This window comes from Streptomyces sp. NPDC048462 (assembly GCF_043200175.1).
Classification (GTDB): Bacteria; Actinomycetota; Actinomycetes; order Streptomycetales; family Streptomycetaceae; genus Streptomyces.
The window spans coordinates 1-57,671 of record NZ_JBICXG010000007.1 but is presented as its reverse complement, the minus strand read 5'-3'; the positions used below and the strand labels follow the sequence as shown (position 1 = coordinate 57,671).

Annotated in this window: 43 protein-coding genes, 1 tRNA gene and 1 pseudogene (1 of these 45 running past the window's edge); 31 read left to right on the top strand and 14 right to left on the bottom strand. The window is 72.1% G+C overall.

The genetic code is table 11. The features are described from left to right. The 17 genes from ACGFU6_RS14610 to ACGFU6_RS14530 form a co-directional block, all read left to right on the top strand. Window positions 1–542, top strand: partial view of an ROK family protein gene (locus tag ACGFU6_RS14610; protein WP_393610891.1) — the end only. It extends 682 nt beyond the left edge of the window; 542 of the gene's 1,224 nt are visible here — the last part of the coding sequence; the start codon falls outside the window, past its left edge; it ends in the stop codon at window positions 540–542. A gap of 109 nt (window positions 543–651) precedes the next feature. Further along, a complete protein-coding gene (locus ACGFU6_RS14605; protein WP_393610889.1) occupies window positions 652–1,989 on the top strand; it encodes an ABC transporter substrate-binding protein in 1,338 nt (445 codons plus the stop codon). 10 nt (window positions 1,990–1,999) lie between these two features. Further along, window positions 2,000–2,941, top strand: a complete 942-nt coding sequence (locus ACGFU6_RS14600; RefSeq protein ID WP_393610887.1) for a carbohydrate ABC transporter permease — start codon at window positions 2,000–2,002, stop codon at window positions 2,939–2,941. A gap of 1 nt (window position 2,942) precedes the next feature. Further along, window positions 2,943–3,845, top strand: a complete 903-nt coding sequence (locus ACGFU6_RS14595) for a carbohydrate ABC transporter permease (RefSeq protein WP_393610886.1) — start codon at window positions 2,943–2,945, stop codon at window positions 3,843–3,845. A 3-nt stretch (window positions 3,846–3,848) separates the two neighbouring features. Then, the gene (locus ACGFU6_RS14590) at window positions 3,849–5,114 is read left to right on the top strand and encodes a 6-phospho-beta-glucosidase (protein WP_393610884.1); all 1,266 of its coding nucleotides are present in this window, start codon (window positions 3,849–3,851) and stop codon (window positions 5,112–5,114) included. Then, on the top strand, window positions 5,105–6,079 hold the full coding sequence (locus tag ACGFU6_RS14585; RefSeq protein WP_393610882.1) for an N-acetylglucosamine kinase: 975 nt from the start codon (window positions 5,105–5,107) through the stop codon (window positions 6,077–6,079). Before ACGFU6_RS14590 ends, ACGFU6_RS14585 begins: the two co-directional genes overlap by 10 nt. Window positions 6,080–6,500: 421 nt before the next feature. Continuing rightward, on the top strand, window positions 6,501–7,811 hold the full coding sequence (locus ACGFU6_RS14580) for a hypothetical protein (RefSeq protein WP_393610881.1): 1,311 nt from the start codon (window positions 6,501–6,503) through the stop codon (window positions 7,809–7,811). A gap of 11 nt (window positions 7,812–7,822) precedes the next feature. Then, window positions 7,823–8,875 (top strand): glutamate ABC transporter substrate-binding protein, encoded by a 1,053-nt coding sequence (locus tag ACGFU6_RS14575; RefSeq protein WP_393610879.1) that lies wholly within the window; start codon window positions 7,823–7,825, stop codon window positions 8,873–8,875. Between the two features lie 67 nt (window positions 8,876–8,942). Continuing rightward, window positions 8,943–10,274, top strand: a complete 1,332-nt coding sequence (locus tag ACGFU6_RS14570; RefSeq protein WP_393610878.1) for a hypothetical protein — start codon at window positions 8,943–8,945, stop codon at window positions 10,272–10,274. 139 nt (window positions 10,275–10,413) lie between these two features. Beyond that, window positions 10,414–13,161 carry a tetratricopeptide repeat protein gene (locus tag ACGFU6_RS14565; RefSeq protein ID WP_393610876.1) on the top strand — a complete coding sequence of 916 codons (2,748 nt, stop codon included), beginning with the start codon at window positions 10,414–10,416 and terminating at the stop codon, window positions 13,159–13,161. Between the two features lie 2 nt (window positions 13,162–13,163). Beyond that, window positions 13,164–14,405 (top strand): PP2C family serine/threonine-protein phosphatase, encoded by a 1,242-nt coding sequence (locus ACGFU6_RS14560; protein ID WP_393610875.1) that lies wholly within the window; start codon window positions 13,164–13,166, stop codon window positions 14,403–14,405. Window positions 14,406–14,501: 96 nt separating this feature from the next. Continuing rightward, window positions 14,502–15,860 carry a VWA domain-containing protein gene (locus ACGFU6_RS14555; RefSeq protein ID WP_393610873.1) on the top strand — a complete coding sequence of 453 codons (1,359 nt, stop codon included), beginning with the start codon at window positions 14,502–14,504 and terminating at the stop codon, window positions 15,858–15,860. Window positions 15,861–15,966: 106 nt separating this feature from the next. Next, window positions 15,967–17,361 carry an FHA domain-containing protein gene (locus ACGFU6_RS14550; RefSeq protein ID WP_393610871.1) on the top strand — a complete coding sequence of 465 codons (1,395 nt, stop codon included), beginning with the start codon at window positions 15,967–15,969 and terminating at the stop codon, window positions 17,359–17,361. 132 nt (window positions 17,362–17,493) lie between these two features. Continuing rightward, on the top strand, window positions 17,494–17,898 hold the full coding sequence (locus ACGFU6_RS14545; protein WP_073738979.1) for a globin: 405 nt from the start codon (window positions 17,494–17,496) through the stop codon (window positions 17,896–17,898). Window positions 17,899–18,065: 167 nt separating this feature from the next. Continuing rightward, window positions 18,066–21,359: an FtsX-like permease family protein gene (locus ACGFU6_RS14540; RefSeq protein ID WP_393610869.1), complete on the top strand. Its 3,294-nt coding sequence runs from the start codon at window positions 18,066–18,068 to the stop codon at window positions 21,357–21,359. Between the two features lies 1 nt (window position 21,360). Beyond that, window positions 21,361–24,174, top strand: coding sequence for an ABC transporter permease (locus tag ACGFU6_RS14535; protein WP_393610867.1), 2,814 nt, complete (start codon window positions 21,361–21,363; stop codon window positions 24,172–24,174). After that, on the top strand, window positions 24,171–25,193 hold the full coding sequence (locus tag ACGFU6_RS14530; RefSeq protein ID WP_393610865.1) for an ABC transporter ATP-binding protein: 1,023 nt from the start codon (window positions 24,171–24,173) through the stop codon (window positions 25,191–25,193). Before ACGFU6_RS14535 ends, ACGFU6_RS14530 begins: the two co-directional genes overlap by 4 nt. Window positions 25,194–25,208: 15 nt before the next feature. Here ACGFU6_RS14530 and ACGFU6_RS14525 read toward each other — a convergent pair whose 3' ends face one another. The 7 genes and pseudogenes from ACGFU6_RS14525 to ACGFU6_RS14495 all read right to left on the bottom strand — a co-directional run bounded on the left by ACGFU6_RS14525 (window position 25,209) and on the right by ACGFU6_RS14495 (window position 34,406). After that, window positions 25,209–25,901 (bottom strand): hypothetical protein, encoded by a 693-nt coding sequence (locus ACGFU6_RS14525; protein WP_393610863.1) that lies wholly within the window; start codon window positions 25,899–25,901, stop codon window positions 25,209–25,211. Continuing rightward, on the bottom strand, window positions 25,898–26,320 hold the full coding sequence (locus tag ACGFU6_RS14520; protein WP_158072267.1) for a thioesterase family protein: 423 nt from the start codon (window positions 26,318–26,320) through the stop codon (window positions 25,898–25,900). Before ACGFU6_RS14520 ends, ACGFU6_RS14525 begins: the two co-directional genes overlap by 4 nt. A gap of 5 nt (window positions 26,321–26,325) precedes the next feature. Further along, window positions 26,326–27,990, bottom strand: coding sequence for an energy-dependent translational throttle protein EttA (gene ettA, locus ACGFU6_RS14515; RefSeq protein ID WP_393610861.1), 1,665 nt, complete (start codon window positions 27,988–27,990; stop codon window positions 26,326–26,328). A gap of 206 nt (window positions 27,991–28,196) precedes the next feature. Then, window positions 28,197–29,654, bottom strand: a complete 1,458-nt coding sequence (locus ACGFU6_RS14510; protein ID WP_393610859.1) for a Cys-Gln thioester bond-forming surface protein — start codon at window positions 29,652–29,654, stop codon at window positions 28,197–28,199. A 515-nt stretch (window positions 29,655–30,169) separates the two neighbouring features. Beyond that, a pseudogene (locus tag ACGFU6_RS14505) lies at window positions 30,170–30,648 on the bottom strand (single-stranded DNA-binding protein). Window positions 30,649–30,750: 102 nt separating this feature from the next. Then, a complete protein-coding gene (locus ACGFU6_RS14500; RefSeq protein ID WP_393610857.1) occupies window positions 30,751–32,757 on the bottom strand; it encodes a GTPase in 2,007 nt (668 codons plus the stop codon). Beyond that, window positions 32,754–34,406, bottom strand: coding sequence for a dynamin family protein (locus tag ACGFU6_RS14495; RefSeq protein ID WP_393611193.1), 1,653 nt, complete (start codon window positions 34,404–34,406; stop codon window positions 32,754–32,756). Before ACGFU6_RS14495 ends, ACGFU6_RS14500 begins: the two co-directional genes overlap by 4 nt. A 316-nt stretch (window positions 34,407–34,722) precedes the next feature. Between ACGFU6_RS14495 and ACGFU6_RS14490 the strand changes: the two genes are divergently transcribed. Then, window positions 34,723–34,795 (top strand) — tRNA-Arg (locus ACGFU6_RS14490). A gap of 166 nt (window positions 34,796–34,961) precedes the next feature. Here ACGFU6_RS14490 and ACGFU6_RS14485 read toward each other — a convergent pair. Next, on the bottom strand, window positions 34,962–35,597 hold the full coding sequence (locus tag ACGFU6_RS14485; RefSeq protein ID WP_393610855.1) for a TetR/AcrR family transcriptional regulator: 636 nt from the start codon (window positions 35,595–35,597) through the stop codon (window positions 34,962–34,964). 72 nt (window positions 35,598–35,669) lie between these two features. On the opposite strand from ACGFU6_RS14485, the gene ACGFU6_RS14480 reads away from it, so the two are divergent. From ACGFU6_RS14480 to ACGFU6_RS14435, 10 genes are all read left to right on the top strand, one after another. After that, window positions 35,670–37,253, top strand: coding sequence for an FAD-dependent monooxygenase (locus ACGFU6_RS14480; protein ID WP_393611191.1), 1,584 nt, complete (start codon window positions 35,670–35,672; stop codon window positions 37,251–37,253). Between the two features lie 172 nt (window positions 37,254–37,425). Beyond that, window positions 37,426–37,881, top strand: coding sequence for a MarR family winged helix-turn-helix transcriptional regulator (locus ACGFU6_RS14475; RefSeq protein WP_393610853.1), 456 nt, complete (start codon window positions 37,426–37,428; stop codon window positions 37,879–37,881). Further along, complete coding sequence (locus ACGFU6_RS14470; RefSeq protein ID WP_393610851.1) at window positions 37,878–38,738, top strand: ABC transporter ATP-binding protein; 861 nt, start codon at window positions 37,878–37,880, stop codon at window positions 38,736–38,738. The genes ACGFU6_RS14475 and ACGFU6_RS14470 overlap by 4 nt, the downstream gene beginning before the upstream one ends. Next, window positions 38,698–39,552 (top strand): ABC transporter permease, encoded by an 855-nt coding sequence (locus tag ACGFU6_RS14465; protein ID WP_393610849.1) that lies wholly within the window; start codon window positions 38,698–38,700, stop codon window positions 39,550–39,552. Before ACGFU6_RS14470 ends, ACGFU6_RS14465 begins: the two co-directional genes overlap by 41 nt. A 393-nt stretch (window positions 39,553–39,945) precedes the next feature. After that, a complete protein-coding gene (locus ACGFU6_RS14460; protein ID WP_393610847.1) occupies window positions 39,946–41,487 on the top strand; it encodes a sugar ABC transporter ATP-binding protein in 1,542 nt (513 codons plus the stop codon). Further along, on the top strand, window positions 41,484–42,539 hold the full coding sequence (locus tag ACGFU6_RS14455) for an ABC transporter permease (protein ID WP_393610845.1): 1,056 nt from the start codon (window positions 41,484–41,486) through the stop codon (window positions 42,537–42,539). Before ACGFU6_RS14460 ends, ACGFU6_RS14455 begins: the two co-directional genes overlap by 4 nt. After that, window positions 42,523–43,635 carry an ABC transporter permease gene (locus tag ACGFU6_RS14450; RefSeq protein WP_393610843.1) on the top strand — a complete coding sequence of 371 codons (1,113 nt, stop codon included), beginning with the start codon at window positions 42,523–42,525 and terminating at the stop codon, window positions 43,633–43,635. Before ACGFU6_RS14455 ends, ACGFU6_RS14450 begins: the two co-directional genes overlap by 17 nt. Beyond that, the gene (gene rhaS / locus ACGFU6_RS14445) at window positions 43,632–44,717 is read left to right on the top strand and encodes a rhamnose ABC transporter substrate-binding protein (RefSeq protein ID WP_393610841.1); all 1,086 of its coding nucleotides are present in this window, start codon (window positions 43,632–43,634) and stop codon (window positions 44,715–44,717) included. Before ACGFU6_RS14450 ends, rhaS begins: the two co-directional genes overlap by 4 nt. Before the next feature lie 34 nt (window positions 44,718–44,751). Then, on the top strand, window positions 44,752–45,066 hold the full coding sequence (locus tag ACGFU6_RS14440; protein ID WP_393610839.1) for an L-rhamnose mutarotase: 315 nt from the start codon (window positions 44,752–44,754) through the stop codon (window positions 45,064–45,066). Window positions 45,067–45,268: 202 nt separating this feature from the next. Further along, window positions 45,269–46,423 carry a hypothetical protein gene (locus ACGFU6_RS14435; protein WP_393610837.1) on the top strand — a complete coding sequence of 385 codons (1,155 nt, stop codon included), beginning with the start codon at window positions 45,269–45,271 and terminating at the stop codon, window positions 46,421–46,423. Window positions 46,424–46,708: 285 nt separating this feature from the next. On the opposite strand, the gene ACGFU6_RS14430 is transcribed toward ACGFU6_RS14435, so the two are convergent. Continuing rightward, window positions 46,709–47,503 (bottom strand): SDR family oxidoreductase, encoded by a 795-nt coding sequence (locus tag ACGFU6_RS14430; protein ID WP_393610835.1) that lies wholly within the window; start codon window positions 47,501–47,503, stop codon window positions 46,709–46,711. 145 nt (window positions 47,504–47,648) lie between these two features. Here ACGFU6_RS14430 and ACGFU6_RS14425 point away from each other — a divergent pair, with 145 nt between their 5' ends. Then, window positions 47,649–48,533 carry a helix-turn-helix transcriptional regulator gene (locus tag ACGFU6_RS14425; protein WP_393610833.1) on the top strand — a complete coding sequence of 295 codons (885 nt, stop codon included), beginning with the start codon at window positions 47,649–47,651 and terminating at the stop codon, window positions 48,531–48,533. Here the strand turns inward: ACGFU6_RS14425 and ACGFU6_RS14420 are convergent. From ACGFU6_RS14420 to ACGFU6_RS14405, 4 genes are all read right to left on the bottom strand, one after another. After that, complete coding sequence (locus ACGFU6_RS14420) at window positions 48,517–49,068, bottom strand: DUF1772 domain-containing protein (RefSeq protein ID WP_393610831.1); 552 nt, start codon at window positions 49,066–49,068, stop codon at window positions 48,517–48,519. The genes ACGFU6_RS14425 and ACGFU6_RS14420 overlap by 17 nt on opposite strands. A gap of 106 nt (window positions 49,069–49,174) precedes the next feature. Further along, window positions 49,175–50,800, bottom strand: coding sequence for a von Willebrand factor type A domain-containing protein (locus ACGFU6_RS14415; RefSeq protein WP_393610830.1), 1,626 nt, complete (start codon window positions 50,798–50,800; stop codon window positions 49,175–49,177). Window positions 50,801–50,933: 133 nt separating this feature from the next. After that, a complete protein-coding gene (locus ACGFU6_RS14410) occupies window positions 50,934–51,812 on the bottom strand; it encodes an ABC transporter permease (protein ID WP_393610828.1) in 879 nt (292 codons plus the stop codon). Continuing rightward, complete coding sequence (locus ACGFU6_RS14405; protein WP_393610826.1) at window positions 51,809–54,472, bottom strand: alpha/beta fold hydrolase; 2,664 nt, start codon at window positions 54,470–54,472, stop codon at window positions 51,809–51,811. Before ACGFU6_RS14405 ends, ACGFU6_RS14410 begins: the two co-directional genes overlap by 4 nt. A 338-nt stretch (window positions 54,473–54,810) precedes the next feature. Between ACGFU6_RS14405 and ACGFU6_RS14400 the strand changes: the two genes are divergently transcribed. After that, on the top strand, window positions 54,811–55,743 hold the full coding sequence (locus ACGFU6_RS14400) for a hypothetical protein (protein WP_393610824.1): 933 nt from the start codon (window positions 54,811–54,813) through the stop codon (window positions 55,741–55,743). Window positions 55,744–55,786: 43 nt separating this feature from the next. Here the strand turns inward: ACGFU6_RS14400 and ACGFU6_RS14395 are convergent, their stop codons facing one another. Next, the gene (locus tag ACGFU6_RS14395; RefSeq protein WP_393610823.1) at window positions 55,787–56,401 is read right to left on the bottom strand and encodes a DUF4291 domain-containing protein; all 615 of its coding nucleotides are present in this window, start codon (window positions 56,399–56,401) and stop codon (window positions 55,787–55,789) included. 345 nt (window positions 56,402–56,746) lie between these two features. On the opposite strand from ACGFU6_RS14395, the gene ACGFU6_RS14390 reads away from it, so the two are divergent. After that, window positions 56,747–57,547 carry a CPBP family intramembrane glutamic endopeptidase gene (locus tag ACGFU6_RS14390; RefSeq protein WP_393610821.1) on the top strand — a complete coding sequence of 267 codons (801 nt, stop codon included), beginning with the start codon at window positions 56,747–56,749 and terminating at the stop codon, window positions 57,545–57,547. Window positions 57,548–57,671: the final 124 nt, after the last annotated feature.

The following is a 57,671-nucleotide window of genomic DNA, read 5'->3' as shown; positions in this document are numbered from 1 at the left end:
TCAACGGCCGGCTGCACCGGGGCTTCACCGGCGGTGCCGGCGAGGTCGGCTTCCTGCCGGTGCCGGGCGCGCCGCTGGTCCGGCAGGTCACCAAGGCCAACTCGGGCGGCTTCCAGGAGCTGGCCGGTGCCCAGGTGCTCGCCCGGCTGGCCCGTGAGCTGGGCATCGACGACGAGTCGGTGCGGGGTCCGGGCACCCACCACGAGATCGCGGCCGCACTGGTGGGCCGGGCGGCGGAGTCCGCGGAGCGGGGCGAGGGCGGGCCGCAGGGCCGGCTGCTCGATCTGTTCGCCACCGGCCTGGCCACCGGTCTCGCCTCCATGCTCGCAGTGCTCGACCCCGAGGTCGTCGTGCTCTCGGGTGAGCTGATCTCGCGCGGCGGGGAACCGCTGCGCGGCCGGGTGGCGGCCGAACTGGCCGAGCTCGCGGCGTCCCGGCCCCGGCTGATCGCCGGCGAGGTGACGCACCGGCCCGTACTGCGCGGCGCGCTGGAGAGCGCGCTGGCCACCACGCGCGACGAAGTGTTCGACACCTCGCGCTGAACCCCCTGTACTCCCCTGCACCACCCCCTTTGCCACCTCTCTGCTGCCACCCCCTGAAGTACCCCGCCTTCCCCTTCCCTGTCCCAACCCTTCATCGGGAGACACCACCATGTCCGGAAACCGCCGGAAGCCGGCCGTCGCACTCGCCGCGACCGCCGCGATAGCCCTGTTCGCCTCCGCCTGTACCGGGCAGAGCAGCTCCGGTGCCAAGGATGATGCGTCCAAGGAGACGACCATCAACTTCTGGCACGGCTGGAGTGCCCCGAACGAGGTCAAGGGAATTCAGGACACGGTCGACGCCTTCGAGAAGGCGCACCCCAACATCCACGTGAAGATCGTCGGGAACATGACCGACGACAAGATCAACCAGGCGCTGCGCGCGGGCGGTTCGAAGGCCCCGGACGTCGTCTCGTCGTTCACCACGAACAACGTCGGCAAGTTCTGCAAGTCGAAGGCCTTCGTCGACCTCAATCCGTTCCTGAAGAAGGACGGGATCGACGCGGACGCGACGTTCCCGAAGGCGATGAACGAGTACACCCAGTACGACGGCGTGCGCTGCACGGTGCCGCTGCTCGGTGACGCGTACGGCCTCTACTACAACAAGGACGCGTTCAAGGCGGCCGGCATCACGAGCCCGCCGAAGACCTGGTCCGAGCTGGCCACCGACGCGAAGAAGCTGACGAAGCCGAAGGGCGACTCGTACGAGCAGCTCGGCTTCATGCCGAACTACCACGGCTACGAGACGACCACCGAGCACTACCTCGGCAGCTGGGACCCGGAGTACTTCGACGCTGACGGCAAGTCGAACATCGCCGAGGACCCGTCCTTCGCCGCCATGCTCGCCGGCCAGAAGAAGCTGGTCGACTCGCTGGGCGGGTACCAGAAGCTGGAGAAGTTCCGTACCGGCTTCGGTGACGAGTGGGGCGCCAAACACCCCTTCCACACCGGCCAGGTGGCCATGCAGCTGGACGGTGAATGGCGTCTGGGCATGGCCGAGGACACCAAGCCGAAGTTCGAGATCGGCGTGGCCCCGATGCCCGTCGCGGACGACCAGGCCGACACGTACGGCAAGGGCTACCTGACCGGGACCATCGCCGGTATCGCCGCCACCTCCTCCAAGCAGAACGCCGCCTGGGAGCTGGTGAAGTTCATGACCACCGACACCGACGCGGTGGTGAACTTCGCCAACGCCATCCACAACGTGCCCTCCACGCTGGCCGCGCTGAAGTCGCCGAAGCTCAAGTACGACCCGCGCTTCAAGACCTTCCTGGACATCGCCGCCAACCCGAAGTCCACCACCACCCCGCCCTCGGTGAACGGCGGCGCGTTCCTGACGTCCCTGCAGAACCTCGGCTTCGACGTCGAGAAGGGCAAGCAGACGGACATCAAGGCGGGCCTGGAGAAGACCGCCAAGGAAATCGACGCCGCGATCGACCAGGCGAAGTAGAGCCGACGCGATGAGCACGTACACACTCCGTTCGAAGCGCCGCCGGTCGGCGCTCCGGACGGCGGCCTTCATGTCGCCGTGGCTGATCGGGTTCTGCGTCTTCTTCGCCTACCCGCTGATCTCCACGCTCTACTTCTCCTTCACCAGCTACGACGGTTTCTCGGCCCCGGAGTTCAGCGGGCTGAAGAACTGGTCGTTCGTCTTCAACGACTACCCCCTGTTCTGGCCGGCGCTGCGCAACACGCTCTGGCTGGTCCTGGTCATGGTGACCTGCCGGGTGGTGTTCGGTCTCGGCATCGGCATGCTGATCACCAAGATCAAGACGGGTGCCGGGGTCTTCCGGACACTCTTCTACCTGCCCTATCTCGCGCCGCCGGTCGCCGCGACGCTGGGCTTCGTGTTCCTGCTCAACCCGGGCACCGGACCGGTCAACTCGATCCTGGGCGAACTGGGGCTGCCGACCCCGGGCTGGTTCACCGACGCCACCTGGTCCAAGCCCGCGCTGACCGCGTTGGCGGTCTGGGGGGTGGGCGACCTGATGGTGATCTTCATGGCCGCGCTCCTGGACGTCCCCAAGGAGCAGTACGAGGCGGCGGAGCTGGACGGGGCGTCCTCGTACCAGCGGTTCCGCTTCGTCACGCTGCCGAACATCTCGCCGATCATCATGTTCGCCGTGGTCACCGGCATCATCCAGACGATGCAGTACTACACCCAGCCACTCGTGGCCGGGAAGGTCGCGTCGGGTGTGATGGGCGGCTCCGGGCAGCAGTTCGAACCGGGCTATCCCGACAAGTCGACACTGACGCTTCCGCAGCTCGTCTACAACCTCGGCTTCCAGCGCTTCGACTACGGCTCGGCCTGTGTGGTCGCGCTCGTTCTCTTCGTCCTCGCCATGGCGTTCACCGCACTGCTGATGCGGCGCCGCAGCGGACTGATCCAGGCAGGTGAGTGACATGGCGCAGGTTCTCGACACCCCGAAGGCCGGCGGCCCGGTGAGTGACCCCGTCACCCCGGCCGAGCGGGTGGCGCGCCGCAAGGCGCTGCTGCACTGGATCGGTGTGCACTCGCTCGGCGTCGCGGCCGCGCTCTTCTTCGTGCTGCCCTTCGTCTTCCTCCTCCTCACCTCGCTGATGAGCGACCAGCAGGCACTGACCCGTGACCTGTGGCCGCACCCCTTCGAGTGGAGCAACTACAAGGACGTGTTCAACACCCCGGGTTTCCTGACCTGGTGGAAGAACACCCTGCTGTACGCGGGCCTGGGCACCGTCCTCACGGTGGTGTCCTCACTGCCCGTGGCGTACGCGCTCGCCAAGTTCCGCTTCCGCGGCCGGCATCTGTCGCTGATGCTCGTCATCTCGATGATGATGCTGCCGCCACAGGTCGTCGTCATCCCGATGTACCTGTTCTGGGCCAAGCAGCTGGACATGTCCGGCACCCTCTGGCCGCTGATCATCCCGATGGCGTTCGGCGACGCGTTCTCCATCTTCCTGCTGCGGCAGTTCCTGCTGACCATTCCGAACGAGTACCTCGACGCGGCGAAGGTCGACGGCTGCGGCGAGTTCCGCACCCTGCTGCGCGTCGTGATCCCGATGGCCAAGCCCGGCATCGCCGCCGTCGCCCTCTTCCAGTTCTTCTACGCCTGGAACGACTACTTCGGACCGCAGATCTACGCCTCCGAGAACCCGGGGGCCTGGACGCTGAGTTATGGACTGGAGTCCTTCAAGGGCGCACACCACACCGACTGGAACCTGACCATGGCCGCGACCGTTCTGGTCATGGCCCCTGTGATCGTCGTCTTCTTCTTCGCACAGAAGGCCTTTGTCGAGGGCGTCACACTGACCGGAGTAAAGGGCTGATTCATGAAGCTCGCAGTAGTGGGTGGCGGGTCCACCTACACACCTGAACTGATCGACGGATTCGCACGGCTGCGGGACACCCTGCCGGTCGAGGAGCTGGTGCTCGTCGACCCGGCGGCCGACCGGCTCGAACTCGTCGGGGGCCTCGCGCGGCGGATCTTCGCCAAGCAGGGCCACCCCGGCCGGATCGTCACCACCACCGACGTCGACGCGGGCGTCGCCGACGCGGACGCGGTGCTGCTCCAGCTCCGGGTCGGCGGCCAGGCCGCCCGCGCCAAGGACGAGGCATGGCCGCTGGAGTGCGGCTGCGTCGGCCAGGAGACCACCGGCGCCGGCGGCCTCGCCAAGGCCATGCGCACCGTACCGGTCGTCCTGGACATCGCGGAGCGCGTCCGGCGCACCAACCCGAACGCGTGGATCATCGACTTCACCAACCCCGTCGGCATCGTGACCCGGGCGCTGCTCCAGGCCGGTCACAAGACCGTCGGCCTGTGCAACGTCGCGATCGGCTTCCAGCGCAAGTTCGCCCGGCTGCTGGACGTGACCCCCGGTGAGGTGCACCTCGACCACGTCGGGCTGAACCACCTGACCTGGGAGACGGGGGTGCGCCTGGGCGGCCCCGAGGGCGAGAACGTACTGCCGAGGCTGCTCGCCGAGCACGGCGACGCGATCGCGGACGACCTGCACATGCCCCGGGCGATCACGGACCGCCTCGGCGTCGTCCCCTCGTACTACCTGCGCTACTTCTACGCGCACGACGAGGTCGTGCGCGAGCTGGGCACCAAGCCCTCGCGGGCCGTCGAGGTCGCCGCCATGGAGAAGGAACTGCTCGCCATGTACGGCGACCCGACGCTGGACGAGAAGCCCGCGCTGCTCGCCAAGCGCGGCGGCGCCTTCTACTCGGAGGCGGCCGTGGACCTGGCCGCCTCGCTGCTGGGCGGCGGCGGCTCCGCCCACCAGGTGGTCAACACCTACAACAACGGCACGCTGCCCTTCCTGCCGGACGACGCGGTGATCGAGGTGCAGGCCGCGGTGGACCGCACGGGTGCGGCACCGCTCGCCGTCGCGCCGCTCGACCCGCTCTACGCCGGGCTGATCGCCAATGTGACGGCGTACGAGGACCTCGCGCTGGAGGCCGCGCTGCGCGGAGGCCGCGACCGGGTGTTCAAGGCCCTGCTGGCGCACCCCCTGATCGGGCAGTTCGAGTACGCGGAAGCACTCACCGACAAGCTGATCGCGCACAACCGGGAGCACCTCCCGTGGGCGTGAACGGTTCGGTCCTCGCGATCGACGCGGGGAACAGCAAGACCGATGTGGCACTGATAGGTGTGGACGGCACGGTGCTGTCCACGGCCCGCGGCGGCGGCTTCCAGCCCCCCGTGGTCGGCATCGGCACGGCCGTGGACGCGCTCGGCTCCGCGGTGGAGCGGGCGCTGGCCTCGGCCGGCACGGGGGTGGAGAGCGTCGCGCATGTGTCGGCCTGCCTCGCCAACGCCGATCTGCCCGTCGAGGAGGAGCAGTTGACCGAGGCCCTGGGCGACCGGGGCTGGGGACGCACGGTGGAGGTGCGCAACGACACCTTCGCGATCCTGCGGGCCGGGGTCGACGAGCCGCGCGGGGTGGCGGTGGTGTGCGGCGCGGGGATCAACTGCGTCGGCATGGTGCCCGACGGGCGCACCGCGCGGTTCCCCGCGATCGGCCGGATATCCGGTGACTGGGGCGGTGGTTCGGGGCTGGCCGAGGAGGCGCTCTGGTACGCCTCGCGGGCGGAGGACGGCCGGGGTGAGCCCACCGAGCTGGCCCGCGCGCTGCCCGCTCACTTCGGGCTCGGCTCGATGTACGCGCTGATCGAGGCGCTGCACCTGGGCCGGATCGAGTTCGAGCGGCGGCACGAGCTGACGCCGGTGCTCTTCGCGGCCTCCGCGGCCGGCGACCCGGTGGCGCGCGCTCTCGTGGACCGGCTGGCGGAGGAGGTCGTGGCGATGGCCTCGGTCGCGCTGACCCGGCTCGGCCTGCTGGACGAGCAGGCCCCGGTGGTGCTGGGCGGCAGCGTGCTGGCGGCCCGCCATCCGCAGCTGGACGACCGGATCGCCGAACTCCTCGCGGTGCGGGCCCCGAAGGCGGTGGTCCGGGTGGTGGCGGAGTCCCCGGTGCTGGGCGCGGGGCTGCTGGGCCTGGACCACACGGGTGCGGCGCCCGAGGTGCACGCCAGGCTGCGGGCGCAGTACGCCTGACCCGGTGTGACCTCAGGGGTACCGGGGGCGTCCCGTAGCATTCGTGCTGCGGGGCGCCTCTTCGGCCGGGGAACCGATCGGCCGTCCCGAACGTGTTCTTGTCGGGGAGATCGGTACGACTTCGGGGGATTGCGCCGTCGATCGTCTTGATCGGCGGCGTCTGCCTTGATCGAATGCTGTTGACTGCAGTTGTCTGCGTTCAGGACCGGTGCGGGATAAGGGCGTTCATTGTGTGGACGCCGCTCCCTGCGGCCATACTTCTGGCCGGGTACCAGTCCCCCGATCGGCCGGGGGGCGGGCCGCCGTCAGTGACCGAGGGGGAGGTCAAGTGACACACCCGCCGAGTGTGCGCCCTGCGCCGCCGAGACGCGCGCCGGAGCAGCCGCCCGCTGCCGTGCCGCCGCAGCGCGGTGGACGTGCGGTGGTCACCGACCGGCTGCGTGCCGCCGCGACGACCGAACCGGGCCGGCTCCAGATCATCGGGGCCGTACTGGCCCTGCTCGTCGTCGCGTTCGGGGCCGTGACGGCGTTCGAGGTGTCCGGCCGCGCGGCCTCCGCCGACGACGTGGTGCGGCGCAGCCAGCCGCTCAGCGCGGACGCGGCGGACATCTACCGCTCGCTGGCCGATGCCGACGCCGCGGCGGCGAGCGGCTTCCTGGCCGGTCCGCAGGAGCCGAGCCAGGTCCACGAGCAGTACGTGGCGGACATCGAGGAGGCCTCCCGGCTGCTGGTGAAGGCCGCGGCCAACACGGACGCCTCGACGGAGTCCGGCCACGAGATCACCACCCTCAACGAGGAACTCCCGCGCTACACCGGGCTGATCGAGCGCGCCCGCGCGAGCAACCGGCAGGGGCTGCCGCTGGGCGGCGCCTATCTCCGGTACGCGAACCAGAAGATGGCCAAGGACATGCTGCCGGCCGCCGAGCGGCTGTACACGGCGGAGACCGGCCGGCTCGGCGAGGACTACGACTCCGCACGCACCTGGCCGTTCTTCTCGCTCGGCATCGGTGTGATCGCGCTGATCGTGCTGCTGTGGGCCCAGCGGCGCAACTTCCACCGGACCAACCGGGTACTCAACCACGGTCTGCTGGCCGCGACCGCGGCCTCGGTCGTGGTCCTGCTGTGGCTGGCGGTGGGGCATTCGGTGGCCCGCTCCGACCTGTCGGACGCCGACACCCGCGGGCAGCAGTCCCTGGACGTGCTCAACCACGCGCGCATCGACTCCCTGAAGGCGCGCGCCAACGAGACCCTCACCGTGGTCGCCCGCGGTGCGGTGCTCACGGCGGACGGCAGGAACGACAAGTACGAGACGGACTACGGCACGGGCATGAAGGCCCTCGTCGAGGAGCTGGACAAGGCGGCGAAGCTCGCCGACGACACCCACGACACCGTGGGGGGCGAGCCGGTGGCCAACGCCATCAAGGGGGTCACCGAGTGGCAGAGCCGCCACCGGACCGCCCGCAAGACCGACGACAGCGGCGACTACGACACCGCGCTGACCCAGATCATCGGGACGGCCGGCTCGACCAAGGGGTCGACCGGTGAGTCGTTCAACCGGGTGGACAAGGCGCTGAGGCAGGCGCTCGCCCATGAGCAGGCCGAGTTCACCCGGGCGGCCGAGGACGGGCGCGGTGCGCTGGGCGGGCTGCCGATCGGCGCGGCGGCCCTCGCCGTACTGGGCGCGGTCGCCGCGATCGTCGGGGTCAACCGCAGGCTCTCGGAGTTCCGGTGACAGGGGGAGCGATGACAGGGAAGGACGAGCCCAGGACGGGGCCCGCGGGCCCGCTGCGCAGGCTGCGCGGCTGGGGCGGTGTGACCGCCATGGCCGCGGCCTGCGCGCTGACGGCGGCACTGACCCTGCTGCCGCTCTCCCACCGGGGCGGCGCCGCCTTCGGCGACGAGGTCTCGGGGGCGGGCACGGCACGGGCCGTGCAGACACGGGCCGACGACTGCACCGACCCCGATGCCAGCCTGGCGCCCTCCGTCTCCGGCGGCCGGACCATCGACCGCATAAAGGCGCGCGGCAAGCTGATCGCGGGCGTCGACCAGAACAGCTTCCAGTGGGGGTACCGCAACCCGGAGTCCCGGGACCTCGAAGGCTTCGACATCGATCTGGTGCGGGCCATCGCCAAGGACATCCTGGGTGACCCGAACGCCGTGATCTTCCGGGCGATCCCCACCAACCAGCGCATCGCCGCGCTGGAGAACGACAAGGTCGACGTCGTCGTGCGGACGATGACGATCAACTGCGCCCGGCTCGACCAGGTCTCGTTCTCCACCGCCTACTTCCAGGCCGGGCAGCAGGTCCTCGCGCCCAAGGACTCCACGATCACGGGTTACAACTCCTCGCTGGCCGGCAAGCGGGTCTGCACCGCGGAGGGGTCCACGGCGTACGAGGCGCTGGAGAAGCAGTCGTTCGGCTCGGTCTTCAAGGACAAGCACGACGGCACGGACGCCGACGAGGACCTGCTCACCGTCCCCAACCAGCTGGACTGCCTGGTGCGGCTCCAGATGGGCGAGGTCGACGCGATCGTCACGGACAACGCCCTCGCGGCCGGCCAGGCCGCCCAGGACCCGGCCGTGGAGCTCAAGGGCGACAAGCCCTTCACCACCGAGTACTACGGCGTGGCCACGAAGAAGGGTGCGGACGACCTGGTGGCACGGGTCAACCAGGTGCTGGTCGACTACCGGGCCGGCGGCAAGGACAGCGCCTGGATGCGGTCCTACCGCACCTGGCTGCAGGACGGCCTGCCCGGAATCACGGCGCCGCCGGTGCCCAAGTACCGCAGTAACTAAGGCCTGTCCTTCGGATCAGGCGGATCCTGCCGGGCCCCGCCCGGCAGGGAGAGCGGAGAGGTGATCGATGGGCGTCGCGGGCCCCTTCCCCAGCTACGCGGCCCGGCCCCCCGGCCCGGTCATGGACCGGGACGAGGCGGACCGTGCGCTGGCCCGGCTCGGCGCGGAGCACGAGGCGATCGAGACCTCGCTGCTCGCCCTTCAGGACCACGCCGGGCGCCGGCTCCTGGAGGGCGCCGAGCTCACCGGTGTCACCAGGGAGCGCTGGAGCGTCACCGAGCAGTCGATCACGCTGCTGTGGGGGTATTTCGACGCCTACGCCGGGGTGCTGCACCAGGCCCGCGAGGTGCGGGCCCGGCGGCGTCACCCGAACCGGGACGACCTGACGGCCCTGACCGAACTGCTGCGCGGCGACGGCGTCACGGTGGCGCATGCGGCGGCCCGGCCCGATCCGTCGATCACCGGCCCGGCCCGGCTCTCCGAGCGGTTCACGCTGGCGGAGCTGGTCAACCGGATGAACGAGCTGTACGCGCGCTCGCTGGACATGGTCGTAGCCTCCGACTCCGTGTGGTCGGCGATGCCCGCCCGGATAGACCTGCTCGCCGCCGAACTGCGCCGCACCAGCTCGCTGGCCCACTCGGTCGGGGTGCGCCCCGGCGAACACCCCTCGGGGGACGATCTGGAGTCGATCACCCAGGAGCTGACGACGCTGCGGGTCCAGGTGATCTCCGACCCGCTGGCGTTCTGGCTGCCGGGGCCGGGCAGTTCGGCACCGGGCGGCGGCCGCCCCGACACCACGCGCTACGACCGGGCGGCCCGGGCGCTGGACGAGGTGCGGCGGGAGATCGAGGCGGTGCTCGCGGTCCGGCAGGACGCCGAACAGCGGCTGGTCCAGTTGCGCGACGTGCTCTCCCGGGCGGACCGCACCCTGGCCGAGGCCCGCTCCGCGCGCGGCGAGGTGCTGGCGAAGATCGCCGCGTCCGAGGTGCCCGCGGTCAACGGCCCGCCCACCGCGCTCCAGGAGCGACTCGCCGCCGCCTCGGAGTACCGCAGGCACGCCCAGTGGCACCGGCTCTCGCCGCTCCTGGAGACCCTGGAGCGGCAGGCCGAGGAGGAGTTGCTGAGGGCGAGGGAGCAGCTGACGGCGGTCACCGCCCCGCTGGCCGTACGGGCGGAGCTGCGCGGCCGGCTGGACGCCTACAAGGCGAAGGTGGCCCGGCACGGCCTCTCCGAGGACCCGGTCCTGATCGAGCGCTACGACGCGGCGCGCCGGATGCTGTGGAGCGCCCCCTGCGATCTGAGGGTCGCCGCGCAGGCGGTGCAGCGCTATCAGGACGCGGTGCTGGAACTGCTGGGGCAGCGGCGCGCGTCGGGACCAGAAGACCGGCGGGGACAGTGACGCGACAGCCGACGGGGCAACCGGTGTCCGAGGGGCATCCGCCGGGCGGGACGGACGGCAGCCGGCCGGACGTTTGCTGGACAGGCAGTACCGGCAGGACATGGCCGCTGCGGCGGCGGGGCGAACAGGGGGAATGACCATGAGTACGCAGTGCCAGCGCCCCGCGTGCGAGGGCAGTTACGAGGACATGGGCGGCGGTGAGCTGTACTGCGACACCTGCGGTCTGGCTCCGGTCGTCTCGCCGACGGGAATGCTGAGCTCGCCTCCGACCGGGATCACCGGCGGCGGCCGGGGCAGCAGCAGCTCGTCGGCGCGCAGCAGTTCGCGGGCCTCCTCGCGCGCCTCCTCGCGTTCATCGACGTCGCGGCGGTCGGTGTCGGGGCGGCTCTCGCGCGCGGTGTCCGCGAGCGGGTCCGCCCGTTCGGTCTCGGTGCGCTCCTCCGGTTCCTCGACCGGTGTCTCCGGCCGGAACCGGCTGGGTGCCGGGCTGGTGCTCGTGCCGGACGTGCCGCGTCCCGATCCGCGTACCGCCGTGATGGAGAACCCGGAGGTGCCCGAGCGCAAGCGGTTCTGCTCGCGTTCGGACTGCGGGGCGCCGGTGGGCCGGGCCAGGGGTGCGCAGCCGGGGCGCACGGAGGGGTTCTGCACCAAGTGCGGTCACCCGTACTCCTTCACGCCCAAGCTCCAGGACGGCGACGTCGTGCACGGCCAGTACGAGGTCGCGGGCTGTCTGGCGCACGGCGGGCTCGGCTGGGTCTACCTCGCGGTGGACCGCGCGGTCTCCGACCGCTGGGTGGTGCTCAAGGGCCTGCTCGACACCGGTGACCAGGACGCCATGGCGGCCGCCATCTCCGAGCGCCGCTTCCTCGCCGAGATCGAACACTCCAACATCGTCCGCATCTACAACTTCGTCGAGCACCTCGACCAGCGCACCGGTTCGCTGGACGGCTACATAGTCATGGAGTACGTGGGCGGCAAGGCCCTCAAGGAGATCGCCAACGAGCGGCGCACCCCGGCCGGGAAGCGCGACCCGCTGCCCGTCGAGCAGGCGTGCGCGTTCGGCATCGAGGCGCTGGAGGCGCTGGGGCATCTGCACAGCCGCAACCTCCTGTACTGCGACTTCAAGGTCGACAACGCGATCCAGACCGAGGACCAGCTGAAGCTGATCGACATGGGCGCGGTCCGCCGGATGGACGACGACGAGTCGGCCATCTACGGCACGGTGGGCTACCAGGCGCCGGAGGTCGCGGAGGCCGGCCCGTCGGTCGCCTCCGACCTGTACACGGTCGCGCGGACGCTCGCGGTGCTCACCTTCGACTTCCAGGGCTACACGAACGTCTTCGTGGACTCGCTGCCGGACCCGGACAACATCGAGGTGTTCCGCTCGTACGAGTCGTTCTACCGGCTGCTGGTACGGGCCACCGACCCGGATCCGGCCCGGCGGTTCGCCTCCGCGTCCGAGATGGCGGAGCAGCTGATGGGAGTGTTGCGTGAGGTGGTGTCGCTCCAGACGGGGCGCCCGCGTCCGGCCCTGTCGACGCTGTTCGGCGCGGAGATGCGAGTCACCGACACGGAGCTGTTCACGCTCATGACCGGCGAGGTGTCCCGCCTCGGGGTGCGCAGTGCGGCCACGCGCGGGTCCGGGCGCTTCGGCCGGCGCAAGGGCGCCGGGGCGCTCCCGGTGGCGCCGGCCCCGACGCCGGCCGCGGTGGCCCCGCCGGGCGGTGTCCCGGGCGCGCTGCCCGCCGGACCGCCTCCCGGGTACGCGGCGGGCGCCGGTCCGGTGTCCTCGCCGGCCACCCACGTCAGCGGGGCCGGACCCGTCCACCCGCAGCCGCTGCCCGCCGTCCCGGCTCCCCGGTCCCCGGCCGCGAACACCGGGGCCGGGCCTGGGGCGTTCGGCCCGTACAGCACGGGCGGGCCCCGGCTGGCCGGGCTCGACGTGCGGGGTACGTCGCTGGCGCTGCCGGTCCCCCGGGTCGACGCGAACGACCCCAACGCGGGTTTCCTCGCCGGGGTGATGGCCTCCGCGCCCGCCGAACTGATCGCCGCGCTGCAGGCCGTACCGGCCGCCTCCCTGGAGACCAGGCTGCGCGAGCTGCGTGCTTCCCTGGAGATGAACGACCTGGGCGTGGCGCAGGAGACCCTGACCACCCTCGAGGTGAAGCACCCGGACGACTGGCGGGTGGTCTGGTACCGCGGCATCACCTCCCTGGTGACCGGTGACAACGAGAACGCGGCGCTGTCCTTCGACGCGGTCTACGACGCGTTTCCCGGGGAGCCCGCGCCGAAGCTGGCGCTGGGCGTCTGCGCGGAGGTGCTGGGCCAGCTGGACAACGCCGCCGAGTACTACCGGCTGGTGTGGGCGACCGACCCGAGTTTCGTGAGCGCCGCGTTCGGCCTGGCCCGGGTGCAGATCGCCGCCGGGGACCGGGCCGGGGCCGTCAGGTCGCTGGAGTCGGTGCCGGAGGCGTCGATCCACTTCACGGCGGCCCGGGTCGCCTCGGTACGGGCCCGGCTGCGCGAACGGGCCCCGGACGAGCCGCTGATCGCCGATCTGCTGGCGGCCTCGGCCCAGGTCTCGGGCCTTGCCGGGCTGGGTCTGGACGCGGTGCGCCGGGAGCAGTTGTCGACCGAGGTGCTGGGGACGGCGCTCGACTGGGTACTCTCCGGGAGTCCCGCTCCCCGTTCCCCGGCCCCGCAGCCTCCCGTGAGCGGCGGGGCGCAGGGACCGGGGACGCTGCTCGGCAGTGAGTTGAACGAGCGGGGCCTGCGGTTCGGGCTCGAGCGTTCGTACCGGATGCTCGCCCGGCTTGCGGAGCCCGGTGCCGAGAGGATCGAACTGGTGGAGCGGGCCAACCGTTTCCGCCCCCGAACGTGGGTGTGAAGATGTCGCAGAACGACCAGGAGACTGCCTTGTCGAGGTGCCCCGGCTGCCAGGAGCCGCTGGAGCCGGGGGATCTGTTCTGCGGTGCGTGCGGGTACGACCTGTCGGCCGTGCCCGAGCCGCCGCGGGATCACCCGACGATCGCCATGGGCACCGCGGTGCTCGCCCCTGCGGCCCCCGCCCCCGGACCCGGCCCCGCGCCCTCGCCGGCCGCCTCCGGCGACTTCGAGCTGGCGGCGCCGACGGCTGCCGGGGACGTGGCGCCCGACCCCCGGGCCGTCGCGGAGTCCGCCCCGGCCCCGGCGGCCGGCGGCAAGGTGTGCGTGGCCTGCCGGGCCGGCCGTGTCGACCTCGACGGCTACTGCGAGAACTGCGGCCACGCCCAGCCCCGCGAGCGCGATCACATGGAGCAGGAGCTCGGCTCGGTGGCCGCGGTCACCGACCGCGGGCTGCGCCACCACCGCAACGAGGACTCGTTCGCGATCTCCACGGCCGCGCTGCCCGACGGCACCCCGGCCGTGGTGGCGATCGTCTGCGACGGGGTTTCGTCGGCCAGCCGGCCCGACGAGGCGTCCGCCGCCGCGACGGCCGCGGCCAACGAGTCACTGCTGGAGTCGCTGCCGCGCGGAACACATCCCCAGCAGGCGATGCACGAGGCGATCGTGGCGGCCTCCGAGTCGGTCAACCGGCTTGCCCAGGAGCCCGGCAAGGGCGCGGAGCGCGATCCGCACCGCCACCAGAACGCCCCGGCGTGCACCCTGGTCGGCGCGATCATGGCCAACGGGCTGCTGATCGTCGGCTGGGTCGGTGACAGCCGGGTCTACTGGGTGCCCGAGGACCGGAGCAGCCCGCCGGCCCGGCTCACCGAGGACGATTCCTGGGCCGCGCAGATGGTCGCGGCGGGCCTGATGAACGAGGCGGAGGCGTACGCCGACGAGCGGGCCCACGCCATCACGGGCTGGCTGGGCGCCGACTCCTACGAACTGGAGCCGCACACCGCCTCGTTCAAGCCGGACCGGCCGGGCGTCGCGGTGATCTGCACGGACGGCCTGTGGAACTACGCCGAGTCCGCGGCCGAGATGTCCGCCGCGGTGCCGGCGGATGCGTACGAACGGCCGCTGCACGGCGCCCAGGTACTGGTCGGTCACGCGCTGGACGGCGGGGGCCACGACAACGTAACAGTGGCGCTGCTGCCGTTCGCCGTACCGGCGCAAGGGGCAGGATCCGCCCCGAGCGGCGTTTGAGACCCGCCGCCCCGGCCCCACGCGCCTCGCATCTCCGATGACTCTGTCCATAAATCTGTCTTCATCTGACACATGGAGCCTCAAGGAGCCGATCAGATGGCCAACTTCTCCAAGTCGAACGTGCCGCAGTTCTCCGTCGAGGTGTACCAGAACGAATATCTGCCCGAGGGCGGCCGCGAGGTCAACGCCATCATCACCGTCACCTCGACCGGCGGCGGCACGACGGGCGGGGTCCCGCTGACGGGCGCCGCCCACTCGTCCTCGCACCTGCCGGGACAGGCGCCGAACGCCGCTGTGGTGATCATGGTGGACTGCTCGGGTTCGATGGACTACCCGCCCACGAAGATGCGCAACGCCCGCGACGCGACGGCGGCGGCCATCGACACCCTGCGCGACGGCACCTCCTTCGCCGTGATCGGCGGCACCCACGTCGCCAGGGAGGTCTACCCGGGCAACGGGCGGCTCGCCACGGCCGGTCCGCAGACCAGGGCCCAGGCGAAGGAGGCCCTGCGCCGGCTGAGCGCGGGCGGCGGTACGGCGATCGGGACGTGGCTGCGGCTGGCCGACCGGCTGCTGGGCGCCGCGGAGGTCAGCATCCGGCACGGCATCCTGCTGACCGACGGGCGCAACGAGCACGAGGCACCGGAGGATCTACGGGCCGCGCTCGACGCCTGTGCGGGCCGTTTCACCTGCGACGCCCGCGGTGTCGGCACCGACTGGGAAGTGAAAGAAGTCACAGCGATCGCCTCGGCGCTGCTCGGCACCGCCGACATCGTCGCCGATCCCACGGGGCTGGCCGCGGACTTCACACAGATGATGGAGAACGCGATGGGCAAGGAGGTCGCGGACGTCGCGCTGCGGCTCTGGACCCCGGTCGGCGTGGAGATCAAGTTCGTGAAGCAGGTCGCGCCGGCGGTCGCGGATCTGACCGGCCGCCGCACCGAGGCGGGTCCGCGCGCCGGTGACTACCCCACCGGCTCCTGGGGCGACGAGTCCCGCGACTACCACGTGTGCGTGCAGGTACCGCAGGCCGGTATCGGCCAGGAGATGCTGGCGGCCCGGGTCTCACTGATCCTCCCCGACCCGTCGGGAGGCGCGCCCCAGACCCTTTCGCAGGGTCTGGTACGGGCGGTGTGGACGGACGACATGGTGGCCTCGACCTCGATCAATCCGCAGGTCGCGCACTACACGGGCCAGGCGGAACTGGCACAAGTCATCCAGCAGGGGCTCGATGCCCGCAAGTCGGGAGACTTCGACGGCGCGACGGCCAAACTGGGCCGCGCGGTGCAGTTGGCGTCGGCGTCCGGGAACGCGGACACTGCGAAACTGCTTTCGAAGGTGGTAGACGTCGTCGACGCGGCGACAGGTACTGTGCGACTGAAGGCGAAGGTCGCGGAAGCGGACGAGATGACACTCGAAACGCGCTCCACGAAGACCGTCCGCGTCAAGAAGTAACCATGTATCCGCACTGATGAGCCGCCCGGCCGGACCTGTCCGCCGGGCGGCGACGCAAGAAAATGACGGCCCCCTGGGCCGGACGAGGAGAGGGGGAAGCGCCGACATGCCGACCTGCCCGAACGGACATCAGTCGGGTTCCGAGGACTGGTGCGAGGTCTGCGGCCATCGCGTGGCCGGGGCCGCTGTTCCGCCGCCGCCTCCCCCGCCGCCCGCGCCCGGTTACGGCTACCCGCCGAGCCCCGGCCCGGACGCGACCGCCCAGGCCGAGATCTGCCCCCAGTGCCGCACCCCGCGAGAGGCCATGGCGCCGTTCTGCGAGGAATGCCGCTGGAACTTCCTCACGAACACCGCGACCTCGTACACCCCGCTCGCCCCGCAGCACGGCGGCCCGAGCGGACCGGCGGGTCCCGGCGGCCCCGGCCCGCAGCCGGGCTTCCCGGCCCAGCAGCCGCCGCCCGGAGCGCCGCAGCCCCGCGATCCGTTCGAGTACCAGGGTTCGCGCCCCTCGCAGGTGAACCGGCCGGCCGAGCCGCTCTCCTCGGGGCCGGGCCAGCACGGCCAGCCCGGACCTGGGCTGCCGCCGTTCCCGGGACAGCACGAACAGCAGGGCCCACCGCCGCCCCCGCCGTTCCAGCAGGGCCAGCAGGATCCGCAGCAGGGCCGGCCGGGGTTCCCGCAGGGCCAGCCCGATCCGCAGGGCCGGCCGGGCTTCCCGCAAGGTCAGCAGGGCTTTCCGCAGGGCCAGCAGGGGTTCCCGCAGGGGCAGCAGCACGCCCAGCAGCAGGGTTCGTCGCAGGGCTCGCCCCCGCCGCCGTCGTTCCAGCAGCAGAGTGCCGCGCCCCCGTTCCAGCAGACGGCTCCCCCGGTCTTCGAGCAGTCCGGTCCGCCGGCCCCGCCGCAGCCGCAGACCGCGCAGCCCGGCAACGACGACTGGCTGCTGTCGCCGCCCGCGCAGCCCCAGGCCCCGCAGCCGCCGATGCAGCAGCAGTCCTACCCCGGGCAGAACCAGGGCCCCGGCACGGGCCAGGACCCGGGACCGGGTCAGGGACCGAACCAGGGCCAGAGCCAGGGACCCGGTCACGGACAGGCGTCCACGAGCTGGGCGGCGGTCGTCGCTCCGGACCGTGACTACTTCCTGGCGATGATGCAGCGCAGCGGCCCCGAGGCCACCGGGCTCAACCTGCCCGCGTACTCCCCGGAGCAGCACCTTCCGCTGACCGGCAGCCAGATCACCATCGGCCGCCGCCGGCACAGCACGGGCGAGTCACCCGACATCGACCTGTCCGTGCCCCCGGAGGACCCGGGCGTCTCGCACCAGCACGCGGTGCTGGTGCAGCAGCCGGACAGCAGCTGGGCCGTGGTCGACCAGAACTCCACCAACGGCACCACGCTCAACGGCGCCGAGGACCCGATCCAGCCCTACGTCCCCGTTCCGCTCCAGGACGGCGACCAGGTGCACGTCGGGGCGTGGACGACGATCACGATCCGCCGGGGCTGACGGCTCCTGCGCGGTGCGCGGGCCGGTGCGGGACATCCCTCGCCGGCCGCGCACCCCTGTTCCCGGCCGGCTTGATCACTCGGACCCACCCGGGGCCCTGTTTCCCGCCGGAGCGTCTGCGACGATGGACAGGTGACTGAGAACCCGCGCGACACGGTGCAGGAGCTGACCTTCTACGAGCTGGTCGGCGGCGAGGAGACCTTCCGGCGCCTGGTCCACCGCTTCTACGAGGGTGTGGCCGGGGACCCGCTGCTGCGGCCGATGTACCCGGAGGAGGATCTCGGCCCGGCCGAGGAGCGGTTCACGCTGTTCCTGATCCAGTACTGGGGTGGCCCGCGCACCTACAGTGACCAGCGCGGACATCCCCGGCTGCGGATGCGGCACGTGCCGTTCCGGGTGGACCGGGCCGCGCACGACGCCTGGCTGAGCCATATGCGGGTGGCGCTCGACGAGCTCGGACTGGCCCCGGAACACGAGCGTCAGCTGTGGGACTACCTCACCTACGCGGCCGCCTCGATGGTGAACACCGAGGGCTGAATCCGGTCGGAAGGCGTCGGACATGTGCGGAATCCGGTACTCCGCCGCCGGATAACGGTCACGATCCCATCAAGGTGTGGCCATGGGCGGTATACCGCGACAGGTCCACTCTGAAAGCATCCATGCAACGCCGGGGGGCGTGTTTCATGAGATGAGGGTGGGACAGGGTGACGGGGTTCGTTCTTCTGCGGGTGAGGGCGCACCGGCTCCTGCTCGCGGCGGCAGTGCTGGCCGTGCTGCTCACCACCTCGGTCCTGGCCGCGCTCACCGCCTTCTCCGGCTCCATCGGCGACGCCGCACTGCGCCACACCCTCACCCACCGGTCCGCCGCCGACGCCTCGCTCCTCATATCGGCCCAGGTCGCGCCCGAGCAGCGGGACGCCGCCGACGCCTCGGCGCACAAGGCCGCCCGCACCACGTTCGACGGGCTCCCGGTGACCGTGCGGAAGCTGGAGGCGTCGGGGCCGTACGCGCTGCCGCGCGAGCTGCAGACCCCGGCCGCCCGCCGCGGCGACCCCGACCTCACCCACTTCGCCTCGCTCGACCGCAGCCGCATCCGGCTCACCGACGGCCGGATGCCCGAGGCCGGGGCGGGGAAGCCCGGCGACCCGGTCCAGGTCGCGCTGCCGGGCACCGCCGCCGAGGCCCTCGGGCTGGAGCCGGGCGCCCGGCTGACGCTCACCGACCGGCTGAGCGACAAGCACGAGAAGATCCTGATCACCGGTCTCTACGAGGCCTCGGACCAGGCCGATCCGTACTGGCAGCTGGACGCGGCCGGCGGGCGCGGCGTCCGCAGGGTCGTCTTCACGACGTACGGGCCGCTGCTCACCGACCCCGCGGTGCTCGGCTCCGGCCGGACCAGTTCCGGCGAGGTCTCCTATCTGGCCTCGGCCGACTTCCGCGCCCTCACCACGGACCGGATGGCCGCACTGCGCCGGGCGGCGACCGAGGGGCCCAAGCAGTTGCTGGCCGCCCCCGAGTTCAAGAACGGGGCGAGCGCCCGGACGCAGCTGCCCACCGTTCTCGACCAGATCGACCGGGGGCTGCTCGTCTCCCGCTCGACCCTGATGATCGTGGCCGTGCAGCTGGTGCTGCTGGCCGGCTACACGCTGCTGCTGGTGGCCCGGCTGCTGAGCAGTGAGCGCGGCGGCGAGACCGAACTGCTGCGTGCGCGCGGCGGATCGCGTGGCCGGATCACCTCACTCGCCGCGATCGAGGCGCTGCTGCTGGCGCTGCCCGCCGCCGTCCTCGCCCCGCTGCTCAGCGAACCGCTGACCCGGCTGCTGGCCGACCGGGGGGAGTTGTCCCGGATCGGGCTCCGGCTCGGCGGGACCGCCACCGGCACCGTGTGGCTGGTGGCCGCCGTGACCGCGCTGGCCTGCGCGCTCGCCGTGGTGGCGCCCGCGCTCGCCGCGAGCGCCGGCGGACGCCGCTCCACCCGCGCCGCCGCGCTGCCCGCGCCGGTGCGCGCGGGGGCGGACCTCGGGCTCCTCGCGGTCGCGGGGGTGGCGTACTGGCAGCTCGACCGGCAGACCGGGGGCGCGGGCAGCGGCGCGCTCAGCGGCGACCGCGCGGGCGGCCTCGGCATCGATCCGCTGCTGGTCGTGGCGCCCGCCCTCGCGCTGCTCGCGGGCACCGTGGTGACGCTGCGGCTGCTGCCGCCCGCGGCCAGGCTCGCGGAGCGCCGGGCGGCGGGTGGCCGGGGGCTGGTCACGGCGCTGGCCGGCTGGCAGTTCAGCCGCCGGCCGCTGCGCGGCGCCGGTCCGGTACTGCTGCTGGTGCTGTCGGTCGCGATGGGCATGCTGGCGATCGGCCAGAGCGCCTCGTGGGACCGCTCGCAGCAGGACCAGGCGGACTTCAGGTCCGGCGCCCCGGTCCGGATGCTGGGCGGCGTCAACGCGGACCCGGCGCGCTCGGGCGCGTACGCGCGGCTGGCGGGGGTACGGGATGCGGCGCCCGCGTTCCGCACGACGGTGGAGCTCTCCGGCGGCCGCACGGCCGAGGTGCTGGCCCTGGACACCGCGCACGCCGACGAGCGGATGCTGATGCGCGGGGACCTCGCCGACGGGGCCCGGGGCCGGCTGTTCGACTCCCTCGCACCGCCCCGCACCGCACGGGCGGGGCTGCCGCTGCCGCCCGGCAGCACCCTGCTCCGCCTGGACCTGCGCATAGCGTCCGGGGCCAAAACCGCTGGCCGCTCGCCCTCCGGGATGAGCCAGGTGGTCACCGTGCTGCTGGAGGACCGCTACGGCATCCCGTACCGGGTGGTCGCCGGTTCCGTGCCGGTGGACGGGAAGGCGCGTCCGCTCTCGCTGAAGGTGGACCCGGCCGGCGGACTGGCGGTGACCGGGTTCGAGCTGGACAGCACCCAGCCGGTCGGGCGGGGCGAGTCGCACCGGCTGACCGTGAGCGGGCTGCGGACCGTGACCGGGAGCGGCGCCGAGCGGCCGGTCCCGGTGCCCGGCGGATTCCGCTGGCAGGCGGCCCAGAGCGCCGACTCGTCCGGGCAGGTCGAGCCGGGCCCCGCCCTGCACCCCACCGCCTCGTCCGGGAATCCGCTCACCCTCGACTACCCGACCGGCTCCGTGCGGATCACCGCGGCGCGGCCCCCGGCGGCCACGCTGAACGGGGTGGCCACGGACGCCTATCTGAAGGCTTCCGGTGCGAGGACCGGCCAGAGCGTGGACGTGACGCTGTCCGGTGAGACGGTCCGGGTGAAGATCGTGCGGACCGTCCACGCGCTCCCGACGACCGGCCCCGGCTCCACCGCCTCGCTGTCCTCCACCTCGTTGTCCTCCGGGCAGGCGCGGGCGGCCCGGGACGGCGGCGCCCTGCTGCTCGACCTCAGGGCCGTCAGCGGGATCTTCGCGCAACGCCCCAACGCCGTGCTCACCGCCACCGAGTGGTGGCTGAGCACCGCTCCCGGCCGCAGCGGCGAGGTCGCGGCCGCGCTCCGCGCCCGCCCCGACACCGATCCGGCGCAGGTGCAGGTCCGGGACGAGGTCGCGGACGAGCTGGTGAGCGATCCGCTGGGGGCGGGCCCGCAGTCCGCACTGCTCGCGGTGGCGGTCGTCGCGGCGGCGCTTGCCGGGGTCGGCTTCGCCGTGACGGCGGTCGGCTCGCGGCGCGAGCGCTCCGCGGAGTTCGCCGTCCTGCGCGCGCTGGGGGCGCCGCGCCGGCGGCTGGCCCGCATGATCGCCGCCGAGCAGGGGGTGCTGATCGCCATCGGGCTGCTGGTGGGCGCGATCCTGGGGGCCGTACTGACCCGGGCGGTGGTGCCGCTCATCGTGCTGACCGGACAGGCCGCCCGGCCCGTACCCGCCGTATCGGTGCAACTGCCCGCCGGACAGATCGCGGTGCTGCTCGCCGCCTTCGCCGCCCTGCCGCTGCTGATCGTCGCGGTCCTCGCGCTCCGGCGCACCGACCCGGCCATCTCGCTGCGCCACCAGGGGGACAACTGACATGAGCACGCGTTCGATGTTCTTCCGCACGACGGCCGCCTGCGCGCCCTGGGTACGGACCCGGCTGCGCACTGCCCCGGGGGCTGCCTGCGCGCTCGGGCTGCTGGTGCTGCTGACGGCGTTCCTGGCCGCCGCGTTCCCGCGCGCCGTCGACCGGTACGAGGGCGAGGGGCTGCGCCACGATCTCGGCGCCGCCTCCCCCAGGCGCAGCATCCTTGAGGTCAGCAGTCAGCCGCCGGGCCTCCAGGTGCCCGAGGCGGCGCGCGAGAAGGCGGTGCGGGACGCGTCGGTGGGCTCCGTGCACCGGACCCTGCTGGCCGGGCTGCCCGGCCCGCTGCGGGCGGACACCGCCCAGTCCGCGTACGGCCTCCGGACGACGAAGCCGATCCCCGCGCAGGAGCCCTGGTTCCCCCGCCCGTACGGCATCGACCCGGAGCTGACGTACACGACGCAGTCGGCGTTGCCCGACCACGCCACCCTGCGCGCCGGCAGGTGGCCGGCCGTCCGCGGCCAGGTCACCGCCGCCACCGACGAGGTCGAGGCGGCGGTCACCGAGGAGACCGCGAAGGCGCTGCGCTTCAAGGTCGGCTCGGCCGTCTCCGTCCCGACCGCCAGGGGCGGGCGGTTCACGGTACGGATCACCGGCATCGTCCGCCCGCTGCGCCCCGGGGCCGCCTACTGGTCGGCCGAACAACTGCTGCGCACCCCGTCACTGGTCGCCAAGCCGACCAAGACCGAGCCGCGCTACTACTGGACGGCGGCGCTGCTGCTGCCCCCGGACGCGGCGCCGGCACTGCTCGCGACGACCGGCCAGCCGGAGGCGTACTGGCGGATCATGCCGGACGTATCGCGGCTGACCACCCTGGACGTGGACCGGCTCCGCTCGTCCGTGGCCTCCCTGGAGGGCGGCCCCGGGCTGCTGAAGGTGCGCGACTCGGCCGGTGCCACCGCGACGGTGACGACCGACCTCGACGAGATCGTGAGCGCGTACGAGGGGATGCGGCAGGCGATCCGCCCCGTCGTCACCGTCGCCGCCGTCGGTATCGGGGCCGTCGCCGCCATCGTGCTGCTGATGACGGGCGGGCTGATCGCCGGCCGCCGCCACGACGAACTCGCCCTGCTCCGGGCCCGCGGCGGCTCGCTGCGGTCCATCGGGGGCCGGCTGCTCGCCGAGACCGCGGTGACGGCCGTGCCCGCCGCCGCGCTCGGCCTGCTGCTCGCGGTGCTGGTGACCGGCGGGGGCCGGCTGTGGCCCTCGGCCGTCGGCGCGGCTGCGGTCGGCGCGCTGCTCTGTGCCGCGCTTCCGGTCCGTACCGTTCTGCTGCACCGCAGACCGAGGCTGCACGGCGGCCGCGAGGACCTGGTGAGCGTCCGGCCCTCCCGGCGGCGCACCGTCGCCGAACTCACCCTGCTGGTGCTGGCCGTCGGCGCGGTCGTCGCCCTGCGCCGGCGCGGTACGGGCGCCGAAGGCGGCACCGACCTCCTGGTCAGCGCGGCCCCCGTGCTGGTCGCGCTGATCGCGGCTCTGGTCCTCGTCCGGCTCTACCCGCTGCCGCTGCGGTTCGCGCTGCGCTCCGTGGCGCGGCTGCGCGGCGCCATCGGCTTCCTGGCACTGGCCCGTGCCGGGCGCTCCTCGGCCGCCGGGACGCTGCCGCTGCTCGCGTTGCTGGTCGCGCTGACGACGGCGGCGTTCGGCGGCTCGGTCCTCGCGGGGGTCGCGGCCGCCCGGGACACCGCGGCGGTCCTCGCGACCGGCGCCGACGCCCGGATCAGCGGCCGGGCCGACTCCGCGCCGCTGTCGGACGGCCTGGTGCGGACGGTGTCCGGGGCGGACGGCGTACGGGAGGTGGCGCGCGTGCAGATCGAGTACGGCGTCTCGCTGCCGCCGCCCGAGCACGGCTTCGAGGACGCGCAGGGCACCACCCTGATCGGCGTCGACCCGGTCACCTACGCCCGGCTGGCACGGTCCACCGGAATCGGTGCCTTCTCCGCCGACCGGCTGACGTACACCGGTCCGAAGACGCCGAAGGGCACGATGCCCTCCAGGGACCGGGTGCTGCCCGTCCTCGTCTCGCCGTCCGTCGCCCAGCGGCTCGGGGACCGGCCGCGCGATCTCCAGTCGATGGCCGGGGACTTCAAGGTCCGGGTGGCGGGCACGGTGGCGCACACGCCCGCCGTCACCGATACCTCCTTCATGGTCGTCGACGCCGCCGCCCTCACCCACCGGCAGACCACCTCGCTGCTGCTCACCGGCGACCGGCTGGACGCGAAGGCGCTGCGCGCAGCGGCCCACCACGCGGGCAAGGACCTCACCGTGCGGCTGCGCTCCGAGGCGCGCGCCGCCTATGTGGACACCCCCATGCAGGTGGGCGCCGAGCGGATCTACACGGCTGCGATCGTGGCCGGCGCGGGCTACGCCCTGCTCGCCGTGCTCCTCTCGCTGCTCCGGACCGCACCCGAGCGCACCACGCTGCTGGCGCGGCTGCGCACCATGGGCATCGGCACCCGGCAGGGCGGACGCCTGCTGGGCTACGAGGCCATGCCGCAGGCGCTGCTGGCCGCCGCGGGCGGCCTGCTCGTCGGCCGGGCCACCATCGCGCTGCTGGCACCCGGCGTCGATCTGGCGCACCTCGCACTCGGGGCCGCCGCGGGCTCCGGTCCGCTCGACGAGGCACCGCTGCGGGCGGATCCGTGGTCCATGGTCCTGCCGGCGATCGGCGTGATTGTCCTCACCGCCGCGGTGGCCGGTGTACAGGCCTGGTGGACCGGCCGTCGCGGCTCGATCACCGAACTCAGGGCAGGAGACTCCCGATGACGACGCCGTCGACCGATTCCACACTGGCGGAGCTCGAACAGCGGGCCGCCGCACGCCGCGACCGGCCCTCCTACGGGCACGACGCGCTGATCTCCTGCGACCGGCTGGTGCGCATCTTCACCACGGACGGGGTGGAGGTGCAGGCCCTGCAGGGTCTCGATCTGCTGGTAAACGAGGGTGAGTTGCTGGCGCTGGTCGGCGCCTCCGGGAGCGGCAAGTCGACGCTGATGAACATCCTGGCGGGCCTTGACGTGCCCACGGCCGGAGCGGCGAAGGTGGCGGGCTGCGATCTGCTGTCGATGGGGCAGAAGGAGCGGCTGCGCTACCGGCGGGACGTCGTCGGGTTCGTCTGGCAGCAGACCGCCCGCAATCTCCTGCCCTATCTGACGGCGATCCAGAACGTCACGCTGCCGATGCAACTGCGCGGCGGTGGGCGCAATCGTGAACGGGCCGCGCGCGCCGAGTCGTTGCTCGCGATGCTGGAGGTGGCGGACTGCCGCGACCGGCGACCGCAGCAGATGTCGGGCGGTCAGCAGCAGCGGGTGGCGATCGCGGTCTCGCTGGCCAACTCCCCCTCGGTGCTGCTCGCGGACGAGCCGACCGGTGAGCTGGACTCGGCCACCGGCGAGCAGGTCTTCGCGGCCTTCCGCCGCGCCAACGAGGAGCTGGGCACGACGATCGTCATCGTCACGCACGACCAGGCGGTCGCGAACGAGGTCCGCCGCACGGTCGCCATCCGTGACGGCCGCACCTCGTTCGAGGTGCTGCGCCGCACCGAGGTCGACGCGGCGACGGGCCAGGAGTCCCAGGTGGCACGCGAGTACGCGATGCTCGACCGGGCGGGCCGGCTGCAACTGCCCGCGGACTACACGGAGTCGCTGGGCATGGAGCACCGCGTGCTGCTGGAGCTGGAACAGGACCACATCGGCGTCTGGCCGGACAGCCCGCGCCCGGACACAGCGGCCGCACGGGATGCGGACCCGGATATAACGGCCGGAGGGGCTTCGGACCCGGCCTGATCCAAACGAGAGGCCCTAACCGCCCACGGAGACGCCGAGCATCCCCAGGCCGCCCCCCGCACCCGCACGCCGCAGGGCGATCGCGCCGAACGGGGTGCGCAGCCGCAGCCACGATCCCGCCGCGAGCAGCGCGACGGGGAAGTCCGGCGCGGACCGGAGGAAGCCGAGGGCCTGCGCCGCGTGCACGGCGCGCAGCGGGAGCTCGGTGCCTTCGATGGTCCGGGACCAGATGTCACGTCCGATGAGGTCCCGTTCCGCCCGCGTACGCCGGTCCTCGGGCAGTGCCTCGTCGCGCGCCCGGAACTCCGCCACCGCGGCGGTCAGCGCCGCGCGCAGGTCGACCGGGTCCGGCAGGCCGTCGCACTCCCGCCAGCCGCCGCGCGGGGGCAGTACGCCCGTCCACGGGGGTCCGGTCACCGGCTGGGGCAGTGCCCCCGAGCCGGCGTCCGGTCCCTCGGTGTCCAGCGATTCGAGCAGCTCACCGGCCGACACCGTGACGTCGAAGTCATGGGTGTCCGCGAGCCGCACCGCCCGGATCGCCAGGACCTCGAACGACGGGGGCCGGCCGAACACGGCGAGCGCCCCGCCGCCCGCCTGGAGGCGTACGGCGGCGGCCCGGTCGTAGTGGAGCAGCCGACCGAGGAAGGCCGCGAGATCCGCGGCCTCCCTCGCGTCGGCGAACAGCAGCGACTGAACGGGCACGCTCATGCCGCGGCGGGCTCCTCGGCCAGGTACTTCTGGAGGAAGAGCTTCTCCTCGGCGGAGATCCGCCGAGGTCGTTCCTCGGCCAGGTCGTACGGCACGACGATGGTCGACGCCCGTACGTAGACCTGCTCGGGGTCCTTGATCTCGTAGGCGATCGTCAGCGACGCGGCGCCGATCTTCGTGACCCAGGACTCGACGGTCACCGGTGTGTGCCGGTGGACCAGCGGCCGGACGTAGTCGATCTCGTGCCGGGCGACGACGGAGCCGCCCGCGAACGACGGTGAGCCGTCCCCCGGCGCCAGCCGGAACATGAAGTCGATGCGCGCCTCCTCCAGGTAGCGGAGGAAGACCACGTTGTTGACGTGGCCGAAGGCATCCATGTCCGACCAGCGCAGCGGGCAGCTGTAGATGTGACGTGCCAAGACGATCAGCCTCGCGTGAGCTTCTTGTACGTGGCACGGTGCGGACGGGCCGCGTCCGCACCGAGGCGCTCGACCTTGTTCTTCTCGTACGACTCGAAGTTGCCCTCGAACCAGTACCACTTGGAGTCGCCCTCGTACGCCAGGATGTGCGTGGCGACGCGGTCCAGGAACCAGCGGTCGTGGGAGATGACCACGGCCGCACCCGGGAACTCCAGCAGTGCGTTCTCCAGCGAGGAGAGGGTCTCGACGTCGAGGTCGTTGGTGGGCTCGTCGAGGAGCAGCAGGTTGCCGCCCTCCTTGAGCGTCAGCGCCAGGTTGAGGCGGTTGCGCTCACCACCGGAGAGCACGCCGGCCGGCTTCTGCTGGTCCGGGCCCTTGAAGCCGAACGCGGAGACGTACGCCCGCGAGGGCATCTCGACCTGGCCGACGTTGATGTAGTCCAGCTCGTCCGACACGACGGCCCAGAGGGTCTTCTTCGGGTCGATGTTGGAGCGGGACTGATCGACGTAGGAGATCTTGACCGTGTCGCCGACCTTGATGGCGCCGGAGTCCGGTGTCTCCAGGCCCTGGATCATCTTGAACAGCGTGGTCTTGCCCGCGCCGTTCGGACCGATGATGCCGACGATGCCGTTGCGCGGCAGCGTGAACGACAGGTCGTCGATGAGGACCTTGTCGCCGAAGGCCTTCGAGAGGTTCTCGACGTTGACGACGATGGAACCGAGCCGCGGGCCCGGCGGGATCTGGATCTCCTCGAAGTCCAGCTTCCGCATCTTGTCGGCCTCGGCCGCCATCTCCTCGTACCGGGCGAGACGCGACTTGGACTTGGTCTGCCGGCCCTTGGCGTTGGAGCGGACCCACTCCAGCTCTTCCTTGAGCCGCTTCTGCCGCTTCTCGTCCTTGCGGCCCTCGACCTTGAGGCGGGTGGCCTTCTTCTCCAGGTACGTGGAGTAGTTGCCCTCGTAGGCGATGGCGCGGCCGCGGTCGAGTTCGAGGATCCACTCGGCGACGTTGTTCAGGAAGTACCGGTCGTGAGTGACGGCGATGACGCAGCCCGCGTACTTCGAGAGGTGCTGCTCCAGCCAGTTCACCGACTCGGCGTCCAGGTGGTTGGTGGGCTCGTCGAGCAGCAGCAGGTCCGGCGCCTCGATGAGCAGCTTGCAGAGCGCGACACGGCGCTTCTCGCCACCGGAGAGGTTGACCACGGGCCAGTCGCCGGGCGGGCAGCCCAGGGCGTCCATGGCCTGCTCCAGCTGGGCGTCCAGGTCCCACGCGTTGGCGTGGTCCAGGTCCTCCTGGAGCTTGCCCATCTCGTCCATGAGCGCGTCGGTGTAGTCGGTCGCCATTTCCTCGGCGACCTCGTTGAACCGCTTCAGCTTGCCCATGATCTCGGCGGCGCCGTCCTGCACGTTCTGCAGCACGGTCTTCGACTCGTCGAGCTTGGGCTCCTGCATGAGGATGCCGACACTGAACCCGGGCGACAGGAAGGCGTCACCGTTGGACGGCTGCTCCAGGCCCGCCATGATCTTCAGCACCGTGGACTTACCGGCACCGTTGGGACCCACCACACCGATCTTCGCGCCGGGCAGGAAGCTCAGCGTCACGTCGTCAAGGATGACCTTGTCGCCGTGCGCCTTGCGTGTCTTGCGCATCGTGTAGATGTACTCAGCCAAGAGAAACCGTCCGGCAATCGATGAGTGGGCAGATGCATCCATCTTGCCTGACGTCCGCACCCGGATGGAAACCAGTACTGCCCGCGGAGCACACCTTCCCGGCCCCGGCAACGGCCCGGTCCGGCCCCCCGGTACGCGACAGCCCCGGTACGCGGCCGCGTCCCGGGGCTGTCATCAGCACATCGTCACCGTGTGCCTACCGCTCGTCACTCGCCGGGGGCCTGTCCCTTGCGCCGGCGGAGGAAGAAGACCGCGCCGCCGCCGATGACGACGAGGCCGATCGCGATTCCCGCGATGACGGGGGTGGCGTTGGAGCTTCCGGTCTCCGCGAGGTTGCCCTCGGCGCCCGTGGAGCTGCCGCCCGCGGTGGCGGTGGTCGTGTTGGGCTGGTCGACGGTCTGGGTGTCGAGGCCGCCGGTGGTGGTCGCGGTGCTGCCGCTGGTCTCGCAGTCCAGCACGCCGGTGAACGTCCTGGTGAACCCGCCCGCTCCGGTGATCGTGAAGTCGTACGCCTGGTCCTCGGCGACCGGCACGGTCACGGTCACGGACCTGCCCGCCGCGACGGTGTGCTTCGCCCCGGCCAGCTCGAAGGTGAACGCCTCGTCGCCCTTGTTGCTCGCGGTGACGTCCACGCCGCCCTTGGCGCAGTTCTTCTTCGCGGTGAGCGCGGGCATCGCGCCCTTCTTGGCCCAGGTCGCCGTGGCGCTCGCGGAGACCGTGGACTCGCTGGAGCCGGCCAGGATCTGGGTCTGGCTCCTGGTCACCCCGGCGAAGGCCCGGCCGACCGGCACGGAGGTGGTGGCCTGGACGGTCAGCGAGGCCGAACCGTCGGTGGCACCGGACGGGACGTCGAAGTAGAGCTCGGAGCCGTTGGCCGCGGTGGTGACGGCCTTGCCCTTCTTGTCGGTGACCTCGACGCCGCTGGCGGAGTCGGCGGGCGGGGCCACCGAGACCTGGCCGGCGTTGGTGCGGACGGTGACCGGGCCCAGCAGCTCACCGGACCGGCCGGACACGGCCGCGGAGTCCAGGGAGAGGGATGCCTTGGGCTCCGCCGTGTCGGTCGCGGACTTCTGCAGCCAGTCGGCGAGCTTCTCCGCCTGGCGGTCCGAGGCGTCGACGTCGGCGTTGTCCGAGAAGCGCCAGATGGCGACCTGGGTACCCGCCGCCGCGGTCTTCTCGGTGAGCGGCCCGGTGCCCGCCGCCTCGGCCAGTGCCGAGAGGTCGTCGACCTGCGGGTAGGAGTGCTCCAGGATCCAGCGGATCCGGCCCGCGTTCTTGTTGCCGCCCAGCGAGGTCTGGGACCAGGGGGTCTCCAGGTACTTCGCCTGGTCCTGGGTGGGGTTGTGAATGTCGATGCAGTACGTCTTGAGCTTGCCGCCGCCGTCAACGGTCATCTCGAAGAGTCCCGCCGGCAGCTTCTGGTCCTTGCCGTCCGCGTGCAGCACCGCGACGTCGTACGTCTTCAACCCGTCCAGTACCGCGCTCGCGCCGCCCTGGTGCTGCGGCGCCTCGTCGGCAGCCGCGCCGCCCGCACCGGCGAGGGTGCCGGCGATGACCAGACCGGATGCCACCACCGACGCCGCCAGGCGGGATATGCCCCGGAACCGTCGGGAATTGACCGTCGTCACGGATGACGAGGCGGTCGCTGAAGAAGCAAAAAACACAGAATTCCCCTCCGGGCGAGACCCTCGCGCCTGGTGCGCGTGTGGGGAATGTCCCGCCTGCCGACTCAAGTGCACTGTGAGTACTGGGAAATCCTAAGTAAGAAGCGAAGCACAGTCCCCCGTCATACCGTCGGATAACCATTCCGACTCGGAATCGTTATCCCCGGTAACGCTTGGGCCAGAGGTGGTTGGCCGTCGGCCGGACCTGGCCGGCGTCGGCCGGTCATGGTGCGGAGACGAGTTCGGGCCCGCGTTTCCGGCGAACCACCCGCCGCCCGGCCGCCGGACGCTCCGCCCGGTCCGGGCCCTCCGCCCGGTCCGGGCCCTTCACCCGATCCGGGGCCTTCGCCCGATCCGGCTGATCCGTCCGGTCCAGCTCGTCCAGCTCATCCAGTTGATCGGCCTGCCACCCCGAATGTTCAGGCCGATCCGGCCGATTCGCCTGTTCGCCCCGCTGATCCGGCTGGTCGGCGGGCTCCCCCCGCTGGTCCGCCCCGTCCGACTCGCCCGGCTGCTCACCCCGCTCCCGCGGCGGTGGCGGCGTCGGCCGGTCCCGCCCGGACGCCTCGCGCACCGCCCAACGGTCCGGCTCGGCCGCATCCGCGCCGCCCGTGCGCGACACCAGCCCCGGCTCGGCCCTGACCACCCGCCGGAAAGCCGACGTCCCCCTGGTCAGATCGTGGCCCACCGCCGTCGCCTCGATGTCCACGAATGTCCGCCGCTGCCCGTCCCGTTCCTCCTCACGCACCTTCAGCCTGCCGTGCACCACCAGGGGTTCCCCGACGGAAACGGAACCGGTCAGATTCGACGCCAGAGTCCGCCACGCCCACACGGTGTAGAAGCTGGTGTGCCCGTCCGCCCAGAGCTGTTTCCCCCGGTCCCACCGCCGCGGCGTCACCGCGAACCGGAATCGCGCCATTCCGCCGCTCGCGGTCTCCCGGAACTCCACACCGGTGGCCGCATTGCCCACCAGCGTCACCAAGGTCTCGTTCATGACTCCGCCTCCCCCTCGCACTGGATTCAGCGACCGCGTCCTTGCGTCCGGTCACTGATCCCATGCTGAAGGGGAGGCGGAATTCCTGCGGGCGCCTGTGGACTAACGGCCCGTTGTGGAAAACTCCGTCACCGCCACAAAGCGCTCCCGCACCTCTCGATAGCGCACCAGTTCCGCCGACACCGGATCGAGCACCCGGGCCCGGCCGCAGGCGGCCGCCGCCTCGCGCAGCCGGCGTTCGGCCTCCTGGCCGTACCGCCGCGCGGGCCCCCGGGCCGCCGCCGCGCACGACCACTCCACCAGCGGGCCGCCGACGATCCCCGCCAGCATCACCAGGGCGGGCGTCAGGAGCCCCGGTTCGAGCACGCCGATGATCTGGCCGATCAGCCAGAGGCCGCCGAAGATCTGCAGCAGCGTCATCGCCACCTGCGCCAGTACGGCCGCGGGCCACCAGGCCGGGCGGGGCGGCCTGGTGCCGGCCCGCCCCCGGTGCGCCCCGGTCCGCGCGCCGGGTTCCGCCGGCTCACCGCTGTCGTTCTCCGCGCCCTTCACCGGCGCGGCGCCGGCGCGCTCGGCCAGTTCGTCAAGGGCCTCGGGCAGCCCCTGCGCCCCGTGCACAGCGGCCTCGCGCACCGCTTGCGCCCACGGTCCGGGCAGCCCGTCCACGGCCTCGTCCGCGACCGTGCGCACCGCCTGCTCGACGCGCTGACGTGCGGTGAGCTGTTCCTCGGGCGGTGCGGTGAGTGCCGTCCGGTCCAGGAGCCGCGGCTGTCTGGTGGACTCGAACCAGCGCCACAGGCGCAGCCACGGCGTCCCGCACGCCCGGCCCGCGTTGCGGCGCCATTCGCGCTCCGCCGCCTGGCCCGCCGCGGCGGCGCCGACGGCCTCCGCGAGCCGGCCGGCGAACTCCTCCCGGGCCCGCTCCCCCAGCCCGGTGCGCCCCTCGGCCACGTACACCGGGCGCAGCCTGGCGGCGGCGGCGTCCACATCTGCGGAGAGCCGGCGCGTCGCGGCCGAGCGCTCCTGGACGAACCGCCCCAGGAGTTCGCGCAGTTCGCCGACCCCGTCGCCGGTGAGCGCGGACAGGGACAGGACGGTGGCGCCCGGTTCACCGTGTTCACCCAGGGCCATGCCGTCCTCGTCGAGCAGCCGGCGCAGGTCGTCCAGGACCTGGTCGGCGGCGTCCCCGGGCAGCCGGTCGATCTGGTTGAGGACGACGAAGGTGACCTCCGCGTGCCCGGCGAGCGGCCGCAGATAGCGCTCGTGCAGTGCGGCGTCCGCGTACTTCTCCGGGTCCACGACCCAGACCACCGCGTCGACCAGCGCCAGTACCCGGTCCACCTGTTCGCGGTGTCCGGCCGCCGCCGAGTCGTGGTCGGGCAGGTCGACCAGGACGAGCCCCTGGAGCGCCTCGTCGGCCCCCGCGCCGCCCGGCTGCGGGCGGCGCCTGAGCCGCCCCGGGATCGCCAGCCGGTCCAGCAGCCCCGCGGCACCGTCCGTCCACGAGCAGGCGATGGGCGAGGCGGTGGTTGGCCTGCGCAGCCCGGCCTCGGAGATCTGCGCGCCCGCCAGGGAGTTGAAGAGCGTCGACTTGCCGCTGCCGCTGGCTCCGGCGATGGCGACGACGGTGTGCCGCGACGAGAGCCGCTGCCGGGCCGCCGCCTCGTCGAGCACCCGGCCCGCCTCCACGAGGTCGGCCCGGTCGAGCCGGGCCCTGGAGAGCCCGACGAGTTCGCGCAGTGCGTCCAGCCGGGGGCTGAGCGGGCTGCCGGAGGGGACGTACGCCTCGACCTGGGGGCGGGCGTCCTCGTCCGGGGCGGCTTCCGGCGTCTCCCGGGGGACGGCCCCGGCGGCGGCGCGACGGGCGATGAGGCCGTCGTCCCAGCCGCCACCCGGCCTGCCCCGTTCCGCGGGCCCGTCCTGCGCCCGGTCCTTCGCGCGCTCGCCCGACCGGTCCTTCACGCGGTCGCCCGGCCGTTCCTTCACCCGGTCCTCGCCGGGGGCCGCCCCCTCGTCCGGGCGATGCCCCGACTCCGGCTCCAACGCCGGCTCCGGCTCCTGCTGCGGTCCTTGTCCCCGGCCCGGACCCTCGTCAGTGACGGCAGTCATCGCTGCCACCTCTCCTTCTGCAGTACGGACAGCGCCGCGATCAGTTCGGCCTGCGGCTCGGGTGCCACGTCGAGTGCGTCCAGCGGGGCGAGGCGCCGGTCGCGCTCGCCGCCCAGCACCTGGTCGAGATAGCTGGTGAGCAGTGCCCCGCCCTTGTCGCACAGCCTCAGCGCGCCCTGGGCGCCGATGCGTTCGGCCAGCTGTTCGCCGGCGTTGCGGGCCCGGCGGCCGCCGAGCAGGGCGGCGGCCAGCAGAGTGGTGACGGTCTCCGCGTCGGGCGCGGCGTTGCGTTCCATGAGGCGCACCTCCTCCTCGGCCAGTTCCTCCAGGACCCTGCGCCAGCGCCGTACGGTCATGGCGATCCGGCCCCGGATGTCTTCCGCCGGGCCCCAGCCGCCCTCTTCCCGGCCGACCGTCTCGAAGCCGAAGACCGCCGCCGCGGGCTCCCGGCGCCAGGTCGTCCGGATCTGTTCGTCGGCGGCTGCCACCGCGCACTCCAGGAGTGCGGCGAGGCTCTCCACCAGGGCTTCGAGGACTTCCTCCGTGGTGCTGTAGAGCGGGTAGCCGCGCCACCGGGTACGGGCGTCGCCGGCCAGCGCGCCGCCGTTCTGCAGCCGCCGCCTGACCCGTGCGCCCTCCTTGCGGTACGCGTCCTCGACCACCCCGGTCAGCCGTACGGCGGCCGCGTACTGTGCCGCGACGGCCCCGGCGAGCGCCGGCAGCCGGACGTCGAGTGAGTCGATGACCCCGGCCGCCGTACGTCCGACCGCCTGCTGACGGGCCGCCGGGTCCTGGGCGCGGTGGGTGAGCCAGGCGCGCAGCGGAGCGACCGCCGTGGTGGGCAGCAGCCCGCTGCCGCCGCCCGCCGACTCGGGCAGTTCGGGGATGGTGAAGCGGGGCACCTCGCCGAGACCGGCCTTGGTGAGCAGCGCCCCGTACTGCCGCGACACCTCGGCGATCACCTGGTGCGGCACCCGGTCCAGGACGGTGACGAGCGAGGCGTCGTACTCCTTGGCGGTGCGCAGCAGGTGCCAGGGCACGGCGTCGGCGTACCGGGCGGCGGTGGTCACCATCACCCAGACGTCCGCGGCGCAGACGAGTTCGGCGGCCAGCACCCGGTTGCGCACGACGAGCGAGTCGATGTCGGGGGCGTCCAGCAGGGCGAGTCCGCGCGGCAGCCCGGCGGCGGTCTCGACGCGGAGCGCGGTCCCTTCCTCGGCCGCGTTCCCGTCGGGTCCATCGAGGTCGTCGCACTGGCCGGGGTTGGCGGACTCCTCGGGCGAGAGCCAGACCCGGGTCAGCTGCGGGAGCACCCGGATGTCCGCGAACCAGTGATGATCATCCGGATGGCAGACCAGCACCGGGGTGCGGGTGGTCGGCCGCAGCACCCCGGCCTCGCTGACCCGGCGCCCCACCAGGGAGTTGACGAGCGTCGACTTGCCGGCGCCGGTGGACCCGCCGATGACCGCGAGCAGGGGTGCCTCGGGATCCTTCAGGCGGGGCAGCAGATAGTCGTCGAGCTGGGCGAGCAGCTCGATCCGGGTCTGCCTGGCGCGTGGAGCGCCCGGCAGCGGGAGTGGAAGACGCACGGCAGCGACACGGTCGCGCAGGGCGGAAAGTGCGTCGATGAGCTGAGGCCGTACGTCCAAGGTCACCACATGCGAAGAATGCCCAATTTTGGCGCCTTTTTGAAGCGTATAGCCCCCTCTGCGCGGCGGTTCCTCCTCAGGACAGAGGGGACGAGTGGGGCGCAGGCATAACGAGTGCACAACACCCGGGGCGTGAGGCGCCAAAAGCTATGCATGAATCGCACCTACCTGCGATTATCGTTTCGCTTCACCGAACCTCCACATCGTGCCACGCAGGTGAAGCAACCGGGTCCAGGCGATCGGAGCCCTATCCTTGTCCCGGCAGGTCACGGACCGCCCGGGTCCCAGGGCTCCAGGTCACCGAGTCCACCACCCGGCCCCCGTAGCTCAGTGGATAGAGCAGGCGCCTTCTAAGCGCTTGGCCGCAGGTTCGAGTCCTGCCGGGGGCGCTTCAGCCCAGCCGATGTCGGGCCCTCCCGCCGGGAGGGCCTTTTCTGCAGGTCACAGCACGGTAGCGAGAACGGCGTAGCGAACGCGTAAACCGCCGGGCCCGCCAGCCGCGGGGCGAAAAGGCCCCTGGCTCCCCCGCCGCGACGCCGCCCGGGGGCGGCACCCTCACCCCAGCGCCGCCTCCAGCGCGTCGAACGCCGCGCACACCCGCGCCCTGTGGTCGTCCGCCAGCGCCGCCGCCGCCTCCCCGGCGAGCAGGCGGCGGGCGGTGGTGAGGTAGACCGAGCGATAGGCGGCGACGGTCAGCGCCGCCGCGAAGTCCGGCCCGACGGGTCCGGGGGCGGCCTCGACGAAGGTCCGGGCCAGGGCCTCCTCCACCTCCTCGACCCCCTCGCGGGCGCGGGCGCAGAGGGCGGGCGAGGCCATGATGATCCGCCAGAAGGCGGGGAAGTCGTCATCCACCGCGGACAGGGGGTGACGCTGATCGAGAAGTTCGAGCACCAGCCGGCGCAGGGCGTCCAACGGGGACTCCTCCGGCCTCCGTCGCCGAACAGCCTCGGTGAACAGTTCGACCGCCTCGGGGATGCGGTCGATGAAGAGGTCCTCTTTGCGCGGGAAGTAGTTGAAGACCGTCATGGTGGAGACCTCCGCGGCACGCGCGACCTCCGCGACGGTCACCTCGTCGAAGCCGCGCGCGACGAACAGCCCCGTCGCCACGTCGGAAATCCGCTGCCGCGTCGCCCTCTTCTTGCGCTCACGCAGGGACGGTTCCGCTTCCTGGCCTTCGCGATCCTTCGTCATCGCCGACACTGTAACGAAAAAACTATAGCGAACATATTTTTATAGTGACTATAGTTATCTGCCATGGATCTCATGACGCACTACGACGTGGTTGTGGCCGGGGCCGGACCCGTCGGGCTGATGCTCGGCTGCGAACTGCGACTCGGCGGGGTGGCCCGCGTGCTGGTCGTCGAGCGACTGGCCGAGGTGGACGAGACGATCAAGGCCGGGGCCATCAACTCCCCCACCGCCATAGCCCTCGACCGGCGAGGACTGCTGCCCGCGCTGACGGAGGTGCAGCGGCAGGCAATGGACCGGTTCCGGGAGTTCCAGCGGGCGCGCGGCGGGGACGGGAACACGCCGCCGCCCCCGAAGTTCGCCGGGCACTTCGCCGGGATCATGCTGGAGGCGGGACTGCTGGACGCGGCGGACCCGGCGTTCGCCGACGCCGGTCCGGCCGGTGACGTGGGCCTCGTGCCGCAGGCCGCGCTGGAGCGGCTGCTCCTGGACCGCGCCCGGGAGGCCGGCGTCGAGCTGCGCCGGCAGGTCGAACTGACCGGCTTCGAGCAGGACGACGACGGGGTGACCGTGCATCTGGCGCCCACCGACGGCTCGGCACCCGAGTCCGTACGCGCGGACTGGCTGGCCGGCTGCGACGGCGGCCGCAGCACCGTGCGCAAGCTCGCCGGATTCGACTTCCCGGGGACGCCGCCGGAGATCACCGGCTACCAGGCGATGGCCGGCCTGGACGGCGCCGACGGGCTCGGGGGCGGCTGGACCGCGACGGACACCGGCATGTACGTGCACGGCCCGGTGCCCGGCCGCGTGCTCACGGTCGAGTTCGACGGGCCGCCCGCCGACCGCACGACGCCCGTCACCGCAGGCGAACTGCAGGGCAGCCTGCGCCGGGTGTCCGGCGTGGACGTCACTGTCACCGAGGTGCGCACGGCGACGCGGTTCACCGACAACTGCCGCCAGGCCACGGACTACCGGGCCGGCCGGGTTCTGCTCGCGGGCGACGCGGCCCACGTGCACTCACCGTTCGGCGGACAGGGGCTGAACCTCGGCATCGGGGACGCCATGAACCTGGGCTGGAAGCTCGCCGCGGTGGTGGGCGGCCGGGCGCCGGAAGGCCTCCTCGACTCGTACACGGCCGAGCGGCATCCAACCGGGGCGTGGGTGCTCGACTGGACGCGCGCCCAGATCGCCCTCATGCGGCCGGAGTCGCACGCGCGCGCCCTGCGCGCAGTGGTCACCGACCTGACCCGCACCACCGACGGCACCACGTACCTGGTCAAGCAGATCTCCGGCGTCCGGCAGCGATACGACCTGCCGGGCAGCCATCCGCTGACCGGCCGCAGCGCACCCGACCTGGAACTCACCGACGGCACCCGGCTTGCGGACCATCTTCACGGCGGCCGCGGCCTGCTCCTCGACCTGGCCGACGACCCGAAGCTGCGGGCCCTGGCCGAGGGCTACAGCGACCGGGTGGACGTCCGGACGGCGGCCTGCCCCGGCCGCCCGGACCTGTCCGGGCTGCTGGTGCGTCCGGACGGGTTCACGGCGTGGTGCGCCGACCACGATCGGCCGGGCGTGGCCCGGAAGCCGGAGGACCAGGAGCCGGAGCACACGGTGACGGACGCGCTGGAGCGATGGTTCGGAGCACCGGCTGCGTGAGCCCCGGCGGTACGAGCTCCCCGGGCCCGTGGACACACACCTGCGCCGCCCCGCACGGCCCGTGGGCACAGCCGCGCCGCAGAACACGACGGGGGAGGACCCGTAACCGGTATCCGGTACGCGGACGGACGGTTCTGTGTCATTAGTTCGTATGCAGAGCTAACATGGAGCGGTGAAGGCGAGTGAGCTGTCCGACGAACTCGCCGGACTTCTGCCCCGTATCCAGCGGCTCGCCCGGCGCAGATTGTGGAGTGGGCTGTCCGCTCCCCGGCTGCGCGGGGCGCACGCCGAGCTGTTGCGGCTGGTGGTCAGTGAGCCCGGCGTACGTGTCTCGACGGCCGCACGGAGCCTCTGCCTCGCGGCCAACTCGGTCAGCACGCTGGTCAACCACTTGGTCGCCGAGGGGCTGCTGCTGCGGGCGAGGGACCCCGGGGACGGCCGCGCCGCGCTGCTCTATCCCACCCCCGCCGGGGCGGAGAAGCTGCACGAGTGGCACGCCCGCCGTGAGGCGCTCTTCCGCCGCCATCTGGCCGGGCTCGACGGCGGGGACCGCGCGGCGCTCACCGCCGCGCTACCGGCCCTGCACAGACTCGCCGCTTCCATACGTGAGGAGGATGAGACCGAGTGACCACAGAAGCCGTGCCCGCCGTCCGATGCACCGCCCTGACCTACAGCTTCGGCGACTCGAAGGCCGTCGACGGCCTGGACCTGCTGGTCCGGCCCGGGGAGGTGTTCGGGCTGCTCGGCCCGAACGGCGCGGGCAAGACCACCACGATGCGCGCCATCACCACGCTGCTTCCCGTGCCGAGCGGGGTCGTCGAGGTGTTCGGCCACGACGCGGCCCGGGAGCGGATGGCGGTGCGGCGCCTGCTCGGTTACGTACCGCAGCAGTTGTCGGCCGACGCCGGGCTCACCGGCCTGGAGAACGTCCAGCTGTTCGCCCGGGTGTACGACGTGCCGCGCCGTGAGCGCGCGGCCCGGGTCGCCCAGGCCCTGGACGCCGTCGGGCTCGGCGATGTCGCGGGCCGGCTCGCCGCCACGTACTCCGGCGGCATGGTCCGCCGCCTCGAACTGGCCCAGGCCCTCGTCAGCGCGCCCCGGCTGCTGATCCTGGACGAGCCGACGATCGGCCTGGACCCGATCGCCCGGGACAGCGTCTGGGACCGCATCAACGAGATCCGGACCGGCACCGGGATGACCGTCCTGGTGACCACGCACTCCATGGACGAGGCCGACCGCCGCTGCGACCGGCTCGCCCTGATGCACCTCGGCAGGCTCCGCGCGCTCGGCACCCCCGCCGAACTCAAGGGCGAACTGGTCGCCCACCGCCGGGAATCCGGTGAACCCGCCGCCCCGCCGCCGTCCCTGGAGGACGTCTTCCGGCACCACTCCGGAAGCGGCCTGGACGACCCCGGGTCCGAGGCGGAGAAGGGAGCGTTCAACGATGTCCGCCGTACCCGTCGCACCGCAACCCGGCGCGGCTGAGCCCGATCCGCGCTTCGCCCTGCTGCTCACCCCGCCACCGCCGCGCACCGGCTGGCGCGTCGTACCGGCCCGGGTCGGCGCGATGTGCGCCGTCGAACTGCAGAAGCTGATGCACGACCGGACCGAGATCTACACCCGCGCCGTCCAGCCCGCGCTCTGGCTGCTGATCTTCGGTACGACGTTCTCCCGCATCCACGCCATCCCCACCGGCGGCGTCCCCTATCTCGACTTCCTGGCGCCCGGGATCATCGCCCAGTCGGCCATGTTCATCGCGATCTTCTACGGCATCATGATCATCTGGGAGCGCGACTCCGGCGTCCTCACCAAACTCATGGTCACTCCGACCCCGCGCTCGGCCCTCGTGACGGGCAAGGCGTTCGCCGCCGGGGTGAAGGCCGTGATCCAGGCCGTCGTCGTCATCGTGATCGCCGCGCTGCTCGGCGTCGGCATGAGCTGGAACCCGCTGCATCTGCTCGGCGTGACCGTGGTCGTCGTGCTCGCCTCGGCGTTCTTCTCCTGCCTGTCGATGTCGATCGCCGGGATCGTGCTCACCCGTGACCGGCTGATGGGCATCGGACAGGCCATCACGATGCCGCTGTTCTTCGCCTCCAACGCGCTCTATCCCGTCGCCCTGATGCCCGGCTGGCTCCAGGCGGTCAGCAAGGTGAACCCGCTGAGCTACCAGGTCGACGCGCTGCGCGGGCTGCTCATCGGCACCCCGTCCCATCTCGGCCTGGACTTCGGGGTGCTGGCCTTCGCCGCCGCGGTAGGCATCACGGCCGCCGGCTCCCTGCTCGGCCGGCTGGCCCGCTGACACCGGCTCACCCGCTCACATCGGCCGACTCGTTGGCACCCGCTCCTCCGTCGGCGCCGTGCGGCCCCGCGTGGCGGCACGGGAACGCCGCACCCGCGGCCGCACCGGAACCCGCCTACGTCCCGCGCGAGCACCAACCACGTATGTGAATCGATTCACCACGGCGGCGAACTTCCGCCTCATCGAGGTGCCGTCGAGGACCCGCACGCCCGCGAGCCGACGGTAGCCATTTTCCCTTCACACCTCCCCCCAACCTGAGCAGATTCCCACCGCGCACCCATTGACTACGCCCTCGCACCCCGTCTAGCTTCCGAGGAGCCCGATTGAAACCTTTCACGACGTGTGGGCCCCTACGGCCTTCCGCCGGCTCGGTCCACCGCTCAGGAGCCCCTCATGAACAAGTCCGCCAAGGGCCCGGACTCGGCCCCGGAGCCGGCCCCGGTGCTGGCGCTGAAGGGTGTGAGCAAATCCTTCGGTGCCGTACGGGCTCTGCAGGACGTGTCCCTCGAACTCTTCCCCGGTGAGGCGCACGCACTCGCCGGGGAGAACGGCGCGGGGAAGTCCACCCTCATCAAGGCACTCGCCGGGGTACACCGCCCTGACAACGGTGTCGTGCTGCTCGACGGCAAGCCCGTCGTCTTCAACGGCCCCGCCGCCGCCCGCGACGCCGGTATCGCCGTCATCTACCAGGAGCCGACGCTCTTCCCCGACCTGTCGATCGCGGAGAACATCTTCATGGGGCGTCAGCCCCGGCGTTCCCTCGGCCGGATCGACCGCAGGGCCGTGCACGACACGACCGAGGCGCTGATGCGCCGGCTCGGTGTCGATCTGGCCCCCGACCGGCCGGCCCGCGGACTGTCCATCGCCGACCAGCAGATCGTCGAGATCGCCAAGGCGCTCTCCTTCGAGGCCCGCGTCCTGATCATGGACGAGCCGACCGCCGCGCTCACCGGCAGCGAGACGGCCCGGCTGTTCTCGGTCGTACGGGCGCTGCGCGCCGAGGGTGCGGCCGTGCTGTTCATCTCGCACCGGCTGGACGAGATATTCGAGCTGTGCCAGCGCGTCACCACCCTGCGCGACGGCCGGTGGATCTCCTCGGAGCCACTGGACGGGCTCACCCAGGACGGTCTCGTGCGTCGCATGGTCGGCCGCGATCTCGACGACCTCTACCCGAAGCAGGACGCCGCCGTCGGGGAAGTCGCGCTCTCCGTGCGGCGCCTGACACGGGAAGGCGTCTTCCGCGACGTGTCGTTCGAGGTGCGCCGGGGCGAGATCGTCGCGCTGGCCGGGCTCGTCGGGGCCGGCCGCACCGAGGTGGCGCAGGCCGTCTTCGGCGTCGACCGCGCCGACGCGGGCGAGGTACGGGTGAACGGCACCGTACTGCGCGCCGGTTCGCCCACCGCGGCGATGGCCGCCGGGCTCGCCCTCGTACCCGAGGACCGCCGGCAGCGCGGCCTCGTCATGGAGATGTCGATCGAGCGCAACATCGGCCTCACCGGGCTCGGCAAGGTGCGCCGCGGCGGGCTGGTCAGCCGGGCCCTGGAACACGACCGGGCGGCCGACTGGGCGCTGCGCCTGCAACTCAAGTACAACCGGCTGGCCGACACAGCCGGGGTGCTCTCCGGCGGCAACCAGCAGAAGGTCGTGCTGGCCAAATGGCTGGCGACCGAACCCTCCGTACTCATCGTCGACGAGCCGACCCGAGGCATCGACGTCGGCACCAAGGCCGAGGTCCACCGGCTGCTCTCCGCACTGGCCGCCGAAGGGCTCGCGGTGCTGATGATCTCCTCCGACCTGCCCGAGGTGATCGGCATGGCCGACCGGGTGCTCGTCATGCACGAGGGCCGGCTCGCCGCCGAACTCCCGCGCGAGGAAGCCACCGAGGAGACCGTCATGGCGGCGGCGACCGGACTCGGTGAAAGGACAGCGGCATGACCACCACCGTCCAAAGCCCGCCGGACAGCGGCCCGAAGGCACCGGCCCGCAGCGCGGCCTCGCTCGTGGACACCGTCTTCCGGGCCCGCGAGATCTCCATCGCCGGGGCGCTGATCCTGCTGATCCTCGGCACCTACCTGGCAAATCCACGCTTCCTGTCCGACCAGGGCATCAAGGACCTGCTGCTCAACTCCTCGATCCTGGTGCTGCTCGCGGTCGGCCAGTCGGCCGTCGTGATCACCCGCAACATCGACCTGTCGGTCGGCTCCGTCGTCGGGCTCTCGGCCTTCGCCTGCGGCAAGTTCGTCGCCGGGACCGATCACGGCGTGCTCACCGTCATGCTGCTGGGCATCGCCATCGGGGTGGTGTGCGGGCTGGTCTCCGGCGCGCTCGTCAGCTTCGGCAAGGTGCCCGCGCTCGTCGTCACGCTCGGCATGCTCTACATCATCCAGGGCGTGGACTACTGGTGGGCCCAGGGCGACCAGATCGGCGCCGCCGAGGTCCCCGACCAGATCCTCGGCCTCGGCAGCGGGAGCCTGCTGGGCGTGCCGTACCTGCCGCTGATCACCGTGGCGCTGCTGGCGGCGACCGCGTACTTCCTGCGCGGCTACCGCTCGGGGCGCGAGCTGTACGCGATCGGGTCGAGCCCGGAGGCCGCCGTGCTCGCCGGGGTGCCGATCCGGCGCCGGATCCTGGCCGCGTACGCGTTCTCGGGGGCCGTCGCCGGTTTCGCCGGCACCCTGTGGCTCGCCCGGTTCGGCACGGTCGTCGCGGACAACGCGCACGGCTGGGAGCTGACCGTCGTGAGCGCCGTCGTCGTCGGCGGCGTCGCCATCACCGGCGGTACGGGAACGGTCTGGGGCGCCGCACTGGGCGCCCTGCTGCTCACCACCATCGGCAGCGTGCTGGTGGTCCTGAAGGTCGACTCGTTCTGGCAGGGCGCCATCACCGGCGCACTGCTCCTCCTGGCCATCAGCATCGACCGAATAGTGAACCTGCGGATGACCACCGCACTGAGGAAGAGGAGCGCCCGGCATGGCAATGGCGCCTGAGACCGAGAAGGCGGTGCCGGCCGCCCCGAAGGGCCCGGCCAGGACGAAGGGTTCGCTGCGCGGCCTGGCGCTGCGCTGGGACAGTGCGGTCGGGGCGCTCCTGGTGGCGGTCGTCGTCGCCGGGCTCGCCACCACGGACGGCTTCGGCTCCGGCGAGAACCTCGCGTTCGCGTTCAACGACATCGTGGAAGTCGCCCTCATCGCACTGCCGATGACGCTTCTGGTGATCGCCGGACAGGTCGACCTGTCGGTCGCCTCCATGCTGGGCCTGGGCAGTGCGCTGACCGGTGCGCTGTGGGACGCGGGGTGGGCGTTCGAGACGATCGTGCCGGTGGTGCTGCTGGTGGGCGTCGCCGGCGGACTCCTCAACGGCTGGCTGGTCACCAAGGTCGGGCTGCCGTCGCTGGCCGTCACCATCGGTACGCTCGCCCTCTACCGGGGCCTGGCCTCGGTGGCGCTCGGCAGCGACGCGGTGACCGACTTCCCGCAGACGTACGCCGACTGGGCCGTCGACACCACCACGGTGCCCGGCACCTTCCTCACCTACCCCGTGCTGCTGTTCATCGTGCTCGCCGCGGTCACCGCGATCGTGCTGCACGCGACCGGCCTGGGACGTTCGCTGTTCGCGATCGGGGCGCAGGAGGAGGCCGCGTACTTCGCGGGCATCCGGGTCAAGCGGATCAAGCTGCTGCTGTTCGTCGTCACCGGACTCTTCTCCGCCTTCGCGGGCATCGTCTTCACCCTCCGCTACGGGAGTGCCCGTGCCGACAACGGGCTCGGCTTCGAAATGCTCGTCATCGCCTCCGTGCTGCTCGGCGGCATCGACTTCGACGGCGGAAAGGGCACGCTCTTCGGCGCGGTCGCCGGGGTGCTGCTCATCGGTGTCCTGAAGAACCTGCTGACCCTCAACGACATCGCCAACGAGGTGCAGGTCATCGTGACCGGCCTGCTGCTCGTGGCGTCCGTCCTCACCCCGCGCGTCATCGCGACCGTGGTCGAACGACGACACCGGCGCGCCGCCGGCACCCGCCCCTCCCGCTCCGTCCTCGTATCCACTCCTCGAAAGCACTCCTCGAAAGGCACACCGCCGCCATGATGCTCCGCACCGCCGCCGGTCGTCGCGCCGTCGCCACCGCCACGGGCGCGCTCTCGCTCGCCCTCGCCCTCAGCGCCTGTTCCGGCACCACGAAGGACAGTTCCGACAAGGAGTCCACGAAGGCCGGGGCCACGGCGAAGGCCGATCCGGGCGCTGCGCTGAAGAAGGGGCTGAAGCTCGCCTTCCTGCCCAAGCAGATCAACAACCCGTACGAGAAGATCGTCGACGACGCGGGGATCGAGGCGGCCAAGGAGTACGGCGGCACCGGCAAGGAGGTCGGCCCGTCCGACGCCAGCGCCTCCTCCCAGGTCAGCTACATCAACACGCTGATCCAGCAGCGCCAGGACGCGATCCTGGTCGCCGCCAACGACCCCAACGCGGTGTGCGGCCCGCTGAAGCAGGCCATGAAGAAGAACATCAAGGTGGTGGCGTACGACTCCGACACCGCGACGGAGTGCCGTCAGCTCTTCATCAACCAGGCGAGCTCCGAGGAGATCGGCCGCAGCCTGGTGCAGCACCTCGGTGAGCAGATCGGCTACAAGGGCAAGATCGCGATCCTCTCGGCCACCCAGAACGCGACGAACCAGAACACCTGGATCGAGTTCATGAAGGACGAGCTGAAGCTACCCAAGTACAAGGACATGAAGCTGGTGAAGGTGGCGTACGGGGACGACGCGGACCAGAAGTCGTTCCAGCAGACCCAGGGCCTGATGCAGGCCTACCCCGACCTGAAGGGGATCATCTCGCCCACCACCGTCGGCATCGCGGCCGCCGCACGCTACCTGAGCGACTCCTCGTACAAGGGCAAGGTCGTGCTGAACGGGCTGGGCACGCCGAACCAGATGCGCAAGTACGTCAAGGACGACACCGTCGAGCAGTTCTCGCTGTGGAACCCGGAGGAGCTCGGGTACCTCGGTTCGTACGCGGCCGCGGCGCTGGCGTCCGGTCAGATCACCGGTGCCGAGGGCGAGAAGTTCAAGGCGGGCAAGCTCGGTGAGTACACGATCGGCAAGGACGGCGAGGTCATCCTCGGCAAGCCGACCGTCTTCGACAAGAAGAACATCGACACGTTCGACTTCTGAGCCGCCACTTCACAGGAATGAGGGAGGCCTTGCCGTGCAGCGTGTCTGCTTCCTGCTGAACGTACGCGAGGACCGGATCGACGAGTACCGCGCGCGGCATGCCGCGGTCTGGCCCGACATGCTCGACGCGCTGTCCGGGGCGGGCTGGCACAACTACTCGCTCTTCCTGCGCGAGGACGGGCTGCTGGTCGGCTATCTGGAGACGGAGGACTTCGACGCGGCGCGCGAGGCGATGGCCGCCACCGAGGTGAACGAGCGGTGGCAGCGGGACATGGCGGACTACTTCGAGCAGTCGGAGACGGCGGACGACGCGATGGTGCCGCTCGCCGAGGTCTTCCACCTGGCGTGAGACCGCGGCGGGCCCGGATTCCCCAGGGGATCCGGGCCCGCCGTCTGTCCGGACAAGCCCGGTCACCGATGTCCGTACCATCACCCTTCGGAACTTTGTTCACCCATTACGGAACGCGGCGTAGGATCCGGGCGAATCGATACCGGAAACACCGCGACGGGGCGGTGCGCATCACCGGGCCCACGGGCCCGAAGGGGGAACCGTGGCACACAGAGGCAATCCGGTGCGGCTGAGACGTGCGACCTGGTGGTGCCGCGTCACCGGAACCGCGGCACTGGTGACGGGGGCCGTCACGGCACTGTCCCTGCTCTTCCCGACCCCGGACAACGCGCTGCTGGGCGACAGTTCGGCTCTCTACGCGGGCCTGACGGTGCTGCTCAGCGTTCTGTGGTGGGCCGGCGCGGCGCTCGCCCCGCCGCTGACTGCCCCGCCGCTGCCGCACGGCACGGGCTTCGTCCCCGTCCCGGCCCAGCTGCCCCGCCGCCGGCTGACCCGGGCGACGCTCATGCCCTCGCTGTTCATGGCCGTGTTCCCGCTCGTCGTGGTGCGCACGATCGGCGCCCACGCGGGGCCGCTGGACCCGGTGATGCCGCTGCTCATCGCGGTCGCCGCGCTGCTCTCGCTGCTGCTGCTGCGCGGTTGGGTGTCCGGCCTGACCAGCGGGCCGGCCCACTCCGGGCCGGCCGAGCTGCGCCGGGACGCCGCCGCCGGTGAAGTCGCGGCCCGCCGGGTACGGGTGGGGCCGGCCGTCTGGGTCGGCGAGGGCGACGGGCGCTGGAGCGCGTCGCGCCGGCTGATGGTGGTGGCCGAGGACCGGCAGATCGCGTTGCGGACCCCGGACGAGGAGAGCCCGCAGTTCCCCTGGCTGGACCTGGAGTCGGCCGCTGTCCTGGAGGGCCGGGAGGGGTGGCTGTGCTGGGCGGCCGCCGGTGGTTCCTGGGGCGATCCGGTGGAGCAGATGGGCGCCGCGCTGGTCACCGATGACGGTTACGTGGTCTGGGGGTCCACCGACCGCCACGCCGCCGAGGCGGCGTACGCGCCGGAGCACGCCTTCCCCACGGCACCCCGGCGCGTCCGCCGCGCTCCGCGCGCTTCCCTCTACCGCCCGGATGTGCACGGCTACGCGCTGGCCATGGCCGCGGTGACCCTCATCGCCCTCGTCCTCGCCGAACGCGGCCCGGGACCGGACGCGTTGTCCTGGTGCCTGGCCCTGATAGGCGCGTTCACCGGCGTCCGGGGGGTGTACGGGTACACCTGGCGGCTCGCCTACCAGCCGGGTCCTGGCTGGGCGCCCCCGGAGTCCGGCGGGCGGCGCGGACGCCGGGGCCCCGGGCGGGCAGCGGCCGACAGGAGCTAGTGCCGCGGCAGCCAAGGTTTGCCCGTCAAGGAGCGGCGTCAGGTGCGTGCTCTCGGCGTGCCGGCCGGAAGCCCTTGTACTGGATGTACTTGGGTTTTCGGCCGGTGCGGCGAGAGTGCGTGCCGGGCGTCGCGACGGGGCGGACCTTGGCTGCCGCGGCACTAGTACCTCTCGTCCGGGTCAGGCGGCTCCCGTCCGGATCCAGCGGCTTCGTAGGTCCGGCGGACGTTACGGAAGCCCCCCGCCCGCAGGTCCTCGTCACTGATCCAGAAACCGAGTCCGGCACTACGCGGTTGTGGCGATGCCCCCGTCGACGGGGATGACGGCGCCGGTCAGGTACGCACCTGCCCGGCCGGCGAGGAACACGGCGACACCCGCCATGTCGTCGTCGCGGCCGATCCGGCGCAGTGGGGCCGCCGCCGCGATCGCCTCGCCGAGCTCATCGAGGGTCGCAGCCATCATCGAGGACGGGAACGGTCCCGGCGCCACGGCGTTCACGCTGACGTGCTGCGGTCCCAGTTCCTTGGCGAGCACTCGGGTGAGCTGATGCAGTGCGGCCTTGCTGCTGGAGTAGGAGTAGTTGGGCCGCTGGGGGATGTGGATGGCGGCGATGCTGCCGATGTTGATGACCCGCGCGGGATCGTCGACGGTGCCCGCCCTGCGAAGTGCGGGCAGCAGCGCCTGGACCAGCCAGAACGGCGACTTCAGGTTGAGGTCGACGACCGTGTCCCAGGCCGCGTCCGGGAACGTCTCCAGCGGCTCGTCCCACATGGCGCCCGCGTTGTTGACGAGGATGTCTAGGCGCTCCGAGCCTGCGGCGACGAGGCCGGACAGCCGCCGGCACTCGTCGTGGCGGGACAGGTCGGCGGGGATGGCCCGCACTTCACCGAACGCGGACAGCTGTTCCCGCGCCCGGGCGCACGCTTCCGCGTCGCGTGAGCTGATGACCACGCGGGCGCCCGCCTGGAGAAGCCCACGCGCGATCATCATCCCGATGCCTCTGGTGCCACCGGTGACCAGTGCGCGCTTTCCGCTCAGATCGAAGAGTTCCGTATGCGATGTGAATCGGTTGTCTACCACTTGACGCCTTGCTGGTCGGTGTGAGCGTGCTCCGCCTTGCTGTGTCCCTGCATGGAACCCGTGTTCGTGCGCGGGTGGGAGTCACGGCTCTTCCGGGTAACGGCAGTACCTCCCAGCACATCGCCGCACGACCTACGGTGGTGATGTGACCGACAGCAGGAGGCATGAGCGGGCCGATGAGGTGAGGGAGTTCCTCAGCACCCGCCGCGCCCGCATCACGCCCCAGCGGGCCGGGCTGCCCGTCTTCGGTGGCAATCGGCGCGTGACCGGGTTGCGCCGGGAGGAGGTGGCGCTGCTGGCCCGGATGAGCGTCGACTACTACATCCGCCTCGAACGCGGGAACCTGCGGGGCGCCTCGGACTCGGTGCTGGACTCCCTGTCCCAGGCACTTCAGCTCGACGACGCCGAGCGGGCCCACCTCTACGGCCTGGCCCGCGCGGCCACCGCGTCGGAGCGTCGGCCACCTACTGCGACGGGGCGGATCCGACCGGTGGTGCTGCGGGTGCTCGACGCGATGACCGACCAGCCCGCCTACATCCGCAACGGGCGGTTCGACATCCTCGCCGCCAACTCGCTCGGCCAGGCGCTGTACGCCCCGGTCTACGATTCCCCGTTGTTCGCGCAGCGCGGTCCGGTCAACACCGCGCGGTTCCTGTTCCTCGATCCTGGTTCTGCCGACTTCTGGCCCGAGCGGGACAAGGCCGCCAACGACTCGGTCGCCCTGCTGCGCACCGAGACCGGCCGCTCGCCGCAGGACAAGGGCCTGATGGACCTGATCGGCGAGCTCTGCACGAAGAGCGAGGAGTTCGCCCGGCGCTGGGCTCGGCACGACGTGCGGTTCCACCACTCCGGCGTGAAGCAACTCCGCCACCCGCTCGTCGGGGACCTGGCCCTGCCCTACGAAGCGCTCGACCTGCCCGCTGACCCCGGGCTCCGTATCACCGTCTACTCGCCCGAGCCCGGCTCACCCGAACGCCAGGCACTCGATCTTCTGGCCGGCTGGGTCCCGGGCCCTAGTTGGCGGCGATGATCAGCAGGATGAACGCGGCGAGCGAGAGCGCTGTCCGGATCTGGTGAAGGATGTTCCAGCGGGCCTCGAACGCGGTACGGGCCGCGCTGTCGGCCCTCTCGCCGACCTCTCCGGCCTCTTCGCCCTCGCCCGGTGCCGCTGCGGCCGGTGCCGACACCGAGGCGGGCGCCGCGACCGGCTCGGAGAGCGGTTCGGACACCGATTCCGCTACGGCGAGCGCCTTGTTGAGCGGGATGTTGCCCGCGATCGTGACCACGTGGGAGAGGACGGCGCAGGCCAGCGCCCCGGCCACCAGCGGCCATCCCCAACCGCTGTTCCCGGTGGCGAGCGTGGCGACGGGGAAGGCGATCACGCCGAGGAACACGATCAGGAACCCGGGTCCGGGGACCTTCTCGTTGAAGCGGCGCATCGCGGCCGTGAATCCGTCGTCCGGCAGGACCGCGAGGCCGGGCATCACGACGACCAGGAACGTCAGCAGGAAGCCCGCGTACAGGCCGTTCGTGATCACGGCGAGAGCGAGGAACAGGGAGGCCATGGGCTCATCATGGCCCAGCGCCCCCGGCCGCACAGCCGGAATTCGCATGAACGTGCGACCGAGGGTGCTCCGCCTGGGCTGGGGCCTGTCGTCGAGTTCGCCCCCGTCAGTCCATCTCGCCCTCTCCCGTAGCCGCGCCGGTGTCGCCCCGGCCGACCCTGAGCCGGTCCGCGGCGCTGATCGCGGCCGCCAGCTTCGACACGGAGTCGTCCTCCGTCTCCTCGGCCAGCGTCTTTGCCCTGGAAGCGAGTTCACCGAGGCCGGGCGCGCCCGGCAGTTCGCCGCCGCGCAGGCTCTCCGCGAAGTAGGCCGCCAACGCGGTCACTTGGAACCGGGTGCTGCGACCGCCCCAGAGCCGTCCCCCGAGCGCCCCGGTCTCCGCCTCGCCCGTCTCCTCGTGCGCGGCACGGCTCTCGGGGTCCAGCCAGCGGACCGTGGCGGTGGCCACGTGGCCCGAGGCACCGTCCCGCAGGCGCACGGCGTAGAGCGCGGTCACCGTGTGCCCGGGGCCGACCTCGCCGCCGTCCACCCGGTCGTCGCGGAAGTCGTCGTCGGCCACCTTGCGGTCCTCGTAGCCGATCAGCTTGAACTTCTCGACGGTCTTCGGGTCGAAGGCCACCTGTGCCTTCGCGTCGCGCGCCGTCAGTTCGAGGTGCGCGGGGAGCTGGTCGACGAAGACCTTGCGGGCCTGCTCCTCGTCGGCGATGTACGTCGTGTGGCCGTCGCCCTTGTCGGTGAGCCGTTCCATCAGCGCGTCGCCGTAGTCGCTGCCGACCCCGACCCCGAAGAGGGTGATGCCGTACTCGCGGCGGGCGGAGCCGATCCGTTCGAGGATCGCGTCGGCGTCGGTCTCACCGGTGTTGGCCAGCGCGTCCGAGAGCAGGACGACCCGGTTGTTGGCGCCCTCGCGGTGGCCGTCCACCGCCTCCTCGTAACCGCGCCGGACGCCTGCCTCCACGTTGGTGGAGTCGGTGGCCTCCATGGAGTCGACCGCGTCGTGGATCTTCCCCCGGTGGTCGCGCAGCCGGGTCATCGGCAGCAGCGTCTCCGCCTTGTCGCTGAAGGTGACCAGGGAGACGGAGTCGTCGTCGCGCAGTTCGTCGGTGAGGGTGGCAAGGGAACTCTTCACCAGGCCGAGCCGGTCGGCCGACTGCATCGAGCCGGAGATGTCGACGACGAAGGTGAGGGCGGCGGGCGGCCGTTCGGCGGTACTCGGTGCGGCTCTGGTCGCCAGACCGACCCGGACCAGCGACCAGTCGCCGCCCCCGGCGCCGGCCCGTGCCCCGTCGACGGAGACGCTGAAGCCGTCGCCCTTCGGGCGCCGGTAGCCCTGGCGGAAGCTGTTCACGAACTCCTCGGGGCGTACGGTCCCGGGCTCGGGCAGGCTGCCGTCGGCGAGCGTGCGGCGCGCGTATCCGTAGGAGGCGGTGTCCACGTCCAGGGCGAAGGTGGACAGGTAGTCAGGCGCCACGGACTTCTCCGGCCCGACTGCCTTCTTCGCTCCGTCCGTCTCCTTCGCCCCGTCCGCCTCACGCGCGCCGCTGTCCGCACCGCCCTTCGCGCCGTTCCCGGTGGCGGCCGGGGCGGGCGCTCCTCGGCGGTCCTCGGTGGAACTCTTGGTTCCGCTTCCCTCCCCCGAGCAGCCCGTCAGCAGCACCCCGCCTGCCAGGAGCAGCCCCATCGCCCCTCGGTACATCCGTTTCCCGCTGTGCGCGCGTGTCCGGTATGCCATCCCCGTACCCCCTGCTCCGTCGTGTCCCCATGTGTGGATATGACGTGCGAGCGGGGTGCGGGGAGCCGGTGAGCAGGTTGCGGATGGATCTCGATGCGGCAACGTCCAGGGCGAGTTCGGCGGAGCGCCGGGCTCAGGAAACGATGTCCTTGCGGCTGAATCCTCGGAAGGCGAGGGCGAAGAGGACCAGGGCGTACGCGACCGAGACCGAGGCGCCCTTCACCATGCCGGCCCACTCCAGCTCGGGCTGGAGCGCGTCCGCCCAGGCGAACTGCCAGTGCGCGGGCAGGAAGTCGCGCCAGGAGCCGAGCGCGGTGACGGCGTCCAGCACGTTGCCGACGATGGTGAGCCCGACCGCGCCGCCGACCGCGCCCAGCGGGGCGTCCGTCCTGGTCGACAGCCAGAACGCCAGTCCGGCGGTGACGAGCTGCGAGACGAAGACGAACGCGACGACGAGCGCGAGCCGGGGCACGGTGTCCCCGGTGGCGAGCGCGCCGCCGGTGGGCAGTTCGAGCGGCCCCCAGCCGTACGCGGCGGCTCCCGCGGCCAGCGCGACGAGCGGCAGCAGCACCATCGCGGCCAGGCTGAAGCCGAGCGCCACGACGAGCTTGCTCCACAGCAGCCGCGCCCGGGGCACGGGCGCGGCCAGCAGATAGCGCAGCGAGGACCAGCCGGCCTCCGAGGCGACGGTGTCCCCGCAGAACAGTGCGACCGGGACCACGAGCAGGAAGCCGGCCGAGACGAACAGGCACGTCGCGGCGAAGTTCGCGGCGGACGCGGTCGCGGTGTCCATCAGGGTGAGCCGGCTGCCGCCCCCGGGCCCGCCGTCCGGGGTGCCGCCGATCGCGAACGCGATGATCAGGATGAACGGCAGGGCGGCCAGCACTCCGCCCATGAGCATGGTGCGTCGCCTGCGCAGCTGCCTGGCGGCCTCCACGCGCAGCGGGAGGGTGTGCCGGGCCCGGTATCCGGGCGCCTGGGGGGCCTCGGTGACTTCGGCTGCGGTACTCATGCGGAGCCTCCGGAGATCAGGGTGAGGAACGCGTCCTCCAGGCGGCGGTGCGGCCCGACGCCGGTCAACGGGACGTCGAGGCGGACCAGTTCCGCGATCAGTTGCGAGGACGTCGCCCCGTCGAGCCGGACCAGGAGTCCGTGCCCGTCGTCGGTGCGGACGGCGGAGCCGATGCCGGGGAGCGCGGCGGTCTTCTCCACGACGGGTTCGGTGAGCTTCTCCGCCGCGGTGACGAGGAGCATGTCGCCGGAGCCGGTGATCTCGGCGACCGGGCCCGCCTGGACGAGCCGGCCTCGGTCCATGACCACCAGGTGGGTGCAGGACTGTTCGACCTCGGACAGGAGGTGGCTGGAGACGATGACGGTCCGGCCGCCGGCCGCGTACCGGATCATCACGTCGCGCATCTCGCGGATCTGGGGCGGGTCGAGGCCGTTGGTCGGCTCGTCGAGGATGAGGAGGTCCGGCATGCCCAGCATGGCCTGGGCGATGGCGAGCCGCTGCCGCATGCCCTGCGAGTACGTGCGGACCGCGCGGGCCAGCGCGTCACCGAGCCCGGCGATCTCCAGGGCCTCGTCGATGTACGAGTCGGCGGCGGGCCGCCCGGTGGCCTGCCAGTACAGCTCCAGGTTGGCGCGGCCGGACAGGTGCGGCAGGAATCCGGCGCCCTCGACGAAGGCGCCGACCCGGGACAGGACGGGCGCTCCCGGGCGGATGGCCCGCCCGAAGACCCGGATCTCCCCGTCGTCCGGGGTGATGAGCCCCATGAGCATGCGCAGCGTGGTGGTCTTCCCCGCGCCGTTGGGCCCGAGCAGCCCGAGCACCTGGCCCTTCTCGACCCGGAAGGACAGCTCGCGGACGGCGTACCTGTCGGCGGACCTGGCGTACTTCTTCGACAGGCCGGTGATCTGGAGCGGTACGTCGGTGAGCGCGGGGTCGGGCGCGGGGGTCGTGGTCCGGCGCCGCATGGTGAGCAGCAGGGCGGCGGCGATCAGGACGGCGGCGGCCGGGAGCGCCCAGGTCCACCGGGGCAGGCCGGCGGCCGCGGTCGTGAGGCCGGGCGCGGTGGGGATGGTGAGGGGGCCGTCGACGGAGACGGTGTACGTGGTCGGCGCGGCCGGGGAGGCGTAGCCGAGGTCGGTGGCGGCCAGGACGAGCCGGAGCCGGTGGCCGGAGTCGAATTCGTGGTCGACGGCGGGCAGGTTCAGGGTGAGGGGCCTGCCCTGCTGGCCGGGGGTGATCCGGTAGGGCGCGACGAGCTGTGAGGGCAGTGCCTGCTGCTTGCCGTCCGGCGATACGTCGTACACCTTGCCGAACAGCACCGCGTCGCCCTTGGCCGCCTTCACGTTCACGCTGACCGTCGGTGATCCGGTGACCCGGCGCGCGGTCTTGAGCGGGGCGGATTCGAAGCGGGCGTGCTGCCCGGGGAAGTCGACGGAGAGCCCCCCGCCGAAGTTGGACAGCTGGGCGAGGCCGCCGCCGAGGCCGGGGACGGCGGAGATGGCGGGCGGGGATGCTCCGGCCGGGTTGTTGAACGTCTGCGCCCCGCCGCGCAGCTCGACCTGCTCCCCGCCGCTGTGCAGCCCGGGGTAGGTGTCGCCGCTCGCGCCGCGGGTGAGGGCGGCCGCCCCGTCGGTGGAGTCGATGCCACCGGTCCGGGTGACGCGGAACGCCGGTCCGGTGTCGGTGCCCTTGTCGTCCTTCAGATAGCGGTCGAACCAGCTGGTGACCCGCTGCCGTACCCGCTGGGACTCCTTGTCGCCGCCGTCGTGCCCGCCGGCCACCCAGTCGACGGAGACGGGCGCGCCGTTCGCCTTGATGGCCTTCGCCATGGCGTCGGCCTCGCCGAGCGGGAAGAGGGAGTCGGCCTGTCCCTGCATGATCAGCGCGGGCACCTTGATGCGGTCGGCCACGGCGCTCGGCGACCGTTCGGTGAGCAGTGCGCGGGCGGCCGCGTCCGGCTTCCCGCTGACGGCGACCCGCTGGTACATCTCGCAGAGCTGCTTGTCGAGGTTGTCGCAGCCGCCGCCGGTGGTCAGGAAGATCCCGGCCCAGAGCTTCTTGAACACCCCGTCGGGGAACAGCGCGTCCGCGAGGTTCCAGTACGTCATCTCCGGGGCGATGGCGTCGACGCGCCGGTCGTACCCGGCGGCGAGGAGCGAGATCGCTCCGCCGTAGGAGGCGCCGGTGACCCCGACCCTCGGGTCGCCCGTGGCGTCCAGCTGTACCTCGGGCCGTCCGGCCAGCCAGTCGATCAGCCGGGAGACGTCCTTCACCTCGGCGTCGGGCGCGTTGAGGGAGGTCTTCCCGCCGGACTTGCCGAAGCCGCGGGCGGACCAGGTCAGCACGGCGTATCCGTCGCGGGCCAGTTGCTGCGCCTGGGAGCGGGAGTCGTCCTTGGTGCGGCCGTAGCCGTGGCCGATGAGCACGGCGGGCCGTCGCTGCGAGCCGCCGGTGGTGAAGTACGAGGTGTCGATGGACACCCCGTCGATGCGCATCATCCGGTCCTGCCGGTGCACGGCCGGCGCGCTGTCGTCGGCCACGGCGGTCCAGGTGCCCGCACCGGCCAGCACGACGAGTGCGGCGATGCCGGCGGCCCACCGGCCGCGGCTGCGGGGCAGCAGGCGCCGCCACCGGGGCGTACGCGCGTGAGGGGTCTCCATGTGTCGAGCCTAAGCGGGACGCCACCGGGTCCGAGCAGCCCCCAGGGGGAGGTGCCCGGCCTCCTCAGGAGGTACGGAGCTCCGCGGGCGTACTCCGCCTGCGGTATGCCCGCCGGGCGGACCCGCCTCATTCGCTCACGCCTCCACCGGAAGGTTTTCGAATCCAAGGCCAACTTGACCAATCCGCAGCGCCGTTGGAATCGAACGAAGAGGTGGGGAGGGATGACCGGGCCAGGTTTCCGGTCTGCGCCGCGCGTGCGCGGCACGTACCCCGGCGAACGGATCAACCTGTCGGCACGAGGCCGGACAGGCCGAACCGCGAGGGGCCAGGGGTGGGCATGCGCAGAGAACCGGTGCACCAGGACATGAGAGGCGACACGGCAGTTCGGGAGGAGAGTGACGCGCGCGGCGGTGCCGAGCTCGTCGGAGAGAGACCGGACCCGGCCCCCGCCGGTATATGGGACGACCTGGCCGCGGCTTTCGGTGCAGCGGCACCGGACGTCCCCTGCTCCGGTGACCGCGCCGCCGTCCCACCAGCGGCCGACGCGACCGGAGGCGTCGGGCCCCTCGCGCGCGACACCGAGCCGACCGTGCGCAGCAGCGGTCAGGTCGCGCACAGCAGCGGTCCGGTCTTCGTCGACGCGTCCGGGCGTCGCAGCCGCACCTGGCGCCGCGCCGGCGTGATCACGGCACTCGTCTGCTCCTGCTACGCCACCACTGTGGTCGCCACTCTGATCGGCGGCGACTCCAGCGCGCCCTTCCTCGAACTGCCCCGTGCGATGGGCATGACACGCGAGAAGGCACCGTCTCCGTCCCCGGAGGCGGTCGGTGGCGTGTCGGACGCCGCACCCCAGGACGGGGTGACGCAGATACCGTACGGAGAATGGCCGAAGGCCACCGGGTGGACGCCCGAGCCCGACGCGACAACGTCCAGCGGCTCCGCCGGTATTGCGGTCCAGCCCTCCGCCGAAGGCAGGCCCTCCGCCCTTCCCGGTGCGAACGCGCCCACCGCGGCACGCGGGGAGAATCCGGCCGTCACACCCATGCCTCCCAAGGCGGCCGGCCCCTCCGCACCGCCCACCGCCGACACTCCGGCCGGCGCCGAGCAGAGCGCGCCGCCCAGGACCGGTGGCGCGGCCTCCGGGTCCGCCACCGCACCGGCCGGCGGCGGCGGCCCCAAGGAAGAGGCGCCTTCCGGCGACGGAACACCGGAAGGCGGACCGCTCAGCCGGATCGTCGGTGGGCTGCTCGGCGCGCTGCTGGGGTCCTGACAGCGGCATCCGGCGGACCGGACCCGGATGCGGGCGGGCGGGGTCAGCCGGCCGACGGGAGCGCGGCCGGGGAAAGTCCGTAGGACGGGGCGGGGTACGGCGTCTCCCCCGGCAGCAGCCGGGCCGCCTCGTCGTCCCGGCCCGCCCGAGCCAGCTCGTGGATCTCCCGGGCCAGCGGGGTGACGTCGCGGACGGACACCGTCCACTCGTCCGCGTAGCGCCGCGCCGCCTCACCCGCGAGGCCGAGCTGGAGCGAGCGGTACGGGAGCCGGTTCAGGTGCAGATCGCGCTCGGGGTCCCACTGGACGCGCGCCGGGGCACTGCGCAGGGTGCGCTGCCAGGCGGCGTGGTCGGGGTGCACGCCCTGTTCGTAGTGCGAGAGTTCGGCGTTGGAGAGCGCCCAGTCGAAGCCCTCGCGGGTGATCTCGACAGCCAGGACGGTCTCCTGGCCCTCCTTCGTGGCCCAGCCGCAGCGGTACATCATCCACAGGAAACTCGGCTTTATCCACGTCATGCGATCCCGCTTCCAGGCGGACGGGAAGCATCCGTCGCGGGCGGCGGGGAGGCCAAGGGCGGGCGGGTAGGCCTGGTAGACGGTGACGGTCGTGTCGGTGTGGAGTGCGCGGATCTCACGCTGCGGCGGGGTCGGTGCGGTCATCGCCTCATCACAGCACCCTCCGTGCGGCCGCAGCCAACGGATATCCGTATCGCCTGGACCGCCGCGCAGGCTCCGGGGCGTGTTCCCGCGCGAACAGCGCCTGCGGGCCGACTGGTCCGGCATCCCCCGAACGCACCTGGTCGCTCGTGCCACGGAGTCCGACACCCGGTCACTGACCATCCCGGGCCGCCGGTGGGCCGCGACCGGCTTCGGTCCACTCCTGCAGGACCATCGGACGGTCCGCAACATTTGTTCTATTCTGTATGAGATTCTCATGGGAAGTGGCAGTACCCATGGCTGCGTGAGAACCGGTGAGGTTCTTCTCTGCCGGACGAAGGAGAACCAGTGCGGGACACGACGGACTCGATACGGGACGGCCGGCCGGGGCGCGAGCTGTCATGGCCGTGGTTCCTGGTGGTGGTGGTCGTGTACGTGGGCATCATTCAGGGCCTGGGACAGCTGACCGGGGTGGACACCAGCTACTCCGACAGTCAGTTCCCCACCACCGAATCCCTGGTGCGCAACGCGTTGATCCCGATCGGTGCGTCGATCGTGTTCGCCGCGGCCGTGGTCACCTGGCTCGGCTGGTGGGGCGAGGTCCTGCACTACCGGGCCCCCGTGCGGCGCTGGGTTCGCTGGGTGCCGATCTCGATGCTCGTGGTCGCTCTGGTGGGTCTGAACTACGGCCACCTCGCCGACCAGAGTGTCTCCCTGGTGGTCTGCCTGCTCCTGCTGGGGCTGTTCGTCGGGGTCGGTGAGGAACTCATGTTCCGAGGCATCGGGGTGCACGTCTTCCACCGGGCCGGACTCACGGAGGGGAAGGTCGCCCTCTACTCCTCGCTCGTCTTCGGGCTCGTCCACGTCAGCAACGCGTTCGGGGAAGGAACCCAGGCCATCTTCCAGGCCCTCATCGTCTCCACCTCGGGCTACTTCTTCTACCTGTGCCTCCGTGCCGGCGGCGTCATCCTGCTGCCGATGCTGGTGCACGGGCTCTGGGACACCAGCCTGGTGTCCAACCTCGTCGGCGACGAGCCCCAGGCGTCCGTGGGCATGGTCCTCATCATCCTCCTCCAGGTCGCCCTCATCGTCGTGCTGCTCGTCAGACGCCGCAGGATCGAGCCCGTGGCCCCGGCCGTCCCGGCCTGACCCCGCACCGACGGCTGACCCGGACACGGCTGAAGGGCCGCTCCCCCCGGGGGGGGGCCCGCAGCCCCCGGCGGGGGGGCCCCCGGCCGGCCCGGGGTGGGTGGGGCGGCCCCCGGCACCCCGC

What these genes read in the sequence shown, in the direction of transcription:
- ACGFU6_RS14485 (WP_393610855.1), bottom strand. Translation starts at nt 35,597, where the DNA reads ATGACGAAGGATCGCGAAGGCCAGGAAGCGGAACCGTCCCTGCGTGAG.
- ACGFU6_RS14555 (WP_393610873.1), top strand. Translation starts at nt 14,502, where the DNA reads ATGGCCAACTTCTCCAAGTCGAACGTGCCGCAGTTCTCCGTCGAGGTG.
- ACGFU6_RS14575 (WP_393610879.1), top strand. Translation starts at nt 7,823, where the DNA reads ATGACAGGGAAGGACGAGCCCAGGACGGGGCCCGCGGGCCCGCTGCGC.
- ACGFU6_RS14415 (WP_393610830.1), bottom strand. Translation starts at nt 50,800, where the DNA reads ATGGCATACCGGACACGCGCGCACAGCGGGAAACGGATGTACCGAGGG.
- ACGFU6_RS14455 (WP_393610845.1), top strand. Translation starts at nt 41,484, where the DNA reads ATGACCACCACCGTCCAAAGCCCGCCGGACAGCGGCCCGAAGGCACCG.
- ACGFU6_RS14530 (WP_393610865.1), top strand. Translation starts at nt 24,171, where the DNA reads ATGACGACGCCGTCGACCGATTCCACACTGGCGGAGCTCGAACAGCGG.
- ACGFU6_RS14535 (WP_393610867.1), top strand. Translation starts at nt 21,361, where the DNA reads ATGAGCACGCGTTCGATGTTCTTCCGCACGACGGCCGCCTGCGCGCCC.
- ACGFU6_RS14550 (WP_393610871.1), top strand. Translation starts at nt 15,967, where the DNA reads ATGCCGACCTGCCCGAACGGACATCAGTCGGGTTCCGAGGACTGGTGC.
- ACGFU6_RS14590 (WP_393610884.1), top strand. Translation starts at nt 3,849, where the DNA reads ATGAAGCTCGCAGTAGTGGGTGGCGGGTCCACCTACACACCTGAACTG.
- ACGFU6_RS14395 (WP_393610823.1), bottom strand. Translation starts at nt 56,401, where the DNA reads ATGACCGCACCGACCCCGCCGCAGCGTGAGATCCGCGCACTCCACACC.
- rhaS (WP_393610841.1), top strand. Translation starts at nt 43,632, where the DNA reads ATGATGCTCCGCACCGCCGCCGGTCGTCGCGCCGTCGCCACCGCCACG.
- ACGFU6_RS14605 (WP_393610889.1), top strand. Translation starts at nt 652, where the DNA reads ATGTCCGGAAACCGCCGGAAGCCGGCCGTCGCACTCGCCGCGACCGCC.
- ACGFU6_RS14405 (WP_393610826.1), bottom strand. Translation starts at nt 54,472, where the DNA reads ATGGAGACCCCTCACGCGCGTACGCCCCGGTGGCGGCGCCTGCTGCCC.
- ACGFU6_RS14595 (WP_393610886.1), top strand. Translation starts at nt 2,943, where the DNA reads ATGGCGCAGGTTCTCGACACCCCGAAGGCCGGCGGCCCGGTGAGTGAC.
- ACGFU6_RS14600 (WP_393610887.1), top strand. Translation starts at nt 2,000, where the DNA reads ATGAGCACGTACACACTCCGTTCGAAGCGCCGCCGGTCGGCGCTCCGG.
- ACGFU6_RS14420 (WP_393610831.1), bottom strand. Translation starts at nt 49,068, where the DNA reads ATGGCCTCCCTGTTCCTCGCTCTCGCCGTGATCACGAACGGCCTGTAC.
- ACGFU6_RS14565 (WP_393610876.1), top strand. Translation starts at nt 10,414, where the DNA reads ATGAGTACGCAGTGCCAGCGCCCCGCGTGCGAGGGCAGTTACGAGGAC.
- ACGFU6_RS14400 (WP_393610824.1), top strand. Translation starts at nt 54,811, where the DNA reads ATGCGCAGAGAACCGGTGCACCAGGACATGAGAGGCGACACGGCAGTT.
- ACGFU6_RS14465 (WP_393610849.1), top strand. Translation starts at nt 38,698, where the DNA reads ATGTCCGCCGTACCCGTCGCACCGCAACCCGGCGCGGCTGAGCCCGAT.
- ACGFU6_RS14410 (WP_393610828.1), bottom strand. Translation starts at nt 51,812, where the DNA reads ATGAGTACCGCAGCCGAAGTCACCGAGGCCCCCCAGGCGCCCGGATAC.
- ACGFU6_RS14500 (WP_393610857.1), bottom strand. Translation starts at nt 32,757, where the DNA reads ATGACTGCCGTCACTGACGAGGGTCCGGGCCGGGGACAAGGACCGCAG.
- ACGFU6_RS14480 (WP_393611191.1), top strand. Translation starts at nt 35,670, where the DNA reads ATGACGCACTACGACGTGGTTGTGGCCGGGGCCGGACCCGTCGGGCTG.
- ACGFU6_RS14570 (WP_393610878.1), top strand. Translation starts at nt 8,943, where the DNA reads ATGGGCGTCGCGGGCCCCTTCCCCAGCTACGCGGCCCGGCCCCCCGGC.
- ACGFU6_RS14560 (WP_393610875.1), top strand. Translation starts at nt 13,164, where the DNA reads ATGTCGCAGAACGACCAGGAGACTGCCTTGTCGAGGTGCCCCGGCTGC.
- ACGFU6_RS14525 (WP_393610863.1), bottom strand. Translation starts at nt 25,901, where the DNA reads ATGAGCGTGCCCGTTCAGTCGCTGCTGTTCGCCGACGCGAGGGAGGCC.
- ACGFU6_RS14450 (WP_393610843.1), top strand. Translation starts at nt 42,523, where the DNA reads ATGGCAATGGCGCCTGAGACCGAGAAGGCGGTGCCGGCCGCCCCGAAG.
- ACGFU6_RS14460 (WP_393610847.1), top strand. Translation starts at nt 39,946, where the DNA reads ATGAACAAGTCCGCCAAGGGCCCGGACTCGGCCCCGGAGCCGGCCCCG.